Annotated in this window: 52 protein-coding genes and 1 pseudogene (1 of these 53 only partly in view); 26 read left to right on the forward strand and 27 right to left on the reverse strand. The window is 71.2% G+C overall.

Annotation, left to right across the window (positions count from 1 at the left end; all coding sequences use genetic code 11):
- From ligA to rodA, 6 genes are all read left to right on the forward strand, one after another.
- On the forward strand, positions 1-430 hold the 3' end of the coding sequence (gene ligA, locus N2041_RS01100) for an NAD-dependent DNA ligase LigA (protein WP_297674954.1). It extends 1,640 nt beyond the left edge of the window; the window shows 430 of its 2,070 coding nt (coding positions 1,641-2,070); the start codon falls outside the window, past its left edge; its stop codon occupies positions 428-430.
- Positions 431-557: 127 nt separating this feature from the next.
- On the forward strand, positions 558-1,619 hold the full coding sequence (locus tag N2041_RS01105; protein ID WP_098504569.1) for a rod shape-determining protein: 1,062 nt from the start codon (positions 558-560) through the stop codon (positions 1,617-1,619).
- A gap of 27 nt (positions 1,620-1,646) precedes the next feature.
- Positions 1,647-2,483, forward strand: coding sequence for a rod shape-determining protein MreC (gene mreC / locus N2041_RS01110; protein ID WP_297674958.1), 837 nt, complete (start codon positions 1,647-1,649; stop codon positions 2,481-2,483).
- On the forward strand, positions 2,480-3,004 hold the full coding sequence (locus N2041_RS01115; protein WP_297674960.1) for a hypothetical protein: 525 nt from the start codon (positions 2,480-2,482) through the stop codon (positions 3,002-3,004). The genes mreC and N2041_RS01115 overlap by 4 nt, the downstream gene beginning before the upstream one ends.
- On the forward strand, positions 3,001-4,929 hold the full coding sequence (gene mrdA / locus N2041_RS01120) for a penicillin-binding protein 2 (RefSeq protein WP_297674961.1): 1,929 nt from the start codon (positions 3,001-3,003) through the stop codon (positions 4,927-4,929). Before N2041_RS01115 ends, mrdA begins: the two co-directional genes overlap by 4 nt.
- Positions 4,926-6,089: a rod shape-determining protein RodA gene (gene rodA, locus N2041_RS01125; protein ID WP_297674963.1), complete on the forward strand. Its 1,164-nt coding sequence runs from the start codon at positions 4,926-4,928 to the stop codon at positions 6,087-6,089. The genes mrdA and rodA overlap by 4 nt, the downstream gene beginning before the upstream one ends.
- On the opposite strand, the gene radA is transcribed toward rodA, so the two are convergent.
- Genes radA through N2041_RS01145 form a run of 4 tightly spaced genes read right to left on the reverse strand, consistent with a single transcriptional unit; the run spans position 6,012 to position 12,192 of the window.
- Positions 6,012-7,442, reverse strand: a complete 1,431-nt coding sequence (gene radA, locus N2041_RS01130) for a DNA repair protein RadA (protein WP_297674965.1) — start codon at positions 7,440-7,442, stop codon at positions 6,012-6,014. The two genes, rodA and radA, sit on opposite strands and share 78 nt — an antisense overlap.
- A gap of 40 nt (positions 7,443-7,482) precedes the next feature.
- Complete coding sequence (locus N2041_RS01135) at positions 7,483-8,892, reverse strand: hypothetical protein (protein WP_297674967.1); 1,410 nt, start codon at positions 8,890-8,892, stop codon at positions 7,483-7,485.
- A gap of 25 nt (positions 8,893-8,917) precedes the next feature.
- The gene (recG, locus tag N2041_RS01140) at positions 8,918-11,356 is read right to left on the reverse strand and encodes an ATP-dependent DNA helicase RecG (RefSeq protein WP_297674969.1); all 2,439 of its coding nucleotides are present in this window, start codon (positions 11,354-11,356) and stop codon (positions 8,918-8,920) included.
- Positions 11,353-12,192, reverse strand: a complete 840-nt coding sequence (locus tag N2041_RS01145; protein WP_297674971.1) for a DegV family protein — start codon at positions 12,190-12,192, stop codon at positions 11,353-11,355. The genes recG and N2041_RS01145 overlap by 4 nt, the downstream gene beginning before the upstream one ends.
- Positions 12,193-12,256: 64 nt before the next feature.
- On the opposite strand from N2041_RS01145, the gene rpe reads away from it, so the two are divergent.
- A complete protein-coding gene (gene rpe / locus N2041_RS01150) occupies positions 12,257-12,922 on the forward strand; it encodes a ribulose-phosphate 3-epimerase (RefSeq protein WP_297674973.1) in 666 nt (221 codons plus the stop codon).
- Between the two features lie 3 nt (positions 12,923-12,925).
- On the opposite strand, the gene N2041_RS01155 is transcribed toward rpe, so the two are convergent.
- The gene (locus tag N2041_RS01155) at positions 12,926-13,138 is read right to left on the reverse strand and encodes a hypothetical protein (RefSeq protein WP_297674975.1); all 213 of its coding nucleotides are present in this window, start codon (positions 13,136-13,138) and stop codon (positions 12,926-12,928) included.
- A gap of 242 nt (positions 13,139-13,380) precedes the next feature.
- Here N2041_RS01155 and N2041_RS01160 point away from each other — a divergent pair, with 242 nt between their 5' ends.
- The 10 genes from N2041_RS01160 to N2041_RS01205 all read left to right on the forward strand — a co-directional run bounded on the left by N2041_RS01160 (position 13,381) and on the right by N2041_RS01205 (position 23,517).
- Positions 13,381-14,925 (forward strand): flagellin, encoded by a 1,545-nt coding sequence (locus N2041_RS01160; RefSeq protein WP_297674977.1) that lies wholly within the window; start codon positions 13,381-13,383, stop codon positions 14,923-14,925.
- Positions 14,926-15,196: 271 nt separating this feature from the next.
- The gene (locus N2041_RS01165; RefSeq protein ID WP_297674979.1) at positions 15,197-16,390 is read left to right on the forward strand and encodes a flagellin; all 1,194 of its coding nucleotides are present in this window, start codon (positions 15,197-15,199) and stop codon (positions 16,388-16,390) included.
- A gap of 268 nt (positions 16,391-16,658) precedes the next feature.
- Positions 16,659-17,867, forward strand: coding sequence for a flagellin (locus N2041_RS01170; RefSeq protein WP_297674981.1), 1,209 nt, complete (start codon positions 16,659-16,661; stop codon positions 17,865-17,867).
- A gap of 132 nt (positions 17,868-17,999) precedes the next feature.
- A complete protein-coding gene (locus tag N2041_RS01175; RefSeq protein ID WP_297674983.1) occupies positions 18,000-18,329 on the forward strand; it encodes a hypothetical protein in 330 nt (109 codons plus the stop codon).
- 3 nt (positions 18,330-18,332) lie between these two features.
- Positions 18,333-20,693, forward strand: a complete 2,361-nt coding sequence (gene fliD, locus N2041_RS01180; protein WP_297674985.1) for a flagellar filament capping protein FliD — start codon at positions 18,333-18,335, stop codon at positions 20,691-20,693.
- 72 nt (positions 20,694-20,765) lie between these two features.
- Entirely contained in the window at positions 20,766-21,179 is a 414-nt protein-coding gene (gene fliS / locus N2041_RS01185; protein ID WP_297674987.1) for a flagellar export chaperone FliS, read from the forward strand.
- Positions 21,179-21,475 (forward strand): hypothetical protein, encoded by a 297-nt coding sequence (locus N2041_RS01190; protein WP_297674989.1) that lies wholly within the window; start codon positions 21,179-21,181, stop codon positions 21,473-21,475. The genes fliS and N2041_RS01190 overlap by 1 nt, the downstream gene beginning before the upstream one ends.
- A 180-nt stretch (positions 21,476-21,655) precedes the next feature.
- Positions 21,656-22,294 (forward strand): sortase, encoded by a 639-nt coding sequence (locus N2041_RS01195; protein ID WP_297674991.1) that lies wholly within the window; start codon positions 21,656-21,658, stop codon positions 22,292-22,294.
- A 50-nt stretch (positions 22,295-22,344) separates the two neighbouring features.
- The gene (flgM, locus tag N2041_RS01200; protein ID WP_297674993.1) at positions 22,345-22,638 is read left to right on the forward strand and encodes a flagellar biosynthesis anti-sigma factor FlgM; all 294 of its coding nucleotides are present in this window, start codon (positions 22,345-22,347) and stop codon (positions 22,636-22,638) included.
- Between the two features lie 195 nt (positions 22,639-22,833).
- Positions 22,834-23,517, forward strand: coding sequence for a winged helix-turn-helix domain-containing protein (locus tag N2041_RS01205; protein ID WP_297674994.1), 684 nt, complete (start codon positions 22,834-22,836; stop codon positions 23,515-23,517).
- Here the strand turns inward: N2041_RS01205 and N2041_RS01210 are convergent.
- Positions 23,514-25,268 (reverse strand): ABC transporter substrate-binding protein, encoded by a 1,755-nt coding sequence (locus tag N2041_RS01210; RefSeq protein ID WP_297674995.1) that lies wholly within the window; start codon positions 25,266-25,268, stop codon positions 23,514-23,516. The genes N2041_RS01205 and N2041_RS01210 overlap by 4 nt on opposite strands.
- A 96-nt stretch (positions 25,269-25,364) precedes the next feature.
- Between N2041_RS01210 and N2041_RS01215 the strand changes: the two genes are divergently transcribed.
- A complete protein-coding gene (locus tag N2041_RS01215) occupies positions 25,365-25,655 on the forward strand; it encodes a 4a-hydroxytetrahydrobiopterin dehydratase (protein WP_297674997.1) in 291 nt (96 codons plus the stop codon).
- A 59-nt stretch (positions 25,656-25,714) separates the two neighbouring features.
- On the opposite strand, the gene N2041_RS01220 is transcribed toward N2041_RS01215, so the two are convergent.
- The 5 genes from N2041_RS01220 to N2041_RS01240 all read right to left on the reverse strand — a co-directional run bounded on the left by N2041_RS01220 (position 25,715) and on the right by N2041_RS01240 (position 28,601).
- Positions 25,715-26,221 carry a 4Fe-4S binding protein gene (locus tag N2041_RS01220; RefSeq protein ID WP_297674999.1) on the reverse strand — a complete coding sequence of 169 codons (507 nt, stop codon included), beginning with the start codon at positions 26,219-26,221 and terminating at the stop codon, positions 25,715-25,717.
- A gap of 63 nt (positions 26,222-26,284) precedes the next feature.
- On the reverse strand, positions 26,285-27,043 hold the full coding sequence (locus N2041_RS01225; protein ID WP_297675001.1) for an alpha/beta fold hydrolase: 759 nt from the start codon (positions 27,041-27,043) through the stop codon (positions 26,285-26,287).
- A gap of 58 nt (positions 27,044-27,101) precedes the next feature.
- A complete protein-coding gene (locus tag N2041_RS01230) occupies positions 27,102-27,626 on the reverse strand; it encodes a DUF402 domain-containing protein (protein ID WP_297675003.1) in 525 nt (174 codons plus the stop codon).
- 4 nt (positions 27,627-27,630) lie between these two features.
- The gene (locus N2041_RS01235; protein ID WP_297675005.1) at positions 27,631-27,930 is read right to left on the reverse strand and encodes a SelT/SelW/SelH family protein; all 300 of its coding nucleotides are present in this window, start codon (positions 27,928-27,930) and stop codon (positions 27,631-27,633) included.
- Between the two features lie 20 nt (positions 27,931-27,950).
- Positions 27,951-28,601 (reverse strand): nitroreductase family protein, encoded by a 651-nt coding sequence (locus N2041_RS01240; protein WP_297675006.1) that lies wholly within the window; start codon positions 28,599-28,601, stop codon positions 27,951-27,953.
- 80 nt (positions 28,602-28,681) lie between these two features.
- Between N2041_RS01240 and N2041_RS01245 the strand changes: the two genes are divergently transcribed.
- From N2041_RS01245 to N2041_RS01255, 3 genes are all read left to right on the forward strand, one after another.
- On the forward strand, positions 28,682-29,917 hold the full coding sequence (locus N2041_RS01245; protein ID WP_297675009.1) for a CoA transferase: 1,236 nt from the start codon (positions 28,682-28,684) through the stop codon (positions 29,915-29,917).
- Positions 29,914-31,134, forward strand: a complete 1,221-nt coding sequence (locus N2041_RS01250) for a CaiB/BaiF CoA-transferase family protein (RefSeq protein WP_297675011.1) — start codon at positions 29,914-29,916, stop codon at positions 31,132-31,134. The genes N2041_RS01245 and N2041_RS01250 overlap by 4 nt, the downstream gene beginning before the upstream one ends.
- 311 nt (positions 31,135-31,445) lie before the next feature.
- The gene (locus tag N2041_RS01255; RefSeq protein ID WP_297675013.1) at positions 31,446-31,718 is read left to right on the forward strand and encodes a hypothetical protein; all 273 of its coding nucleotides are present in this window, start codon (positions 31,446-31,448) and stop codon (positions 31,716-31,718) included.
- Between the two features lie 13 nt (positions 31,719-31,731).
- Here the strand turns inward: N2041_RS01255 and N2041_RS01260 are convergent, their stop codons facing one another.
- Genes N2041_RS01260 through N2041_RS01275 form a run of 4 tightly spaced genes read right to left on the reverse strand, consistent with a single transcriptional unit; the run spans position 31,732 to position 34,880 of the window.
- Positions 31,732-32,400 (reverse strand): LysM peptidoglycan-binding domain-containing protein, encoded by a 669-nt coding sequence (locus tag N2041_RS01260; RefSeq protein WP_297675015.1) that lies wholly within the window; start codon positions 32,398-32,400, stop codon positions 31,732-31,734.
- Positions 32,401-32,413: 13 nt separating this feature from the next.
- The gene (locus N2041_RS01265) at positions 32,414-33,748 is read right to left on the reverse strand and encodes a M20/M25/M40 family metallo-hydrolase (RefSeq protein WP_297675018.1); all 1,335 of its coding nucleotides are present in this window, start codon (positions 33,746-33,748) and stop codon (positions 32,414-32,416) included.
- A 45-nt stretch (positions 33,749-33,793) separates the two neighbouring features.
- A complete protein-coding gene (locus tag N2041_RS01270; RefSeq protein WP_297675020.1) occupies positions 33,794-34,207 on the reverse strand; it encodes a hypothetical protein in 414 nt (137 codons plus the stop codon).
- 49 nt (positions 34,208-34,256) lie between these two features.
- Positions 34,257-34,880 carry a GDSL-type esterase/lipase family protein gene (locus N2041_RS01275; RefSeq protein WP_297675022.1) on the reverse strand — a complete coding sequence of 208 codons (624 nt, stop codon included), beginning with the start codon at positions 34,878-34,880 and terminating at the stop codon, positions 34,257-34,259.
- Between the two features lie 80 nt (positions 34,881-34,960).
- Here N2041_RS01275 and N2041_RS01280 point away from each other — a divergent pair, with 80 nt between their 5' ends.
- Complete coding sequence (locus tag N2041_RS01280; protein WP_297675023.1) at positions 34,961-35,173, forward strand: hypothetical protein; 213 nt, start codon at positions 34,961-34,963, stop codon at positions 35,171-35,173.
- Between the two features lie 32 nt (positions 35,174-35,205).
- Here the strand turns inward: N2041_RS01280 and uvrC are convergent, their stop codons facing one another.
- From uvrC to N2041_RS01325, 9 genes and pseudogenes are all read right to left on the reverse strand, one after another.
- The gene (gene uvrC / locus N2041_RS01285) at positions 35,206-37,077 is read right to left on the reverse strand and encodes an excinuclease ABC subunit UvrC (protein WP_297675025.1); all 1,872 of its coding nucleotides are present in this window, start codon (positions 37,075-37,077) and stop codon (positions 35,206-35,208) included.
- Between the two features lie 28 nt (positions 37,078-37,105).
- Positions 37,106-38,035, reverse strand: coding sequence for a succinylglutamate desuccinylase/aspartoacylase family protein (locus N2041_RS01290; protein WP_297675026.1), 930 nt, complete (start codon positions 38,033-38,035; stop codon positions 37,106-37,108).
- A 50-nt stretch (positions 38,036-38,085) separates the two neighbouring features.
- Positions 38,086-38,736: a phosphoribosyltransferase gene (locus N2041_RS01295; RefSeq protein WP_297675028.1), complete on the reverse strand. Its 651-nt coding sequence runs from the start codon at positions 38,734-38,736 to the stop codon at positions 38,086-38,088.
- Positions 38,737-38,812: 76 nt separating this feature from the next.
- Complete coding sequence (locus tag N2041_RS01300) at positions 38,813-39,028, reverse strand: hypothetical protein (RefSeq protein WP_297675030.1); 216 nt, start codon at positions 39,026-39,028, stop codon at positions 38,813-38,815.
- Positions 39,029-39,258: 230 nt separating this feature from the next.
- Positions 39,259-39,759 (reverse strand): annotated as a pseudogene (locus N2041_RS01305) (NADH-quinone oxidoreductase subunit B); the annotation flags it as partial.
- A 59-nt stretch (positions 39,760-39,818) separates the two neighbouring features.
- Complete coding sequence (locus N2041_RS01310; protein ID WP_270057099.1) at positions 39,819-40,019, reverse strand: hypothetical protein; 201 nt, start codon at positions 40,017-40,019, stop codon at positions 39,819-39,821.
- A 106-nt stretch (positions 40,020-40,125) separates the two neighbouring features.
- Positions 40,126-40,908 (reverse strand): amino acid ABC transporter ATP-binding protein, encoded by a 783-nt coding sequence (locus N2041_RS01315; RefSeq protein WP_297675033.1) that lies wholly within the window; start codon positions 40,906-40,908, stop codon positions 40,126-40,128.
- Between the two features lie 2 nt (positions 40,909-40,910).
- Positions 40,911-41,651, reverse strand: coding sequence for an amino acid ABC transporter permease (locus N2041_RS01320; protein WP_297675034.1), 741 nt, complete (start codon positions 41,649-41,651; stop codon positions 40,911-40,913).
- Between the two features lie 65 nt (positions 41,652-41,716).
- Complete coding sequence (locus N2041_RS01325) at positions 41,717-42,586, reverse strand: ABC transporter substrate-binding protein (protein ID WP_297675036.1); 870 nt, start codon at positions 42,584-42,586, stop codon at positions 41,717-41,719.
- 127 nt (positions 42,587-42,713) lie between these two features.
- Here N2041_RS01325 and thrB point away from each other — a divergent pair, with 127 nt between their 5' ends.
- From thrB to N2041_RS01345, 4 genes are all read left to right on the forward strand, one after another.
- Positions 42,714-43,619 (forward strand): homoserine kinase, encoded by a 906-nt coding sequence (thrB, locus tag N2041_RS01330; protein WP_297675037.1) that lies wholly within the window; start codon positions 42,714-42,716, stop codon positions 43,617-43,619.
- Positions 43,619-44,110 carry a GNAT family N-acetyltransferase gene (locus N2041_RS01335; RefSeq protein WP_297675039.1) on the forward strand — a complete coding sequence of 164 codons (492 nt, stop codon included), beginning with the start codon at positions 43,619-43,621 and terminating at the stop codon, positions 44,108-44,110. Before thrB ends, N2041_RS01335 begins: the two co-directional genes overlap by 1 nt.
- A gap of 158 nt (positions 44,111-44,268) precedes the next feature.
- Entirely contained in the window at positions 44,269-46,716 is a 2,448-nt protein-coding gene (locus N2041_RS01340; RefSeq protein WP_297675041.1) for a hypothetical protein, read from the forward strand.
- Positions 46,717-46,822: 106 nt separating this feature from the next.
- Positions 46,823-47,239 carry a YbaN family protein gene (locus N2041_RS01345; RefSeq protein WP_297675043.1) on the forward strand — a complete coding sequence of 139 codons (417 nt, stop codon included), beginning with the start codon at positions 46,823-46,825 and terminating at the stop codon, positions 47,237-47,239.
- A gap of 19 nt (positions 47,240-47,258) precedes the next feature.
- Here the strand turns inward: N2041_RS01345 and N2041_RS01350 are convergent, their stop codons facing one another.
- The 3 genes from N2041_RS01350 to N2041_RS01360 all read right to left on the reverse strand — a co-directional run bounded on the left by N2041_RS01350 (position 47,259) and on the right by N2041_RS01360 (position 49,729).
- Positions 47,259-47,723, reverse strand: a complete 465-nt coding sequence (locus N2041_RS01350; RefSeq protein WP_297675045.1) for an EVE domain-containing protein — start codon at positions 47,721-47,723, stop codon at positions 47,259-47,261.
- Positions 47,724-48,848 carry a bifunctional diaminohydroxyphosphoribosylaminopyrimidine deaminase/5-amino-6-(5-phosphoribosylamino)uracil reductase RibD gene (ribD, locus tag N2041_RS01355; protein WP_297675047.1) on the reverse strand — a complete coding sequence of 375 codons (1,125 nt, stop codon included), beginning with the start codon at positions 48,846-48,848 and terminating at the stop codon, positions 47,724-47,726.
- A 98-nt stretch (positions 48,849-48,946) separates the two neighbouring features.
- Positions 48,947-49,729, reverse strand: coding sequence for an alpha/beta fold hydrolase (locus tag N2041_RS01360; protein WP_297675049.1), 783 nt, complete (start codon positions 49,727-49,729; stop codon positions 48,947-48,949).
- Between the last annotated feature and the right edge of the window lie 178 nt (positions 49,730-49,907).

Raw genomic sequence — 49,907 nt, forward strand, 5'->3', positions numbered from 1 at the left:
CCTCGAGGGGCTGCTGCATGTGAAGGCGGAGGAGCTGCAGCAGATCGAAGGCATCGGGCCGGTCGTGGCCGCGAGCATCGAGAGCTGGGTGCAGCGGCCGGAGAACCGGGCGATCGTCGAGCGGCTGGTCGCGGCCGGCGTGAACCCGACGTTCGAAAAGCCCGCCGGCGGCGCCGGCCCGCTCGAGGGGCTGACCATCGTCGTGACGGGGCGGCTCGAGCGGATGAGCCGGGGCGAGGCGGAAGACGCCATCCGGGCGCGCGGCGGCAAGGTGGGGAGCGCGGTGACGAAGGGGACGGACTTCCTCGTGGTGGGCGCCGACGCAGGGTCGAAGCTGGCGAAGGCGGAGAAGCTCGGGACGCGGCAGCTGACGGAGGAGGAGTTCCTGGCGCTGCTGGAGCGGGGTCCCGCGGCAGTTTCTGACGCTTAGGAAATGGTTTCGACCGTTCTTTGAGCGCGAAACGGGCGGCGGTTCGCGAGCCGGGGTCATGGCCGGTATACTTCGAGTTTGACTATCCCCGCGGCTCCTCGCGGTTTTGCGCGACAGGTTCACGCCCTTGGCGTTTCCCAATATTTTCGGTTCGTTATTTGGCTTTCTTTCGCACGATATCGCCATCGACCTCGGGACGGCGAACACGCTCGTCATGGTGAAGGGCCGCGGCATCGTCATCGACGAGCCGTCGGTGGTGGCCATCGACCGGACGACGAAGAAGATCCTCGCCATCGGGGCAGAGGCGAAGCGGATGGTGGGGCGGACGCCGGCGAACATCGTGGCGGTCCGGCCGCTGCGCGACGGGGTCATCTCGGACTTCGAGGTGACCGAGAAGATGCTGAGCTACTTCATCCGGGCGGTGCACGACCGGAGCTTCCTGGCGCAGCCGCGGGTGGTGGTGGGCATCCCGAGCGGCGTCACGGAGGTCGAGAAGCGGGCGGTGCACGACGCCGCCCTGAACGCGGGCGCGCGCGCGTGCTACCTGATCGAAGAGCCGATGGCGGCGGCGATTGGGGCCGGTTTACCGGTCATGGACGCCGCCGGGTGCATGATCGTCGACATCGGCGGCGGGACGACAGAAGTGGCGGTGATTTCGCTGGGGGGCATGGTCGTGAGCACCTCGATCCGGGTGGCCGGCGACGAGATGGACCAGGACATCATCGCCTACGCGCGGCAGGTGCATAACCTCCTCATCGGCGAGCGGACGGCGGAGGAGATCAAGAAGCTGGCGGGCTCGGCGGCGCCGCTCGACCCGGAGGAGACAATCGAGATCCGGGGGCGCGACCTCGCGACGGGGCTGCCGAAATCGGTGGAGGTGAGCACGGTCGAAATCCGGGACGCCCTGGCCGGGTCGATCGCGGCGATCGTCGAAGCGGTGCGCTCGTCGATCGAAGTGACGCCGCCGGAGCTGGTGAGCGACCTGATGGCGCACGGCATCGCGCTCGCGGGCGGCGGGGCGCTGCTGCGGGGGCTCGACCGCCGGCTTTCGCAGGAGACGCGGTTCCCGGTGTACGTGGCGGAGGACCCGCTGCTCTGCGTCGTACGGGGCGCGGGCGAGGTGCTCGAAGAATCGGCGCTGCTGGAGAAGGTGCAGTCGCAGCTGGTTTCGCGGCGGCCCGGGCGGTAGCATCGGGGTGCGCCTCGAGGGACCGTCATGCTCACGTTGAACCGGTACTCGTGGTGGCTGGGGGCCATGGTGGGGCTGGCGATCCTCCTCGGGGTCGCCGGGCAGGTGGGCGTGCTCAGCCCCGTGCAGGGCGTCTTCCTGCGGGTGACGGCGCCGTTCGAGGGCGTCTTCACAGGGATCTTCCGGCCGGTTGCGGGGCTCCTTTCGAGCGCGGGCGAGGTCGATGACCTGCGGTCCGAGAACGCGCGGCTGCGGGTCGAGAATGAAGGACTGCGGAACGAGCTGGCGCAGCGGCAGCAGGACGCGCAGCGGATCAAGGAGCTCGAGGCGGCGCTCGGGCTCGCGCAGGGCGACACCTCCCAGAGCCGGCTGGCGGCGAACGTGGTCCACCGCGACAGTTCGCCGTTCAGCGACGTCATCACCATCGACCGGGGGTCGAACGACGGGATCGTGAAGGGGATGGTGGTGACCTCCACGCAGGGCTCGTTGATGGGCACGGTGACGCGGGTGACGCCGACGCGGTCGTTCGTGCGGCTGATTACTGATACGCGGAGCAACGTCCGGGCGGCGGTGCTGGGCGGCGAGGGCGCGGACGGCATCCTGCGGGGGAACCCGGGGCGCACGCTGACGCTGGACCTCGCGCAGGGCGACATCAAGGTCGGCGACACGATCATCACGGCGGGGCTGGGCGGCGCGTTCCCCTACGGCATCCCGATCGGGACGGTCACCTCGGTGGAGGGTTCGACGCAGGACCTGTTCCCGAAAGTGACGGTCGAGCCGATGACGCGGCTGGGCACGGCGACGACGGTGCTGGTGCTGATGAGCTTCGTGCCGGAAACGCTCGATACGGGGTCGGGTCCGTGAAGGCGCTCGGCTGGTTCGCGGCGGTGTTCCTCGCGGCGGTCGCGCAGGTGACGGTGGCGCCGCTCTTCCCGGTCGCGGGGGCGGTGCCGGAGCTGGTGCTGCTGACGATCTGCCTGGCGGCGGCGTTCAGCGGGCCGGTGCCGGTGATGGTGCTGACGCCGCTCGGGGCCTTGATGCTGGGGATGACCTCGGACCGGGACCCGGGGCTGCTGCTGCTGGCCTACCTGCCGGTGGCGGTGCTGGGCGCGCTGCTGGAGGACGCGCCCCTCCCGCTAGGCCACGCGGCCCGGAGCTACGCGATGACGCTGGGCGCCGGGCTGGCGGCCCGGACCGTGCTGGCGATCGGCGCGATGCTCGGCGGGGCGCCGGCGGCGTTCGGCGCGCTGGCGGCGGACGTGCTGCTGCCCGGACTGTTGGTCGATATCGTGCTGCTCACGATATGCTATGTGCCGCTGCGGCTCATCGGTCTGGAGGGGAGCGGGTTCCGGCTGCAGCGGGGAAGGTACTTCGCGAGCCTATGAGCCTGCTGGACGAAGGGCTGCGGACGCCGGCGGGGCCATCGCGCAACCGCCCCCACGGGAACGTGGCGGTGCTCCGGGCGTTCATCCTGCTGCTGTTCGGGGTGCTGACGGTGCGGCTCGCGGACATGCAGATCCTCCGCGGGGAGGAGTTCGCGCAGCGCTCGCGCGAGAACCACATCGTGCGGACGAACATCCTGCCGACGCGCGGGCTGATCACCGACCGGAACGGCGAGCCGCTGGTGAAGAACGTTGGCGTCTACTCGGCGACAATCCTGCCGGAGCTGCTGCCGGATTCGCAGGAGGCGCGCTACCGGATCTACCTGCGGCTGCAGGAGCTGATCGGGGTATCGCCGCTCGAGGTGCAGACGCGGGTGGACGAGGCGATCGCGGCGGGGCGCGACTACATCGCCATCCGGATCGCGACGAACCTGCCGCGGGAGGCCGCGCTGGCGCTCGAAGAGGCGGCCGTGGACCTGCCGGGGGTGAGCCTCGAGGTGACGCCCGGCCGGCAGTACATCGCGGGGCCGGCGTTCTCGCACATTCTCGGCTACATCGGGCCGCAGACCGCCGAAGAAGCGAAAGTGCTCCGCCCGCAAGGCTACCAGCTGAACGAGCCGGTGGGGAAAGACGGCATCGAGGCGTGGTACGAGTCGGACCTGCGGGGGCAGATCGGCTACACGGCGGCAGAACAGAACGCGCAGGGGAAGCTGATCACGCTGCTGGGGCGGCAGGACCCGGTCCCGGGGAACACGGTGCGGCTGAACATCGACGCGGGCCTGCAGCAGTACGTGGCGGAGCTGCTGCAGGCCTCGATGGCCGACAACGGCAGCGGCTGGGGCGACGCGAAGCAGGCCGCGGCCGTGGTGATGAACGCGAAGACCGGGCAGGTGTACGCGATCGTCTCCATCCCGACGTATGACAACAACATCTACGCGGACGCGCAGCGGCGAGCGGCGGAGCTGGAGCGGATCCAGAACGACACGGTGACCTACACCCTGCTGAACAAGGCGCTGAACCCGGCGGCGCCGGGCTCGACCTTCAAGCTGGTCACGGCGACGGCCGGGCTGGCAGAGGGCAGCATCACGCCGAACACGTCGTTCCAGATCGGCTGCAGCCTCGACATCAAGGGCGAGAACGACGTCATCTACAACTACCCGGACTGGCGCTGCCACAACATGCTGATGGACGTGCGGGCGGCGATCGCGTGGTCGTCGAACGTCTTCTTCTTCCTCACCTCGGGCGGCGACCTCGAGCGGCAGCGGGGGCTGGGGAAGGACGTCGAAACGTCCGGCGCAGTGCTGGCGGCGTGGGCGCGGAAGTTCGGGTTCGGGAAGCCGACGGGCATCGACCTCTTCGGCGAGGCGGCGGGCCGCGTGCCGGACCCGCAGTGGAAGCGGCGGACGAAGGTGGGCGAGGGGTTCGCGCCGGGCGAAAACGACTGGTTCCTCGGGGATACGTACAACACGGCCATCGGGCAGGGCGACGTGCTGGCGACGCCGCTCCAGATCGCGCGGATGACGGCCGCCATCGCGAACGGCGGGACGCTGCCGGTGCCGCACGTTGCGGACGCCATCATCGGGCCGGACGGGAAGGTGGTGCGGACGATTGCGCCGCAGGGCGAGACGATCGACGTCGACCCGCGCTGGCTGCAGGTGGTGCGGGAGGGCATGCTGGGCTCGGTGCAGTACGGCGCGGGCGCGCGCGCAGCGAGTTCGAAGACGACCGTCGCCGGGAAGACGGGCACGGCGGAGTTCTTCAAGCCTGACGGGACGAAGTCGCAGCACGCGTGGTTCACGGGGTTCGCGCCGTACAACGACCCGGAGGTGGTGGTGACGGTCTATTTCGATATCGGCGTCGGCGGCGACAAGGCGGCGCCCGTCGCGGGGAAGATCATCGATTACTTCATGGAGCACGTGCGGCCGTGACGAGCGTGACGCTGGGCAACTTCGGCCGGGCACGGGCGCGCACGTCGTTCTGGCGGGGCTGGGACCGGTTCGACTACGTGATGGTGGCAGCGGCGCTGGCGCTCGTCGGGTGCGGGCTGGCGCTCATCCACAGCGGCTCGCGGCCGTGGTACGACGGGCCGATCACGAGCCTCGCGAGCCCGGTGGCGAAGCAGGCGCTGTTCGCGGTCATCGGCATCGCGGTGATGCTGGGGATTTCGCGGGTGGACTACCACCGGTTCCTGCACTTCGCGTGGGTGTTCTACGCGCTTTCGATCGTGGCGCTGCTGGCGCTGTTCGCGCTGGGGAGCACGGCGTACGGGTCGACGCGGTGGTTCGACCTCGGGCCGGTGCAGGTGCAGCCGTCGGAGTTCGCGAAGCTGGCGGCGATCCTGTGCCTCGCGCGGTTCTTCTCGGAGCACGGGGGCGATGCGCGCGACGTGCGGTCGCTCCTGCTCTCGATGGCGATCGTGGCGCCGCTGGCTGGGCTGGTGTTCCTCCAGCCGGACCTCGGGACGAGCATCGTGTTCGGGGGCATCTGGCTGGGCATCGTGGTGATCGCGGGGGCGAACCGGAGCCACCTGCTCATCATGGGCGCGATCTTCCTCGCGGTGCTGCCGTTCGCGTGGACGTTCGCGATTGCCGATTACCAGGTCGAGCGCGTGGCGGTGCTGGTCGACCCGAACGAGGACCCGCTGGACTCCGGCTACAACGTGCTGCAGTCGCAGATCGCGCTCGGTTCGGGGCAGCTGTTCGGCAAGGGGTACATGCAGGGCGACCAGACGCAGCTGGAGTACCTGAAGGTGGCGACGAAGGACTTCATCTTCAGCCTGCTGGGGGAGGAGTTCGGGTTCGCCGGGGCGATGGTGCTGTTCGCTCTGTTCATCCTGCTGCTGATGCGGGGGGTGCGGGCGGCGCAGCTGGCGGGTGACACCGCAGGGCAGCTGGTGGCGGTGGGCATCACGATGCTGATCCTGATGCAGACGTTCATCAACGTGGCGGTGAACGTCAGCCTCTTCCCGGTGACAGGCATCCCGCTGCCGTTCGTGAGCCAGGGCGGCTCGTCACTCGTGAGCCTGTTCGCGTCGCTGGGGCTGCTGCAGAGCATCGTGATGCGGCACCGGTCGTACCGGCAGACCTGAGAGCCCGGCCGCTTCGAGGGCATCGGCGAGCGAGGCGGCGCGCAGGAGGCGGAGGCCTTCGACCGCCGGCGCGCCGGCCGGCACGACGGCCGCTTCGAGCCCGAGGCGGGCGAGTTCAGCGAGGCGGCGGCCGAGCTGGTGAACGGGACGGAGCGCGCCGGAGAGGGCGACTTCGCCGAGGAACGCCATGCCGCGCGGGAGAGGGCGGTCGTGGATGGCAGAGGCGAGGGCGAGGCAGACGGCGAGGTCGGCGGCGGTGTCGCGGATGCGGAGGCCCCCGGAGACGCTGGCGGCGATATCGAGTGTGCCGGAGGGAATGCCGCCGCGGCGGGCGAGGACGGCGAGGAGGAGATGGAGGCGGGCGGGCTCGATGCCGGCAGCGATGCGGCGGGGCGCCGCGAGCGCCGTCGGTACGGCGAGGGCCTGCACTTCGACGGCCAGCGGCCGCGAGCCTTCCATCACGGCGGTGACCGCGCAGCCGGACGCCGCGGGGTCGTGGGGCGCGAGGAGGAGGCCGCCCGGGTTTTCGACACTCTGGAGGCCGGCGCCGGTCATTTCGAAGAGACCGAGTTCGTCGGTGGCGCCGAAGCGGTTCTTGACCGCGCGGAGAAGGCGGAGGACGCCGCCCTCGGCCGATTCGAAGTAGAGCACGACATCGACGAGGTGCTCGAGGAGGCGGGGGCCGGCGACGTCGCCGCTCTTCGTGACGTGGCCGGTGACGAGGGTGGCGGTGCCGGTGCCCTTGGCGAAGGCGAGCAGCCGGGCGCCGGCTTCGGCGAGCTGGGCGGGGCCGCCGGCGCGTGATTCGAGGCCTTCGACGGTGACGGCCTGGATGGAATCGACGATGAGGACGTCGACGCCGGCGGATTCGGCGGCGGCGAGGGCAGCTTCGAGGCCGGGCTCGGGGATGAGGTCGATGGGCGCGCCGGCCACGCCGAGGCGGGCGGCGCGCATGCGCACCTGCCGGGGCGATTCTTCGCCGCAGATACAGGCGACGCGGAGGCCCTGCCCGGCGAGGGCGGCCGCGGCCTGCAGCATGAGGGTCGATTTGCCGATGCCGGGGTCGCCGCCGACGAGGACGAGCGACCCGGGGACGATGCCGCCGCCGAGGACGCGGTCGAACTCCGGGATGCGGGTCGCGTGGCGGGCCGCGGTGTCGCCTTCGACCGCGTCGAGGCGGAGCAGGCGGGCGGGCGCAGCGGCAGCCGGCCGACGGCCCGCGGCGCCGCCGCGCGGGGCCTCGGAGAAGGGTTCGAGGGTGTTCCACGCCTGGCAGCCGGCGCAGCGGCCGACGTAGGCGACGGTGGACCAGCCGCAGGCGGAGCAGCGGTAGCCGCGTTCGGCGCGAGGCACCGGGCGAGTATAGGCCGCTTCGGCGACAGGGGGCGACGCGTCAGGGGGCGGTGAAGAGGACGTCGCCGGGCCCGAGTTCAGGGATTTCGCCCGGGGGGACGTAGACGGCGCCGGCAGCACCCGGGTAGTACCACTGCACGGCCGGGCCAAGGTTGGCGCCGCCGAAGACGGTCAGCCACCCGGGGACGTTGCCGGCGGCGTAGACGGTCGCCCCGGGCGGGAGGTCGGGGTACTCGGCGCGGAGGGCATCGACCCAGCGCTGCTGTTCGCCGGGCCCCCAGCGGGTCCAGTCGGCGACGCGGTCATCGAGGGCGACGGCGGCGAGGATGAGGGCGGCGATGCCGGCAGCGGCCGGGACGGCGCGCGGGAGCCGCGGGAATCGCGCGAGGAGGTCGGCGGCGAGGATGGCGAGGCCGAGGGCGAGCCAGGGAATGGTGAAGTAGAGGTAGCGCGGGCCGATACCGAGCTGGTTCGGCGCGACGGCGAAGAGGGAGAGGAGCGCGCCGCCGAGGAGGATGGCGGGCGGCCAGCGGCGCAGCGCTGCTGAACCGAGCGCGAGGAGCGGGACGACGGGAATCGAGAGCTGCTGGAGCGTATGCCGCCAGCCTGAGAGCGTGGAGAGCTGTTCGCGGAACGGCAACAGCAGGAATTCGAGCAGTGTGCGGTAATTCTGCCAGGTGTGGCCGCCCCAGTCGAAAATGTCGCGGTTGGCGAAGGGTTCGGTGAAGCCGCGGGTGCGGATGACGACGTAGAGTGCTGAAAGGACGGCGAACGGCAGGAGGGGCAGCCAGGTTTCGCGGCGGCGGAGCTGCCAGCGGGCAGTGACGGCGACATGCCAGGCAGCGAGAACGGGAACGGCGACCCAGGCGCCTTCGCGGGTCATCGCGCCGAGGGCGAGGAGCGCCGCAGAGAGGCCGACGAGCCGCCAGCGCACCGGCTGGCCGGGGGGCGTCGCGGCGAGAAAGGCGAGCCAGGCGCCGAGCCCGAGCGGCAGCGCGAGGCTGTTGACGGACGAGACCCACGCGACGGCCTGGTACGGGCCGGGGTGGAGCGCGACGATGCCGGCGGCGATGGCGCGGACCGGCGGGCGGGGGTCGATGCGGGCGGCGATGGCCCACGTGAGGACGGCGGCAGCGAGGTGGCCGGCGAGGACGAGCAGGTGGTACGGCCAGGTGCGGCCGCCGGCGACCGGCTCGAGCAGCTCGAAGGTCAGGAAGGCGAGCGGACGCCAGAAGTCGCGAGTGAAGGGGAGGAGCGGCTCGCTGCTCCAGGGGGTAAAGACGGCGCGGGCGTAGTCGGCGGTCGAGAGGTCGCGGGCGGCGACGAGGTAGAAGTAATCGTCGAGCCAGAACGGCGACGTGACGGCCGGCGCATAGGCCGCGGCCGCGGCGGCGAGGATGAGGAGGAGGGGCCACCACCGGCGGGCCGCCCGCTGGAGCGGTTCGCGCATCCGGCGCAGTGTACCCGAACGACGTTCAGTTGGCTTCGGCGGCGCGGTCGAGGAACGGGCGGACGGCTGCCGCGAGGGCGGCGTGTTCGGGGTGTTCGAGGCGGGGGTCGCGGGCGAGGACGCGCGCGGCGAGGCTGCGGGCGCGGAGGAGGATGTCGCGGTCGGTGAGGCGGGCGACGCGGAGCATGGTGTTCGTGCCGCTCTGGAGGCGGCCCCAGGTTTCGCCTTCGCCGCGCATGCGGAGGTCGACTTCGGCGAGGGCGAAGCCGTCGGTGGTTTCGCACATGGCGTTGAGCCGCTCGCGAGCGTCGGGGCCGGGGTCTTCTTCGCTGGAAAAGAGGATGCAGTAGCTCTGCTTCGCGCCGCGGCCGACGCGGCCCCGGAACTGGTGGAGCTGGCTGAGGCCGAACCGCTCGGCGCCTTCGATGACGATGACGGTCGCGTTGGGGACGTCGATGCCGACTTCGATGACGCTGGTGGAGACGAGGACCTGCGCTTCGTTGCGGGCGAAGCGCTGCATCGCCTCGTCCTTCTGGCGGGCGGTCATGCGGCCGTGGAGGAGTTCGACGGCGTAGCCTGAGAGCGGGCCGGTGCGGAGGAATTCGTACTCCTCTTCGGCGGAGCGGACCTCGAGCGACTCGGATTCTTCGACGAGCGGGCAGATGACGTAGACCTGTTCGCCGGCATCGAGCCGTTTGCGGAGGAAGCGGTAGGCGTCTTCGCGCTCGTCGGGGCGGTACCAGCGGGTGCGGATGGGCTGGCGGCCGGGGGGCAGCTCGTCGAGGGTGGAGACCTCGAGGTCGCCGTAGACGGTGAGGGCGAGGGTGCGCGGGATGGGCGTGGCAGTCATCACGAGCAGGTGGGGGTTGAGGCCCTTCTGGCGGAGCTTCGCGCGCTGCATGACGCCGAAGCGGTGCTGCTCATCGACGACGGCGAGGCCGAGGCGGGGGAACTGGAGGTCGTCCTCGATGAGCGCGTGGGTGCCGATGACGATGTCAGCGCCGCCGTGGGCGGCATCGCCGCGGACCTGCGCCTTCTGCGCCGGGGTGAGCGAGCCCGTGACGAGGAGGATGCGGAGCGGCCGCCCGAGCCACGGGGGGCTGAAGACGCCGTCGAGGGCGGAGAGTTCGCCGCCGCCGAGGAGGCGGGCGAGGGAGCGGTAGTGCTGCTCGGCGAGGATTTCGGTCGGGGCCATGAGGGCAGCCTGGAACCCCGAGGCGACGGCGGCGAGCATCGCGGCGAAGGCGACGACCGTCTTCCCAGAGCCCACATCGCCCTGGAGGAGGCGGAGCATCGGGTTGGGGCCGCGGAGGTCGCGCTCGATCTCGGCGAGGGCGCGGTGCTGGGCGCGGGTGAGGGGGAAGGGGAGGGCTTCGAGGAAGCGGCCCCGGAGCGGACCAAAATCGAGGGACGGGGCGTCGTTGTCGCGCTGCCATTCGGCGCGCCGGATGAGCACGGCGCACTGGACGGCGAGGAATTCGCCGAGGGCGAGGCGCTGGCGGGCGGCCTCGGCGTCCTCGGCTTTCGCGGGGGCGTGGTAGGTGCGGATGGCCGCGGCGATGGGCGGGATGCCCTCTTCGCGGCGGAGCCACGCGGGAATGGGGTCATCCACGAGGTCGGCGGCGAGCTCGACGGCGCGCGCCACGGCGGCGCGGATGGTCTTCTGGCCGAGGCCGGCGGTGGCGGGGTAGACGGGTTCGAGGCGGGCGAAGGCATCGCCCCCGCGGTCGAGCTGCTCGAACTCGGGGTTTTCGAGCTGAAGACGGCCGCGGTAGCTGCGTACCCGGCCGGCGAGGACGAGCCGGTCGCCCTCGCGGAGGCTGCGGGCGACGTAGGGCATGTTCCACCAGACGACCGGCAGCGCCCCGGTGCCGTCGGAGACGAGGCCGCGGGCGCCGCGCACCCGGCCGCGGACGCGGAACTCGGCGATATCGAGGAGTTCGCCGACGATGGTCTGGAGTTCGGAGCCGGGCTGGAGGTCGGCGATGCGGCGGAGGTTGGTGTAGTCGTTGAAGCGGCGGGGGAAGAGGAAGACGGCATCGCCGACGGTAGCAACGCCGAGCTTTTCGAACCGGGCTGCCGCGCCGCGGGGCAGGCCGGGGAGGGCGGCGGTAGGGCTCGCGGGGCCGACCGGCGGCGGGGGCGGAGGTTCAGCGGGGCGAGCCTGCCTCCGGCGGGCCGGCGCGGCTGGCGGCGGCGCCGGGACCGGGGCGCCGAGCGCCGCAAGCACGGCGTCGACCCAGCGCTCGCGTTCGCCGGGCGGGAGCGAACGGTAGCCGCCGGGCGGCAGCTGGCGGACGGCCGTAGCGAGGGGCGAGCCGCGGAGCTGGCCGTCTTCGGCGAGCTGGATGAGGAGGCGGTCGAGGCCGCCGAGGACGGCGGTGTTGCGGCAGCCGCCCTGCCGTTCGAGTTCGAAAACGCGGCGGAGGCGGGCAGTATCGAGCGCGCGCGCGGTGCCGCTCATTCGCGGGCGAGCGCGGCGACGCCGAAGGCGCCGGGGCCGGTGTAGGTGCCGACGACGGGACCGAGGTAGGCGGCGTGGAGCGCGGTATGCGGCAGCTGCGGGCGGAGGCGCTCGATGGCGGCCTCGGCCTCCGCGGGGAGGTCGCCGTGGGCGATGAACATCTGCTTCGCGCGGGGCATCCCGGCGGCGAGTTCGAGGATGCGCTCGTGGGCGCGTGCGCGGGTACGGACGCGTTCGAAGGGGGCGACCTCGCCCTGGTCGACGGTCAGGATTGGCTTGATGCTCAGGATGGAGCCGATGAGCGAGCGGGCGCGGCCGATGCGGCCGCCGCGCTGGAGGTACTCGAGCGTGTCGACGGCGACGTAGACGGTGACGCGGTCCATGGCGCGGCGGGCGACGGCGACGACGTCGCTGAGGGAGGCGCCGGCAGCAGCCGCCCGCGCGGCTTCGAGGACGATGAGCCCGAGGCCGACGCTGACGTTGTAGGAATCGATGAGGTCGATGTGGATGTCGTGCTTGAGGGTCTCGCGGGCGACGGAGGCGGAGTTGAGCGTGCCGGAGAGCTTCGACGAGATGTGGATGGAGACGATCTCGGCGCCGTCGGCGGCGGAAGCGCGGTAGGCCTGCTGGAAGCGCTCGACGGAGGGCTGGCTGGTGCGCGGGAGGACGTTCGAGGTGCGGAGCCGCTGATAGAAGTCGACCGGGGTGATGGCGGAGCCGTCTTCGAGCGCTTCTTCGCCGAAGATGACCGTGAGGGGCACGACGGTGATGCCGTGTTCGGCGGCAAGCGCGGGCGGGAGGTCGCAGGTCGAATCGGTGACGATGCGAACGGTCATAATTGATCAGGCGCCTATGCAGGAGAGTATAAGGGTTCGCAACGAGCGGGTAGAATAGTCGGCCATGGCGATGGTAAAGCTGGCGCCGTCGATCCTGACGGCGGATTTCGGGCGGCTGGCCGACGAAGTGCGGGCGGCGGAGGCGGGCGGCGCGGACATGCTGCACCTCGACGTGATGGACGGGCGGTTCGTGCCGAACATCACGTTCGGCGCGCTCGTGGTGGAGGCGCTGCGGAAGGTGACCTCGCTGCCATTCGACATCCACCTGATGACGGTGGAGCCGGAGCGGCTGATCGACCAGTTCGCGGAGACGGCGGACATCATCAACGTGCACATCGAGGTGTCGCCGCACATCAACCGGACGCTGGACGCGATACACCGGCTGGGGAAGAAGGCGGGGGTGTGCATCAACCCCGGGACGCCGGTGGCGGCAATCGAAGAATCGCTGCCGGATGCAGACCAGGTGATGGTGATGACGATCAACCCGGGGTGGGGCGGGCAGCAGATGATTCGGCGGCAGCTCGAGAAGGTGGCCCAGATCCGGCGGCTGCTCGACGCGGGCGGTTTCGCGGCGGACATCGAAATCGACGGCGGGGTGAAGGCGCACAACGCCGGCGACTGTGTCCGCGCGGGGGCGACGGTGCTGGTGTGCGGGAGCTCGGTCTACAACGCCGAGAAGAGCGTCGCGGAGAACCTCGCGGAGCTGCGCCGCGCGGTTTCGGGCCTGTAGCGCTCAGCGGATGGTGATGCCGGCCTCGCGGAGGCGGGCGAGGAGGCCGATGGCTTCCTCGAGCTCCGTGTCGCGCTCGTGGGCCTGGCCTTCGTAGAGCAGATAGTCGAGGTCGCCGGCGGTGTAGCCGTACCGTTCGAGGATGTCGAGCGCCTGGCGGACGGCTTCCTGCGTATCGGGGACGTGGCGGGCGATCCAGTCGTCGGTGGTGCGCATCGGCGGTCCTCCGTCGGGCGGGTACTGCCAGTGTGCCACAGCGCCATGAGGCGTGCGGGGGCCGGAGGGCCGCGAAAGCGGGCCCATCGGGCGAAACCCTGAATTTCGCGGCGGCGGGCGGATTGTCACTCAATCTCCACCGTGTTCACCCGATTGTCACCGTAGAAGGCCCGGGAGGGCGGCAACCTCGCCGGGGCGACATCACCAGCCGGCCGGGCATGGACCGGCGAAGGAGCACGACGATGACTCGGATCATGACGAACGTGAGCGCCATCAACGGGCAGCGGAACCTCGCGAAGACGGGCCTGAAGATGGGGAAGACGCTGGAGAAGCTGGCGAGCGGCTACCGGATCAACCGGGCGGCGGACGATGCGGCGGGGCTCGCGATCAGCGAGAAGATGCGGGCGCAGATCCGGGGGAACAAGCAGGCGCTCCGGAACGCGCAGGACGGGATTTCGATGCTGCAGACGGCGGAAGGCGCGATGGACGAAGTGCACGCCATCCTGCAGCGGATGCGGGAGCTGGCGGTGCAGGCGGCGAACGGCACCTACGCCGACAACGGCCCGGAGCGGACGAGCATCGGCGAAGAGATCGTGCAGCTGCGGAAGGAGATCGACCGGATCGCCTACAGCACGGAGTTCAACGGGCAGAAGGTGCTGACGGGCGCGCTTTCCAGCGTCTCGGCGGGCGTGGCCGCCGCGAACCTCGTGCAGGGGGAAACCATCGGCTACGCGAACGCCGGCGCCGCCGCGACGCACCTGGTCTCGGGCGACCCGCTGCCCTCGGGCGGCACTCGCACGGTGACCTTCAGCACCGCGCCGGCCGGCGATTACGTCTTCGTGAACAACGGCGGCGTGCTCGAGATGCGGCTGGGGAGCGCGAGCGGCACGCTCGTCGCGACGGCGGCCGGGTTCGCCTCCGGGTCGACGATCCCGGGCGGCTCGGCGGGCTCGGTGGTGTTCAGCAACGGCTTCACGCTGACGATTACGACGGACCCGGGCGCCTACAACTGGACGAGCTTCCTCGCGGACATGGCCGTGGGCGGGAACTCGAACCTCTCGATCAACGGACTCACGGCGACGACCATCACTGCGACGACCGCGCGGCCGCAGACCTACACCTTCACCTCGCCCGGGGCCGGCCAGCTGACGCTCACGGGCGCCGACGGAACCTCGCAGACCCTGACGATCACGAACATGGCGCCGAACGAAACGCGGACGCTGGACTTCAACCAGCTGGGCGTGAGCGTGACGCTGCAGACCGGCCCCGCGGGGCGGACGGCGGCGCAGGTCATCACCGACCTGACCGGCGCGACGAACAACACGGTCATCATCGAAGGCACGGGGAACACGTCGACCCTGCAGGTGGGCGCGAACGTGCCGGATACGCTCCAGCTGGAGTTCGTGAGCATGCTGAGCGAGAACCTCGGTTCGCCGGCGTACAAGCTGGGCGGGCCGACGGGGCTCATCACGGTGCTGGGCGACCAGGTGGTGAAGACGATCCAGGACGCGCACAACCTGATGAGCGCGCTCGACGGGGCGATCCAGACCCTGAACAGCCGGCGCGGCACGCTCGGCGCGGCGCAGAACCGGCTCGAGCACACGATCAACAGCCTCGGCGTGGCGGTCGAGAACCTGACGGCGAGCGAGAGCCGCATCCGGGATGCGGACATCGCCGAGCTTTCGAGCGACCTGGTGGCGTCGAACATCCTGCAGTCGGCCGGCGTGGCGGTGCTGGCGCAGGCGAACCAGACGCCGCAGGCGGTGCTGCAGCTGCTCCAGCGCTAATCCGCGGACTGATCGAGGCCGCTCTCCCGGGACGGGGAGGTCACGCAGGGTGACCTCCCCGTTTCCCGTGTGCGCCGGTGACAGGCGGGGGAATTGCCACCCGTCATCCACCGGGAGCACGGAATCGTCACCGGCGTCTCCCCTGCGGTTCCCGTCCTGCACCCCTAATCGTTCGTGACGGCGGCGATAACCAAGGCGTCACGCCTGCCCAAAACCACGCGGGGCAGGGCCCGGGGCTTCCCCCGGAGCACGACGGAAGGGGAGACGCAGGATGTCTTCGATCGTCACGAACGTTGCTGCCCTGAACGGTCAGCGCAACCTCAACATCACGGCCGCGAAGATGGGGAAAGTGCTGGAGAAGCTCTCCAGCGGCTACCGCATCAACCGCGCGGCCGATGATGCCGCCGGCCTCGGCATCTCCGAAAAGATGCGCGCCCAGATCCGCGGCAACAGCCAGGCCATCCGCAACGCCAAGGACGGCATCTCCATGATCCAGACCGCCGAAGGCGCCATGGACGAGATCCACTCCATCCTCCAGCGCATGCGCGAGCTGGGCGTCCAGGCCGCGAACGACACCTACGACAGCGCGGCGCGGACCTCGATCGGCACGGAGATCATGCAGCTCCGGCAGGAGATCGACCGGATCGCGAACGCGACGAGCTTCAACGGCCAGAATCTCCTCACCGGCGCCCTCACCGGCACCCTCGGCGGCGCCACCGGCACCGACCTCGTCGTCAACGACGCCGTCGGCGCGGCCATCGCCACCGAAATCAACGTCGCTGGCGCCAAGCCCGGCACCTACACCTTCAGCTACAACGCCACCACCGACGAACTCACCCTCACCGGCCCCAGCGGCCAGGCCCAGGTCATCACCGTCTCCGCCATCGCCGCCAACGGCTCCCAGACCCTCAACTTCAACCAGCTCGGCATCTCCATCAAGCTCAACTCCACCGCCGGCGAAACCGCCGACAACATCGGCGCCGCACTCACCGCCGCCGCCAACGACACCATCGTCGTCACCGGCTCCGGCGCTGCCGCCCTCCAGGTCGGCGCCAACACCACCGCCTACGACGTCATGAACGTCAGCTTCAACGACGTCCGCGCCACCCAGGCCACCGGCCTCAACCTCCTCTCCGGCGGCGGCGTCGACTGGACCTCCGCTTCCACCATCGTGGCGAGCAACACCGCCGCCCAGGCCTTCATCAACCAGATCGATGCGGCGATCACGACCCTCAACACCCGCCGCTCCGACCTCGGCGCCGCCCAGAACCGCCTCGAGCACACCGTCAACAGCCTCGGCGTCGCCGTCGAAAACCTCACCGCCAGCGAGAGCCGCATCCGCGACGCCGACGTCGCCCAGCTCTCGACGCAGCTGGTGAGCAGCCAGATCCTCCAGCAGGCGGGCACGGCGGTGCTGGCGCAGGCGAACCAGTCGAGCCAGGCGGTCCTGAGCCTCCTCCGGTAAGCCAGCCGTAACGCCGGCATTCCCCTTGGGCGGCCCTCCCGGTGACGGGAGGGCCGCTTCGGTGCGCCGGGCGGCGTGCGCCGCGTTCACCGAATGGCCACCCGGCGGCCCCGATCCGTCCACCATCGCAACCGGTCCGTCACCGGGTGTCCCCGAAATCGCCCCCCGACGCCGGTTCGCTACCGGGCGATACCCAAGCTGACACCAACGCCACCGAGGTGGCGCCGGCGGCAACGCCGGGGGAACAACGAAGGGGAGAACAGGTTACATGTCGTCAATCGTCACCAATATCGCCGCGCTCAACGGGAACCGGAACCTGAGCATCACCAACGCGAAGATGGGGAAGGTGCTGGAGAAGCTCTCCAGCGGCTACCGCATCAACCGCGCCGCCGATGATGCCGCCGGCCTCGGCATCTCCGAGAAGATGCGCGCCCAGATCCGCGGCAACAGCCAGGCCATCCGCAACGCCAAGGACGGCATCTCGATGATCCAGACCGCCGAAGGCGCCATGGACGAGATCCACTCCATCCTCCAGCGCATGCGCGAACTGGGCGTCCAAGCCGCGAACGACACCTACGACACCGCCGCGCGGACCTCGATCGGCACGGAGCTCATCCAGCTGCGGCAGGAGATCGACCGGATCGCGAACGCGACGAACTTCAACGGCCAGAACCTCCTGACCGGCGCCCTCACGGGCAACCTCGGCGGCACCGCGGCCTCGAACCTCGTGCTTAACGAGACCATCACCGACGGCACCGACTCCGGCGTTGTCACCGAGATCAACGTCGCCGGCGCCAAGCCCGGGACGTACACGTTCAGCTACAACACCTCGACGGACGAGCTGACCCTCACCGGGCCAACCGGCCAGGCGCAGGTCATCACCCTCTCGGCCATCGGCACCAACGGCACCACGACGCTCAACTTCAACCAGCTGGGCATTTCGCTGAAGATCGCGTCCTCGGGCGGCATGAGCGCGGACGCCATCGGCGCCGGCCTGACCGCCTCCGGCAACAGCTCGGTCGTCGTCACCGGCTCCGGCGCCGCCGCCCTCCAGGTCGGCGCCAACACCACCGCCTACGACGTCATGAACGTCTCCTTCAATGACGTCCGCGCCACCCAGGCCACCGGCCTCAACCTCCTCACCGGCGGCGGCGTCGACTGGACCTCCGCCTCCACCATCGTGGCCAGCAACACGGCCGCCCAGGCATTCATCAACCAGATCGACGCGGCGATCACGACCCTCAACACCCGCCGCTCCGACCTCGGCGCCGCCCAGAACCGCCTCGAGCACACCGTCAACAGCCTCGGCGTCGCCGTCGAGAACCTGACGGCCAGCGAGAGCCGCATCCGCGACGCCGACGTCGCCCAGCTCTCGAGCGAGCTCGCGAGCAAGACGATCCTGCAGCAGGCCGGCGTGGCCGTCCTGGCGCAGGCGAACCAGTCGGCGCAGAGCATCCTCAGCCTCCTCCGCGGCTAGGCAGCGGGCTGAGCTCCAGCTGAGGGGCCCCCGGGTCGACACCCGGGGGCCCCGTTTTCGTCCGGCGGCCGCGGCTCAAGGTGGGGGAGCGGCGGGCCGATGATCAGGTAGTTTCCGGAAAGGAACGGCGCCATGCGCGAGCTTAGACTCGAAGGCATCGCCCCGGTGGGGATTTCGCCGGCCCCGGCGTCGTGGAGCCAGGGCGGCGGACGCGACCGGCGGATGCCGCGTCCCCGGCAGGACGGCGGCAACCGGGTGCGGATGATTCGGATGCTGGCGCCGGGCCACGACCCGGGGACGCTGGAACTGGAGTACGTCGTGGACCACGAAGGGATGATGGTCGCCATCCAGGTTCGCGACGCCCGGACGGGGGACGTCATCGCGCGGGTGAGGGCAGAAGACTTGTGGCGGCTGGCGAGCGAAGAGGCAGCCGGAGGACTTTTGCTGGAACGGCGAGGTTAGGCGATGAGCGACCCGGTGCGGATCGGCGGGTTCTACGCGAATTTCGACACGGAAGCCGTCATCAGGCAGCTGACGGCCATCCGTATGCGGCAGGTGACACTGCTCGAACAGAAGGGGGCCGACAACCAGGCGCGGAAGGCGGCCGTCAACGCCGTGCAGACGGCGATGCGGGCCTTCCTCGACCGGGTGAAGGCGCTGGCCGCGCCGCAATCGGTCAGCGGGATGACGGCAACGTCCAGCGGGACGGCAGTCGCGGCGGCGGCGCTGCCGGGCGCCCAGCCCGGGAGCTTCACGGTGAGCGTCAGCCAGCTGGCGACGGCGACCCGGCTGCAGGGCACGCCGATCTCGGCGGGGCTCGATGCAACGAAGCCGATGAACCAGTCGAACTTCGGGACGGCGCCGACGAACGGGACGTTCACGATTGCGACGCAGTTCGGCGGTTCGCAGACCTTCACGGTGGGCCCGGCGGCGGCGCAGGCGAGCGTTTCGCTGCAGTCGGCGAACATCGACATGGCGGTGACGAGCGGCACGTTCACCGTCGGGACGACCGGCGGCGGCACGGCGGTCATCTCGATCGACGTCACGACGGATTCGCTGAACGACGTGGTGAACCAGATCAACAGCGCAGGAGTCGGCCTGACCGCGAGCATCGTGAACGACGCGAACGGGCGCGCGAACCGGCTGCAGCTGACCTCCAGCAGCGGCGACGTGATCGTCGGCGGGGTCGGCGACACCTCGAACTTCCTCTCGGCGATGCGGCTGCTGAGTTCGGCGCCGGGCACGACCCGCACGGGCGAGGCGTTCACGAAGCAGATGACGCTGAACGATGTCATCGCCGACATCAACGCGAGCGGCATCGGGGTGACGGCGAGCCTCGCGAACGACAGCTACGGGCGGCCGAACATCCTGACGGTGACCTCGACACAGGGGAACATTTCGTTCGGGAGCGGCAGCGACACCTCGAACTTCCTCGCGGTGACGGGGCTGCTGACCTCGGCGCCGGGCACGACGCGCTCGAGCGCGAACCCGATTGCGCGGCTCAGCACGGCGGCGAAGCTGCAGGATGCCGGGCTGAACGGCGGCCCGCCGAATGCGGGCGACCAGGCGATCGTGATCAACGGGGTGAGCATCAGCTACAACGCAGCCACGGATTCGCTGACGGACGTCATCGCGCGGATCAGCGCGAGCGGCGCGGGCGTGACGGCGCGGTATGACTCGCTCACGGACACGGTCCGGCTGCAGAACAAGGCGACGGGCGATCTGATGCTCACGGTCGAAGATGCGCCGGGCGGGAACCTCGCGGCGAAGCTCGGGCTGACGACCGGGACGGTGACGGCCGGGCAGAACGCGCAGTACAGCATCGACGGGGGACCGGTGCAGGAGTCAGCCTCAAACGCCGTGACGTTCAGCGGGACGACGCTGACGCTGAAGGAGGTCACGACCGCGCCGGTCACGGTGACCGTCGGGCAGGACACGACGTCGGCAGCGAACGCGATCAAGGCGTTCGTGACCGAGTTCAACAACGTGATGAAGGCGATCGACGCCGCGACGAAGGCGGACGGTTCGAAGACGAACAACCAGTCGGGGCCGCTGAGCGGCGATTCGTCGCTGCGGCAGCTGAAATCGGACCTGCGGAGCATCATCACGAGCCCGGGGACGAACCTGCAGGGCGGGTTCACCACGCTGTCGCAAATCGGGCTGACGTTCGGGGCGATCGGGTCGGCGGTCGGGACGACGAACACGCTGCAGTTCGACGAGGCGAAGTTCGCGGAGGCGGTGCGGACGAACCAGGCCGGGGTGCAGGAGCTGCTCAGCCGGCTGAGCCTCTCGGCGACGCTGCAGCCGGGGGGAACCGGGTCGCTGTCGGGGATCAGCGGCACGTACGCGGGGCAGGAGCCCGGGACGTGGGCGATCACCGACGACGGCGCGGGCAACCTGACGGCGGTGTTCACGCCGGCGAACGGCGGGCCGCAGATTTCGTCGTCGGGGACAATCGCGCCGAACGGTTCGAACGGGAACCTGATCCCGGGGCTGACGCTGACGGCCGGGCCGACGCTGCAGGCCGGTTCGCACACGATCACCGTGGGAGCGACGGCCGAGAGCGTGGTGCAGCGGCTGAAGCGGTTCGCGGAGAACCAGGCAGGCATCGGCGGGTCGCTCGACAAGCGGAAAGCGACCTATGACCGCATCGGCTCGGACATCTCGGAGCGGATTGCGACGCTGGAGAAGCGGATCGAGGCCGAGATGGAGCAGCTGCGGCGGAAGTTCGCGGCGATGGAGCAGGCGCAGGCGCGCGCGCAGAGCGTGCTCGGGAGCCTGCAGCAGCTGGCGAACCAGCTGGCCGCGAACAACGGGCAGAAGTAGGGCGTGATGCCCATTCAGGGGCGCTGATTTCGGCCGACAACTGAAACGACACGCACGAGGGAGTACCACCAGATGACCAGCAACCCGTACGCCGCCTACCGCACCGTGGAGACGCTGACCGCTGACCCGGTCACGCTGACGACGATGCTCTTCGACGGGGCGGTAAAGGCGCTGCGGAAGGCGCGCCTGCACTGGGAGAACGGCAACCGGCAGGGGTTCAACGACGAGACGAACCGCGCGTACCTGATCATCGGGGAGCTGCGGGCGACGCTCGACATGAGCCAGGGCGAACTGGCGGAGAACCTCGCGGCGATCTACGCCTACTGCCTGCGGCGGATCGTGGAGGCCTCGCTGGGCGACCTCGAGAAGCTCGAGGAGGTGGAGCGGCACATCGGGCAGATCGGCGAGGCGTGGAAGACGGCGACGGCGCAGCTGCGGGCGCAGGCCCAGGGCGGCGCCGCGCGGGGCGCGGAAGCGGCGGCCTGATGCCGGGCGAGCGGGCCATCGAGCGGGCGCTGGAGCTGGCACGGGAGCGGCTGCGGCTGCTGGAGGCCGGCGGGGAGTTCGAGGGGCTCGAAGCGCTGGATGCGGAGCTGGCAGCGGCCTGCACGGCGGCCGGGGCGGACCTCCGCGCGAGCGATGCCCGGCTCGTCGACGAGCTGCTGGCGATCCATGCGGCGGCCGGCCGGCTCATCGATGAAGAGCTGAAAACGCTGGGCGGGCGGATTCGGCGGCTGCGCGACGGGCAGGCGGGGAGCGCCGCCTACCGGGCCGGCGCGTAAGCGGAGCGTAAACGGTCCGAAAGCCCGCGATGACCGCGTGTGAAGAAGCGGCCAGGTCACCGGTTCGTCACCGCGGCGTCATCGGATCGCGCCTGACCGACAACCTGCCGGCGATCAAGATTGCGGCCGTGAGTGCCGACACTCTGGACAGCGCGCAGCCTACGGAGGAACCGGAGACCTATGGCGGGCAAAGCGGCGAAAGGCCAGCGGGCCTCGACCCTCGTTGCAACGGGCATGGTGCTCGCGGCGGGCGCGATCGCGTGGTTCGGGGGGCAACAGGAGCGGCCCGCGCCGGCGGGCCCCGCGGAGGCGGCGACGCTGCCCGGGCGGGAGGCCCCAGCGGCGGCGCCGGCAGCCGTGCGCGCGGTCTCGAACGGGGGCCTGCCGACCCGCATCGTGGTCCCGACGGCGGGCATCGATGCGCCCGTCGTCGAGGTGGGTGTGGTCATCGAGGACGGCGTCGCGCGGTGGGAGACGGCCTGGCACGCGGCGGGCCACCACCTGGATTCGGCGATGCCGGGCCAGCCGGGGAACATGGTGATCAGCGGCCACGTTTCGGTCGCGGACCGGCGGAACCTCGCCGTGTTCGCGACGCTGAACCGGGTAAAGGCCGGGGATGCGGTGGTGGTGTATGCGGGGGAACGGGGATACCGGTACATCGTAGAATCGATTGCAGTGGTCGACCCGGACGCGGTCGAGGTGCTGCGTTCGGATGCGCGGGCGACGGTGACGCTCGTCACCTGTACGCCGGACCTTCGGCACCGCCTGGTGGTCACCGGGCGGCTGGTCGGCGAGGTTTCGCCGGGGGACCCGGCCTGAGCCGGGGCAGCGATGGGGAGGAGAGGCCTCATGCCTGAGAGGAGCTGCGCATGACCGGAGTACGACGGACGGGGAGCACCCGTGGGGTTTCGTTCGAGCCGACGCCGCTGCGGGGGCCGCGCCCTGCGCCGCCGCCCGAGCCGGCCGACCGCGCGGGCATCACGGAGGATGCGCGGGAGCTGGCGCGAGCGCTCCAAGCCGTGCAGGCGGCGCCGGACGTGCGCGAGCTGCGCATCGCGGCGCTCCGCAAGGCGATCGCCGAGGGGCGGTATCAGCCGGACCCGCGCGAGATCGCGCGGAAGCTGATGGAGCGCGGGGGCTTCGACCCGGAAGGCACGAGCTGAGCGGTTCGCCCACGCGGGCGAGGTTCCGGTGCAGGACCTGACGGAGGCCGTTGCAGCGGCTCCCGGGCGCGAAACGGGGGTTGCCCTGATGCCGGCGGTGCGCGCGGCGGGGGTAGCCTGAGGGGGATGGTTGAACTTGCACCGAATGCCGGGCCTGGCGCCGGCGCGATTCGCCAGGAGGGGACGATTCCAGCCATGCCGCGGGTGCTGATCATCGACCGGGGGCTGCCGGGCGCGCTCGAGGGGCGCTCGCTGCTGGGCGACGGGCTCGAAGCGCACCTCACGGGCGACCCGGAGGCCGCCCTCGAGCGTGCCGCAGCGGACGTCTTCGACCTGCTCGTGCTCTGCGGGATGCCGGCCGAGGAGCAGGCGGAGCTGGCCGCCGCGTTTCACGTCCACCGCCGGTGGCGGCTCGTACCGGTCCTGTACGTGAGTGACCCCCAGGCGCCGGGCCTCACCATCCCGGCGACGTTCCGGCCGGAGGTGGACGGCATCGTGCGCGGGAGCCGGGCGAGCGCGGCGGTGGAGCGGCGGATCCGGGAGCTGGCGCGGGAAGGGGTTGCCGGCGCGGAGGCGGTCGTTGCGGGGCCGTTCGAGCTCGACCCGGTCCGGCTGCGGCTGCACAGCCCGGGCGGCGATATCGACCTGACCGAGCGCGAGGCGGAGGTGCTCTCGCTGCTGCTGGCGCGGCCGAACAGGACGGTCCCCGCGGCGGACATCATCGAGCGCGGCTGGGGCCTGGACGTCGACGAGCGGTCGCTCCAGATTCTCCGCCGGCACATTTCGAACATCCGGCGGAAGCTGGCGGAGACGGGCCAGCGGCGCGCGGTGCGGACGGTGCGCGGGACGGGCTACCGGTTCGAGGTGCGGGCCGGCTAGGCGCGGCCGCGGAAGGTCGGGTCGCTGGCGTCGATCCAGCAGCTGGCGAAGCGGTCCTGGTAGCCGTCGGTGGTATCGAGCGGGTAGCTCTTCACGTAGGGCCAGGCGAGGGCGACGACGCGCTCGCTGACGAGGTTCGCGCCGGGGTTGAGGGCGAGGATCCGCCGCTGGATTTCGTAGCCGAGGTCGCGGCGGGCGGCTTCGTTCAGTTCGAGGCGCTGCTTTTCGATGAGGGCATCGAGGTCCGGGTCGCGGAGGGGGAAGCTGTTGCGCGTGCCGGCGCTGTGGAAGTAGGGGTAGACCCAGTCGTCGAGGTCGATCCAGCCGGTATCGGGGCCGGCGGCGAAGGGCGCTTCGGCCGAGAGGAGCAGCCCGACGAGCTGGCTGAGGGGCATCGGGACGACGCGGATCTCGAGCCCGAGCGCGGCTTTGAGCTGGTCGCGGATGACGGAGCCGAGGCCGATGGCGCTTTCGGTGGCATCGACGACGAAGAGGGGGAGCGGGTCGGCGGGGAGCGTTTTTTCGGAGCGGAAGGCGTCGAGCGCCGCGCGGGCCTCGCGGAGGTCGGCTTCGCGGCCGCCGTCGCCGGGCCGGTAGCCGGGGATGACGGTGAGTTCGCTCTCGGGAAGCGTCCAGCGGGAGACGGGCCAGCTCACCCAGGGGCTGAGGCCGCCGGAGCCATCGAAGAACTTGCGGACCATCTCGCGGCGGTCGAGCGCCCAGGTGACGGCGTTCCGGAAGCGCTGGTCGTTGTAGGGGTGGTTGACCAGCGAGTAGCGGACGCTGAAGAACATCGAGTGGCCGACGGTGTATTCGACGAGCTGGGGCAGGGCGCGCTTCAGGTGGTCGGCGAGGGTGCGGTTCACGACGGCGACATCGAGCGCGCGGGTGCGGAGGCCGCTTTCGACTTCGGAGGTGGTGCGGGGCTGGACGAGGGAGATGCCGTCGAGGTAGGGACGGCGGTCGCCGCCGAACCAGGCGGGGTTGCGGCGGACGGAGGCGAAGCGCTGGTCGCTCCATTCGACCCAGAGGAAGGGGCCGCTGCCGACCTGGCGATCGAGGCTGATCTCCTGGCCGTCGGGCGCGAGCTCGGGCGCGACGATGAAGGAGGCGACGTCGGCGAAGAGGTGGTGGGCGGCCGCGATGGGCGCTTTGAGCTTGACGGTGATCGCCTGGGGCGAGGTGACTTCGAGGCTGTCGACGACGGACCACTGGGGGGCGCGGACGAAGGTGGTGTCGCCGCTCAGCTGGCGCTGGATGCTGAACTTGACATCGTCGGCGGTGACAGGGCGGCCGTTGAGGGGTGGGAGGTCGTGCCAGCGGGCCTGGGGGTTGATGCGGAAGACGAGGGTGAGCGGGTCGGGCCGTTCGGGCAAGGCAGCGGCGAGGTCGGCGGCGATGGTGCCCTGGGCCTGGTCCTGGTAGGTGAGGAGCCGGCTGAAGATCATCGCCTGGTGGCCATGGAGGGGGCCGGCCTGGGTCTTGTGCGGGTCGACGAAGGCGTCGCGCTCGACGAAGCCGGTATGGCGGAGGGTGTGGCCGTGGCGGCTGGAGAGGGCGGTCGGGGAGGGCGAGGGCGCCCGCGTCGGGTCGCCGGCCGGCGTCGGCGACGGGCCGAAGGGCGTGGGCTGCGGGCTCCCGCCGCGGGAGCAGGCCGCGGCCGCGGCAGCCGCGCCGAGGAGCGCGCCGCCCGCTCCGAGGAGGCGGCGGCGGGAGATGGTTCGCCCGCGCGGGGACGGTTCCGATGTCATGCTGGCTTTCATACTATGGCGAGGTGCCGCTATGGACCGGCAACGGCCGGTTCAGACGGCAGATTTCGACAGATTCGGGGGAAAGGAGCCGGGGAGATGACGCAGCGGTTGACGGAGCAGGCGATCGGCGAGGCGCTCGGCGCGCTGCCGGGCTGGGAAGCGGAGGGGGCGGACGCGATCCGCAAGACGTTCCGGCTGGCGGACCACATCGCGGCGCTCGGGTTCGTGGTGCGAGTCGCGGCGGCGGCCGAGGTGATGAACCACCACCCGGAGGTGGCGTGGGTGTACAACCGGGTAGAGTTCCGGCTCAGCACGCACGACGCCGGCGGCGTGACGGAGCGCGACATCGGGCTGGCGCGGCGAATCGAGGAGCTGGCCGCGAGCTGAAAGAACGAAACGGCCGCCCCCGAACGGGGGCGGCCGCGATGCCTGCCGACGGCGGGAGCCTAGATGACGCCGAGCGCTTTGCGGGCGCGGGTGACGATCTGCTTCTCTTCTTCGGTGAGTTCGGAGAAGTCTTTCACGACCTCGTTCTTGAGCGGGAAGATGTGGATGGCGTCCCAGCCGCAGACGTCTTCGCAGAGGCGGCAGCCTGTGCACTTCTTTTCATCGACGGTGGAGACGCCGAAGAAGTCGTCGATCCGGTCGGTGTGCTGGAGGCTGAGGGCGTCGAAGGGGCAGATGTTGATGCAGAGCTCGCAGCCAGAGCCGATGCACTTCTCTTCGATGACGACGGCGCGGGGCCACTGGTCCTTTTTGTAGGAGCGGCAGACGTTGCCGAAGGTATCGAGGATGGCTTCGGGCGGGCAGACGACGCCGCAGGCGCCGCAGTCGATGCAGAGGGTAGGGTCGATGACGTGGAGCTGGTTGCGCTCGCCGGTGATGGCGTTCGTCGGGCACCGCTTGGTGCAGGCGGTGCAGCCGATGCAGGTTTCGACGATGGAGTAGGGCACGAAGCGTCCCCCTGCGTGCGGGTGTGGAGGTCAGGATACCATGGCGGGGCGGGGTGAGGCGCGTCAGGGGAGGGCGGCGAGGAAGGCCTCGACGGCGGCGTTGAAGGCGGCGGGGTTGTCGATGTTGGCGGCGTGGCCCGCGCCGGGGACGACGACCTTTTGCGCGCCGGGGATCTTCGCGGCCATGTAGTCGGTGGCGCCGAGGAACGGCTCGTCGCGTTCGCCGACGAGGACGAGGGTGGGGACGCGGATGCCTTCGAGCGATTCGATGACGCGGGCATCGAACTGGGCGAGCATGCCGCGGGCGGCGAGAGCGAGCCCCCTCGCGCTGCGGTGCTGGGCGATGCGCACCTCAGCGCCGGGGCCGAGCGCCTCGAGGCCGCGGGTTTCGAAGGCGGCGGCGCGGGCTTCAGCGGTGCGGTTCCAGGCTTCGCGGCCGGCCGGGTTGCGGTAGCCGGGGCCGGTGTCGAACAGCATCAGGGCGCGGGTGCGCGCCGGGTGAGCGAGGTGGAAGGCGAGCGACATGTAGCCGCCGAGGGAGAGGCCGCCGATGACGGCGCGTTCGATGCCGAGGGCATCGAGGATGGCAGCCATATCGGCGACGGTGTGCGCTTCGGAGTAGCTGGCCGGGTCATCCGGGCTGTCCGACTGGCCGTGACCGCGCATGTCCCACGTGATGACGCGGTAGCGGGGAGCGAGGGCCTCGACCTGCCCCTGCCACATGCGGGAGGTGGCGGAGTAGCCGTGGCTGAGGAGGACGGGCGGGCCCTCGCCGTGGGCTTCGTAGAAGATGCGGACGCCGTCGCGGTCGATGAAGGGCACGGGGGCCTCCGGGCTCGGGGGATGGTGGCGGGGATTCTACGCGGGCGGCTGCAGCGCGTCAGAGCGGGCCGCGGGCGGCGAGTTCGCGGCCGAGGATGGCCTCGGCGGTGCCGTCGAACGGGAAGCGGCCGAGGCGAACCATGCGGAGGGCGCGGAGGATGCCGCACCACGCCGCGCGGCGGACGCCGGGCGGGTAGCCGAGTTCGGTGGCGCGGGCTTCGAAGACGTCGCGGTCGCGGACGTAGTGGTGGCCGCCGGGGAGGACGATGACATCGAGGTCGAGGTCGACGAAGTCGATGGTGCGGCCGGAGAGCCGGCCGGGGAGGGCAGCATCGCACTTGGCGTCGACGAAGCGGCCGAGGGGGTCGAACCAGTGGAGGACAGTGAGGGGACCGGTGAGGCCGATGCAGTGAATGCCGAACCCGGGCGTCTCGTCCGCATCTGGCGGGAGTTTGCGGTGGCGTTCGGCGTCGTGGAGGACGACGAGCCAGTCGCCGCCGCGGGCATCGACGAGGTCGCCCTCCCATTCGTAGCGGACGGCGCCGCCGTACTTGAGCTTGCGGACCACGACCGGGTTCGGCACGGGCTCAGGCGTCCGGCGCCGGGTGAGGGTGGCGCTTGAGGCCGGCCGCCTCGGCGGGCTCGAGGCAGGCAGCGAGCGCCTCCTTCAGCTCGGCGATTTCGGGGTAGCGGCCGGCGGCGCGGCGGGAGAAGACGCGTTCGCCATCGACGTCGATGTCGAAGTCGCCGCCGCCGGCCGGCACGAGCCGGAGGTCGGCGATGTAGTCGCCGAAGGTGTGGAGGAGCTCGTGCGCCGTCCAGAGGGCGCGGGGGAGGAAGTTGCAGCGGCGGCAGTAGGTGATGGTGACGGAGAGGCGGGTGGACACGGCCGGGCTCCGGGAACGGGCTACTGGCGCTTGTTGCCCCAGTGGTCCCAGTAGGTGACGTCTTCGACGGGCTTGCGGAAGCCGGCGCCGAACTTGCCGCGGGGCCAGCCCACCGGGATGAGGGCGGCGGTTTCGACGGTCTCGGGGATGCCGAGGAGCTTGCGGACGTCGTCCTGCCGGAAGCGGTGGAGCGTGGTGAGGGCAGTCCCGAGGCCGAGGGCGCGGGCTGCGAGCATCAGGTTCTGGACGGCGGGGTAGATGCTGGAGCCGGCGGTGATATCGGGCCGGGAGCCGGGGTCCATGAGGACGCAGGCGAGGATGAGGACCGGCACCTCGTGGAGGTGGTCGGCGAGGTACTGGGCGGAACGCATGACGCGCTCGTTGCTGGCGGCTTCATCGGGCGGGAGGCCGGGGCGGTTGCCGTAGCCGCTGGCGACGAGGCGGTCCCAGCCTTCCTTGTACCACTGCTGGAGCTGCTGCTTTTTCGCGGGGTCGGTGATGACGAGCCAGCGCCAGTTCTGGCGGTTGCCGCCGCTGGGGGCGCGGGTCGCGGCCCAGAGGATCTTCTTGATGTACTCCTCGGGGACGGGGTCCGGCTTGAGGCGGCGCATGGCGCGCTGGGTGCCGATGACTTCGAAGATGTCGGGTTCGACGACGGCCGGTTCGGACACGGGATACTCCAGTCGGGTGGCTGTGGGCCCGATCCTACAGGGTCAGCGGGCAGGCGCGAGGCCGCTATAATCCGCCGGCGATGTCGGAGCTGCCGCTGGCCGGGGTGCGGGTGTGCGACCTGACGTGGGTCATCGCGGGGCCGACGGCGACGCGCATCCTCGCGGATTTCGGGGCCGAGGTCATCCGGGTGGAGCACGGGCAGGCGGCGGACCCGATCCGGTTCGGGCGGCCGATCGCGGGCGAGCGGCCGACGCTGAACAACTCAGGGTTTTTCAACTACTTCAACCGGAACAAGAAGAGCGTGCTGCTGAACGTCCGCCACCCGCTGGGGATGGAGGTGCTGCACCGGCTCATCGCCGTGAGCGACGTGGTCATCGAGAACTTTTCGAGCGGCGTGCTGGAGTCGTGGGGGCTGGACTACACGGCGATGCGGGGGATCAACCCGGGCGTGATTTACTGCTCGATTTCGGGGTTCGGCCATACGGGCCGGGACCGGCATTTCACGACGTGGGGGCCGACGGCGCAGGCGCTGAGCGGGCTGACGCTCATGTCGGGGCTGCCGGGCAAGCCGCCCGCCGGCTGGGGGTATTCGTATCTCGACCATACGGCGGGGTATTACGCCGCGATCGCGGTGATGATGGCGCTCCATCACCGGAACCGGACCGGCGAGGGGCAGGCGATCGACATCGCGCAGGTGGAAACGGGGATGGTGCTGACCGGGCCGGCGGTGCTGGATTTCACGGTGAACGGGCGGAGCTGGCTGCGGGAGGGGATGCCGCCGGGGAACCGGGCGTGGGAGCCGCGCATCGCGCCGCACAACACGTACCCGTGCGCCGGGGAGGACCGCTGGGTCGCGGTCGCGGTGCGGAGCGATGCGGAGTGGGAGGCGATGCGGCGGGCGATGGGCGAGCCGGGCTGGGCCGCCGACGCGCGGTTCGCGGCGAACGCGGGGCGGCTCGCGCACGAGGACGAGCTCGACGCCCGCATCGCGGAGTGGACGCGGGAGCGGGACGCCGAGGCGGTGATGGAGACGCTGCAGGCCGCCGGGGTGCCGGCGGGCGTGTGCCAGACGGCGGGCGACCGGGTAGAGCGCGACCCGCAGCTGCGGGCGCGCGGCTGGTGGACGGCGATGCCCCATCCTGAGCTCGGCGAGTCGGGATTCGACGGCGTGGCGCCGCGGCTGTCGCGGACGCCCGGAACGAACCGGACGGCCTCGCCGCTCATGGGCGAGCACACGTTCGAGGTGATGACCGGCACGCTGGGCATGAGCGCCGAGGAGTACGCGGAGCTGGAGGCGATGGGGGTGTTCATGTGAGCGGGCCGCTGACCGGGCTGCGGGTGCTCGAGCTGTGCGGGCCGATGGGGCAGTACGCGGGCAAGCTGCTGGCCGACATGGGCGCCGACGTCGTGAAGGTGGAGCCGCCGGACGGCGGGGAGGCGCGCCGGGTGGGCCCGTTCGTGGACGACGTGCCGGGGCCGAACCGATCGCTGAGCTTCTGGTACGGCAACACGAACAAGCGGTCCGTCGTGCTCGATTTCGGCGAGGACGGCGACCGGGAGACGTGGCGGCGGCTGGTCTCGGCGGCCGATATCGTCATCGAGGACCGGCGGCCGGGCGAACTGGACGCGTCGGGGATGGGCTACCGGGCCCTCGGGGCGGCCAACGCCGGGCTCATCTGGTGCGCCATCACGCCGTTCGGGCAGGACGGGCCGTGGGCGGCGTTCGCGGCGACGGACCTCGTTTCGCTGGCGCTCGGCGGAGCGATGATGATGAACGGCTACGACCCGGAGGACGCGCCCGGGGCGCCGCCCATCCGCGGCCACGGCGACCAGGGCTACGCGACGGGCTGCCATTACGCCGTGCAGGGCATCCTCGCGGCGCTGCTCTGGCGGGACCGCACCGGCGAGGGCCAGTTCATCGACTGTTCGGTGCACGAGGCCGTGAGCAGCACGACCGAGGTGGCGCTGCCGTACTGGTTCACGCAGCGCGTGAACGTCATCCGGCAGACGGGGCGGCACGCCGCGGCGAGCCGGACCGAGCGGTGGCTCCAGCGGGCGGCCGATGGGCGGTGGACGCTGATTTTCGGGGTGGGGCGAGACAACGCGAGCTGGAAGCGGATCAAGGCGTGGTTCCAGTCGAAGGGGTTCGGCGGGCAGTTCGACGAGCCGCGGTTCGACGACCCGGCGGCGCGGCAGCCGGGCCGGGGGAGCCCGGAGGCGGCGGAGATCTTCGCGGAGCTCGAGCGGTTCATCGCGGCGCACCCGGCGGAGGAGGTGTATCGCGGCGGGCAGGAGCGCCGGCAGGCGTGGGGCGTGGTGCGGAGCCCGGAGGAGAACCTGGCGGACCCGCACTGGGAGGACCGGCGGTTCTGGGTCGAGGTCGAGGGGGAAGGGCGGGAGGGGCAGCCGGTGCGGATGCCGGGGGCGCCGTACCGGTTCAGCGCGACGCCGTGGGCGCTGCGGCGGCCGGCACCGAAGCTCGGCGAGCACACGGCCGAGGTGCTGCGGGAGTGGCTCGGGGTCGAAACATGACCGATACGCGGCGATAACGGGGAGTTCATCGGGATTCGGGACACTGTGGCCATCGGGACGTTCCCGAGGCAGCCGCCTCCCCTGTCCCCTCCGGGCGCGCTGCAGTGTGAGGGCCCGGCGTTCGGTGCCGCCGGGCCCTCCTTCTTTCTTCTTTCGGCGCGGCCCGTGCGATCCGGGTGATTCGGGAACGTATTTGCCCCGATTCGCAGCGAAAGGACGCGCGAGCGTGAAGATTCGGTAGCAGCGGCTGACGGGAGCGGGCGGCGGGGGTACGGTGGGAGCCTGCGACATGTGCTGTTCACGCCGCCGTCATGCGGGCGTCACAGCCGGGCCGCAGGATGACGCCATCGCTGGGGGTGACACCGATGGTCGAGGGTGCAGGTTCGAACCGTGTTTCGCTCTACGAGCTGCTGCGGGCGCGGCACGTGCCGCTGCGGGAGGTGAGCGCGCTCGGCGTCGACCGGGACGACCTCGGGGCGCCGGTGCTGACGGCTGCGCGGCGGGCGGGCCTCAGCCCGGAGCGGCTGGCTGCGGCGCTCGGGCGCGCGGAGACGGCGCAACGGGACGCGGCTGCGGTCCGCTGAGGGTCGGGTTTCGTTATGGAATCTTGACTTCCTGGCCGACCTGGAGGAGGCAATCGGCGGTCAGGCCGTTCGCCGCGATGAGCTGCTGGACCGTGACGCCGTAGCTGGCGGCGATGTCGGCGCAGGTATCGCCCGGTTTGACGACGTAAACCTTGCCAGAAGCGCCGGATGACCCGCCGCTGGAGCGCGGGACGGTGGGCGTCGGCCGGACGGTCGGGTTCGAGGTGAGGCCGCCGGCGGTGCCGGTCACGGGCGTGGGCGTCGGGGCAGGGATGATGAGCGAATCGCCGACGCGGAGGTTATCGCAGGCGGCGGGGTTCGCCCTGATGAGGGCGTCGAGGCTGATGCCTTCGGCGGCGGCGATGGCGGAGCAGGTGTCGCCGGCTTTGACGGTGTAGGTCTTGCGCGGCGTGGCGGTGGCGGTGCCGCCGACAGGGGTGATGGCGGCCTGGCTGCCGCCCTCGAGGATGACCTGGTTGCCCTGGATGCGGTAGAGGACGGGGTTCTGCATCGGCGTGGCGGTCGGGACGCGCGCGGGGTCGGTGATGCGCTCGCCGGCGGCCGATTCGGGCTGGCCGCCGCCGCCGCAGGCCGCGGCAGCGAGGCCCGCGAGGAGCGCGGCTCCGGTGAGGAACGCGATGAGGCGGCTGGAGAGCGGGCGGCGCATGGACTCCATGCTCATGCCGGGCACCGGGTCAGTCAACCTCGCGCAGGAGGTCGCTGATGAGGAGGTAGGCCGCGTCGCCGACCCGGTCGAGGATGCTGCGGTCGATGGCGGCGGCAACGTCCTGCGGGGAGTGGATGGTCGAGAAGTCGCCCGAGGTGAAGAAGACGACCTCGACGCCGGCGTCAGCGAAGCTCATGTGGTCGCTGCCGGAATTGGGCGGCAGCTGCGAGGGGACCGCCTCGATGCCGGCGGCGCTGGCGAGCGCGATCGCGCGCGCGGCCGCGGGCGTATCGCCGATGACTTCGACCTGGCGGCCGATGCCGGTGACATCGAGGTTGACCATGTAGCGGGGCAGCTGGCCGGCGGCGCGGAGGCGTTCGACGAGGGCTTTGCTGCCGTGGAGGCCGGACTCCTCTGCGCCGAAGAGGGCGAAGCAGAGGCCCGGTTTCGGACCCCCGAGGGCAAAGGCGCGGGCGAGTTCGAGCACGTTGGCGGTGCCGCTGGCGTTGTCGTTCGCGCCGGGCGCACCGGGGACCGTATCGAAGTGGCCGCCGACGATGATGGCGCACGAGGCGTTGCCGGGCGGCCGCGCGATGACGTTGTACGCCTGCGTGGCGCCGACGGTCGGGGGCGCCTCGATGGTCAGCGTTCGGCCGGCGCGGGCGGCCTCGAGGAGCGCGGCGCCGTCTTCCTGCGAAACCGAGACGACCGGGAAGCGGGCAGCCAGCGTGAGGTTGCCGGAGAAGGGGCCGGGCCGGTTGTTCACGACGATGAGCCCGAGAGCGCCGGCCGCGGCGACGTTTTCGTACTTGGTGCCGAAATTCAGGACGCCGCGCTCGGCGACGGCGATGCGGCCGGTGAGGTCGCGCCCGGCGATGCCGGCATCGTCGGCGAGGCCGACCTCGATGGCGGGGGCTTCGACGGTGCCGCCGGGGCTGCCGGCCATGGTCAGGGCTTCGATGGCGCGGCCGTCGAGGCGGACTTCGCCGACGCTGAACGGGTCGTTTTCGAAGGTGAACGGCATGCGTTCGACCTCGTAGCCGTAGGAGGCGAGCTGCGCTTCGAGGTACTCGACGGCGCGGATCTCGGCGGGGGTGCCGGCGACGCGCGGCTCGCGGGCGAGGGCTTCGACGTGGGCGAAGGCGAGGTCGCCGTCGTGGCCTTCGGGGCCGGAGGCCTGCCCGTGCGGCGGGGTGACGGCCGGCTGGCCGGGCGGCGTGGCGGCGGCGGGGGAAGCCGGGGCCACGGGTGCCGGGGTGTCGGCCGGGGCGGCGGCCGGCGGCGCGTCACTGGAGGAACAGGCGAGCGCGAGCAGCCCCAGCAAGGCGGGCGCGACGAGCGCGAACGGTGCGCGGCGAGTCACGTTCGCAGGGTACGGGGAGGGCCCGTAAAGCGCGCGGGAAGGCGGTCAGCGGCGGCGGAAGGGGTTCTTGAAGCGGCTGCCCCGGTCGGGCGGGCCGTAGTCGATGTAGCGGTCCCGCCAAAAGACCTGCCCCGGGCGGCCGCCGCGCGCCGCGCCTGCCGGGCGGTTGCGGAAGGAGAGGAGGAAGGCGGCGATGAAAATGACGACGCCGGCGAAGGAGAGCCAGATGAGCGGAGACCAGAACATCGCGAGAAAGAGGCCGGCGATCATGATGCCGGCGCCGGAAAGGAGCAGGGAGGCGGGGTTGACGGCGGGGAGGGACGGCTTCGGGAAGGAGCGGCGCTTCCTGCGCTGGCGGCGGCGCTCTTCGAGGGAGATCGGCTGGCGGCCGCCTTCGGGGAGCTCGTTTTCGAGCTTCGCGAGCAGCTCTTCGATCTCGCGCTCGATGCGGTCAGCCATGACGCTTCCACCGTAGGACATTCGGCGGCGCGCGTCGATGGGTTCGCGGTCAAGAACCGGGTGCGGCGGGCTGCAGGATGGCGCGGACGCGGGGCAGGAGGAGGTCGACCCAGCGCGCGTACATCGCCGCGGAAGGATGGAGGCCGTCGGCCGCGAGGAGGGCCGGGTCGGCGGCGGCTTCGCGGGAGACCGCCGTGACGTCGAGCCACCCCGCGCCGGCGGCCTCCGCGGCGGCGCGGTTGACGGCGTTGAAGGTGTCGATCGCGGCCGCGATAGCGGCGCGGTCGCGGCCGGCCGCGAAGGGGGTGACGCCCCAGTCGGGAATCGAGAGCACGATGACGCGGCGGGCATCGCCGACGGCGAAACTGACGGCGCGGCGGAGGAGGCTATCGATGCGCCCGCGGTAGGCGGCATCGGCCGGGAGGCCGCGGTACTGGTCGTTGACGCCGATGAGGAGGGTGATGAGGTCGAAGGAGCCAGCCGGCGGGCCAGCGTCGATAGCGGTGGCGAGCTCGGCGGTGGTCCAGCCGGTCGTCGCGATGATGCGCGGCGGGTCGAGGTCGAGCCCTTCGGCGCGGAGACGGGCGGCGAGCTGCTCGGGCCAGCGCTCGTGCGAGGCGACGCCCTCGCCGATGGTGTACGAGTCGCCGAGGTGGAGGAGGCGGAGGGGCACCGCTGGAATTTTCAGATATCCGACGGGAGATGTCGCCTTCGAACGACACACTCGTCAGTACCTTCGAGGGAGGCGAAGCAATGACGAGCTACGGTAATGGCCGGGGCAAGTCGTTCGGTTCGCGGATAGCTGGAATCCTGCTGGGCCTGATCCTGACCTTCGTAATCCTAGGAATCCTGGGAACGCTAGCGGACGTTGCTTACGCAGCCGGGCTTTGGCCGATCGGCGCAGTACTGCGAGTCGCGATGCTCGTCACATTTGGCGCCTGGCTCGTGAGCCTGTTCCGCTGGTAGTTTCGGCGGTTTGGCTGTTGGCAGGGGGCCAGTTAGAGCTCGGCTTTGACGCGCTCGGCGAGGGCGCGGGTGAAGCCGACGGTGGCGGCGATCTCGTCGACGTCGGCTTCGCGGATGGCTTTGACGCTGCCGAACTTCTTGAGAAGCGCCTTCTTCCGCTTCGGGCCGATGCCGGGGATGGTGTCGAGGGCGCTCTGGATACTGGACTTGCCGCGGACCTGGCGGTGGAAGGTGATGGCGAAGCGGTGGGCTTCGTCGCGGATGCGCTGGACGAGGAACAGGGCTTCGGAGCCGCGCGGGAGGATGATCGGCTCGTCGTCATCGGGGACGAAGATCTCTTCGTGGCGCTTGGCGAGGCCGACGACCGGGATGTGGTGGACGCCGAGCTCCTGCATGACCTCGCGGGCGGCTGAGAGCTGGCCTTTGCCGCCGTCGATGATGACGAGGTCGGGGAGGTCCCAGGTGTCGGCGGCGGGCGCCGTGGATTCGCCCTCATCGCCGGCGGCTGCGGCGGCGGTGCGGGCGTGGCGGCCGAAGCGGCGGCGGAGCACCTCCTGCATGGTCGCGAAGTCGTTCGCGCCCTGGACGGTCTTGACGCGAAAGCGGCGGTACTGGTTCGGCGCCGGGCGGCCATCGACGAAGACGACCATGCTGGAGACGGGGCTGGCGCCCTGGATGTTCGAGTTGTCGTAGCACTCGATGCGGCGGGGGACGGCAGGCAGCGAGAGCTCTTCGCGGAGCTGGTCGAGCGCCTGCTCGGTCTTGCTGGCGTCGGCCAGCCAGCGGACGCGCGCGAGGGCGAGGGCTTCGCGGGCGTTTTCGGCGGCGAGGTCGACGAGGCGGCGCTTCTCGCCGCGGGCGGGGACCCGGACTTCGACGCGGGCGCCACGCTTTTCGGTGAGGAGGGCTTCGATGGCGGCGCGGTCGTCGGGCTCGAGCGGAACGGCGACGAGCTTCGGGGTGTACTGGGCGCCCTCGTAGTACTGGAGGAGGAAGTTGGCGAGGACGGCGGCGTCGGACTCGTCGCGGACGCCGGCGAGCATGAAGCTGTCGCGGCCGATCATCTGGGTGCCGCGGATGAAGAAGACCTGCACGCAGGCGTCGTCGCCGTCACGGGCGAGGCCGAAGACGTCGGCGTCCTCGTGGCGGGTGGTGGCGACGTGCTGGCGCTCGACGGTGCGCTCGATGGCGCGGAGCTGGTCGCGGAGCTGGGCGGCGCGTTCGAACTCGAGGCGCTCGGCGGCTTCGTCCATCTGGGCGCGGAGCCGGCGGAGGACGTCGTCGGCCTTGCCTTCGAGGAAGAGGATGACCTGCTGGATGACCTCGTCGTATTCCTCTTTCGTGCAGTAGGCGGTGCAGGGCGCGATGCAGCGCTTGATGTAGTAGTCGAGGCAGGGGCGCGGGTCGCGGCCGGTGATCTCCTTGGTGCAGGAGCGCCAGGGGAAGAGCTTCTTGGTGAGGTCGAGCGCGGCGCGGACGGACCCGGCGCTGGCGTAGGGGCCGAAGTACCGGGCCCCGTCGTTTTCGATGCGGCGGGTGATGGTGACGCGGGGCCAGGGGTTCTGGAGGTCGATTTTCAGGTAGGGGTACCGCTTGTCGTCCTTGAGGCGGATGTTGAAGAAGGGCTGGTGGCGCTTGATGAGGGTGGCCTCGAGGAGGAGGGCCTCGCCGGGGTTGGAGACGACGATGTACTCGAAATCGTCGACCTGTTCGCGGAGGGCGCGGGTTTTCGGCTCGAGGCCGTGGGGCGAGCCGAAGTAGGAGCGGACGCGGTCGCGGAGCTTCGCGGCTTTGCCGACGTAGATCACTTCGCCGGCGGCGTTGCGCATGATGTAGACGCCGGGCCGGGCCGGGAGCGCGGCGAGCTGTTTCCGCAGCTTTTCGGAGATAGTGGAGGAGGCCACGGTTCCAGTGTAGCGAGGGGCCGCGGCTTCAGAGGATGCCGAGGAGTTCGAGGGCGGAGCGGGCGGCGAGGCGGTGGAGCTCGACCCGGCGCTCGAGGGGCTGGTCGAGCTGGCCCATCTCGACGAGGACGGGCGTGAGGCCGGGCACGTGGCCGCCGGCGGCGAGGGAGCTGCGGCCGCGGTTCGGCTGGCCAGCGGGGACCGGCGTCGCGGGGCGCCCGAAGCGCGTGCCGTCGCGGACGATCATCTGCTCGCGGCGGGAGACGAGCGGGTTCATGCGGTCGGCGAGCTGCTGACCGAAGGCGGACTGGAGGGGGCCGGGCCCGACGGTGATGGTCTGGCCGAGGGCGCCGGTGCCGGTGCCGGGGAGCTCGGCGTAGAAGGCCCACGATTCGTGGAGGTCGAGCAGGAGGCTCACGGAGTGCTCGCGGGCGGCTTCGAGGATGTGAAAGGCCATCCGCTCCATCGCGAGGGGGCTCGCCGGGTCGCCGGGGTAGAGGCGGTTGAGGTCGCCGATGTCGTCGAAGGTGCGGACGAAGGCGGCGATGGCGGTGACGTTGGCGCGGGGGAGGACGAGGAGGGTGCCGGCGGCGGGCTGCCAGGCGGCGATGTCGTCGGCGGCGAGCCAGGCGCCGGGCTCGTTGCCGTGGACCCCGCCGAGGACGAAGGCCGCCGGGCCGGCGACGCCGGAGTGATGGATGACGAGCGCGGTTTCGTGGGGCGTGCCCGGCATGAGGAGCCGGGTCTCGGTGCCGCGGGGAGTGGGTGTGGGGGTCGGGGTGGGGGATGGCGGGGGAGGCACTGCCGTCGAGAGTGCGGCACTGGACGTTCCAGCCGGTTCGGCGGCGTCCGCGGGCGGCGGCCCGGGCACGGGGCTGGCGCCGCCGCGGCAGGCGGCGAAGAGACCGGCAGCCGGGAGCGCGGCGAGGAGGCGGCGGCGAGTGAGCATCCGCGCCATGGGGGCAGCATACGGCCCGCTTCGAGGAGGCGGGGTAAAGCGGAGCCGGCTCAGGGCGTCGGGGCAGCGCCGAGGGCGGCGGTGACCTGCGCGTCGGTCACATGGGGGAAGCTGCGGTACCAGAGGCCGACGGCGTAGAACGGGTCGGGCGTGCGGAGGGCGAGGCATTCGATGCCAGGGTAGCGGGCCGCGAGCTCGTCGCAGGCGCCGGGCGGCGCGACGGGCACCGCGACGACGATGCGGGCCGCCCCGAGGGCCTGCACGGCTTCGATGGCGGCGCGCATGGAGGCGCCGGTCGCGAGGCCGTCGTCGACGAGGACGGCCGTGCGGCCCCGGAGATCGAGCGGGGGCCGGCCGGCGCGGTAGGCAGCTTCGCGGCGTTCGAGTTCGGCCTGCTCCTCGCGGGCGACGGCGTCGACCTGGGCCGGGGTGAGCTGGAGTTCGGCGACGACGTCGGGGTTGAGGACGCGGATGCCGCGGGCGATGGCGCCGAAGGCGAGCTCGGGCTGGCCGGGCACGCCGAGCTTGCGGACGACGAGGACATCGAGCGGGAGCCCGAGGGTGCGCGCGGCCTCGGCGGCGACGATGACACCGCCGCGCGCGAGGCCGAGGAGGACGGCATCGGGCGGGAGGCCGAGGCGCCGGAGCGCCTCCCCGAGGGCGCGCCCGGCCTCGCGCCGGTCGGCGAAGCGTTCAGCCATGCGGGGAGTGTGCGCGGGCGCCGCGGGTGCGTCGAGGTGCGAACGGCGCGGCTTTGGCGGGCCGGCGGGCCGGGGTTCAGTCGGCGAGGACGCCTTTCGCGGCGAGGCGGGTGCGCAGCTCGTCGAGGGAGGGGATGGGCTTGCCGTCGAGGCTGTCGATGGCGTCGATCACGTCATCGGAGAAGTCGCCGGTGAAGGCGATTTCGAGGAGGTCGGAGCGGTCGGGCTGGAGGCCCTGCTCGAAGAGGGGGCCGGCGAGGCGGACGATTTCGTTCCAGGATGCTGCGGGCACGGGCGGTCTCCGGGTGGTGATAGGACCGCGTGGGGAGCCACCCGGTCGATGCAGGACGGACGGGGTCAGCGGCCGCCGAAGGCGTCGCCCTCGAGCGGGCGGTCGTAATCGATGTAGGGCGGCCAGAGGGATTCGAGCTCTTTGCGGATGGGGTCGCCCTCGGGGAGGTAGCGCTGGAACTGCGGCTCGACGTCGCGCCGGACCCAGCCCTTGCCGATGGTGTCCTTCTTGATCTTGTCCTGGAGGAGCATGAGCCCGGTCAGGAGGGATTCGGGGCGGGGCGGGCAGCCGGGGACGTAGACGTCGACCGGCAGGAGGGTGTTGACGCCGGGCGTGACGCTGTAGGCGTAGGCGAAGGGGCCGCCCATGATGGCGCAGCCGCCCATGGCGAGGGCCCACTTGGGCTCGGGCATCTGGAGCCAGATGCGGCGGACGGCGGGGGCCATCTTCCAGGTGACGGTGCCGGGCACGATGAGGAGGTCGGCCTGGCGTGGCGAGGCGCGGAAGATCTCAGCGCCGAAGCGGGCGATGTCGTACCGCGGGGCGGCGGTGGCGATCATCTCCATGGCGCAGCAGGCGAGGCCGAACATGCAGGGCCAGAGCGACGAGCTGCGGGCCCAGTTGAGCACCTGATCGACGCTCGTGACGAGGATGTTCTGCTGGACTTCCTGCTCGACGTCGCTCTCGGTGCGCAGGGGCAGGGGCTGGTAGACCTTGTTCGGCTGTGCCATCGCTCGTGCAGTCTATCACAAAGGGGGCGCGGCCCGCGTGAGCGGGTGCGCCCGGTCAGCTAGCGGCGGATGAAGGACTGGCCGTCGTTGATCGGCTCGTCGATGAAGATGTCGCCGTTGCGGATCTTGATGTTGTAGCCGCAATCGGGGTTGGTGCAGACCCACGCTTTGAAGTGGATGGGCGCGCCCTGGCTGCCGAAATCGGAGAAGGGCACGAGATCCCCGTAATCACATTTGCGGCATTTCGGAAACTGATACATCCCTTTCCTCCCCCAAAGTCGGGGATACTATGGCACGGCTGTCGGAAGGAGCAAGAGGAGGGAACGGGGAGCGGGGAACGGGGAACAGGCAACCGGCAAACGAAGGTCAGGGGCGGCTGACGCGGCGGAGGAACTGGCGGGCGCGCTCGGTGGCGGGCGCGGAGAAGAACTGCGCGGGCGGCGCTTCCTCCTGGATGACGCCCTCGTCCATGAAGATGATGCGCCGGGCGGCCTCGGCGGCGAAGCCCATCTCGTGGGTGACGGCGACCATGGTCATCCCGGCGGCGGCGAGGTCGCGCATGACAGCGAGCACCTCGCCGACGAGTTCGGGGTCGAGCGCGCTGGTGGCTTCGTCGAAGAGCATGAGGCGGGGCTGCATGGCGAGGGCGCGGGCGATGGCGACGCGCTGCTGCTGGCCGCCGGAGAGCTGGGCCGGGTAGGCATCGAGCTTGCTGCCGAGACCGACCCGTTCGAGGACGGCGGCGGCGCGCTGGCGGGCTTCATCACGGGAGAGGCCGAGCACGTGGACCGGGGCCTCCATCACGTTGCCGAGGGCGGTGAGGTGGGGGAAGAGGTTGAACCGCTGGAAGACCATGCCGATGCGGGCCCGCACCCGGGCGATCTCGGCCTCGGGGGCTTCGACGAGGCGGCCGCCCTTGTCGCGGTAGCCGACGAGGCGGCCTTCGAACAGGACACGGCCGCTGTCGACGCGTTCGAGGTGGTTGATGCAGCGGAGGAGGGTGGACTTGCCGGAGCCGGACGGGCCGAGGATGGCGACGACTTCGCCCTCGGCGACGCTCATGGTGATGCCGCGGAGGACTTCGGTGCGGCCGAACCGCTTGTGGACGTCTTCGAGCTGGAGGAGCGGGCCGGGCGCCGGGTCGGTCATAGTCATTCCTTCGCGCCGAAGCTGAGCCAGCGGCGGCCTGGGCCAGGGCCGAAGCTGGCCGCGCCATAGCGGTGTTCGAGCCACGACTGGAAGACGGAGCCGATGGTCGTGAGGATGAGGTACCAGCCGCTGGCGATGATGAGCCACTCGAAATAGAGCAGCGTCGACGAGTACTGGAGCTTGGCCACGAGGAAGAGTTCGCGGACGGAGATGAGGGAGACGAGCGACGAATTCTTCAGCATGGCGATGAATTCGTTGCCGGTGGGCGGGATGATGACGCGGAGGGCCTGGGGGAGGATGATGCGGCGCATCGCAAGGCGGTGCGTCATGCCGAGGGCGCGGGCGGCTTCCATCTGGCCGGGGTCGACGGACTGGATGCCGGCGCGGACGATCTCCGTCATGTAGGCGCCTTCGTTGATGGCGAGGGCGAGGATGCCGGTCTGGAACGGGGAGAGCTGGCCGTTCCACGGCGCCCAGGAAGGCCAGGCCTGGGGAAGGGCGAAGTACCAGAAGACGATCTGCACGAGGAGCGGCGTGCCGCGGAAGAACCAGATATAGCCGAGGGAAGCGCCCCGCAGGACGGGCTGGCGGGAGACGCGGGCGAGGGCGAAGAGGGTGCCGAGGAGGATGCCGAGCGCCATGCCGATGACCGAGAGCTGGAGCGTCATCCAGACGCCCCGGAGGACGATCTCGGAGAAGAAGTTCTGGGCGATGTAGGTCCAGTCGACGGCGAGCGCGGGCACGGCGGGTTCCCCGGGGCGGCGGCGTTCCCCCGGGGCGGCGGCGCGCCCCGGGGAACGGCCGGGTGTTACTTCAAAGCGCCGGCTTCGAGGCCCCAGTAGCTCAGGATGGCGTCGTACTTGCCGCGCTGGCGCATCTGGACGAGCGCCTGCTGGAGGGCGTCGCGGACTTCGGTGTCATCTTTGCGGACGGCGATGCCGTAGGGCGCGGTGTTGTACTGCTCGCCAACGACCTGGGTGCCTTTCACCTGGCGAGCGCCGTAGGCGGCAACCGGGAAGTCCATGAGGGCGGCGTCGGCGCGGCCGCTGGCGACGGCACTGATGGCATCGGTGTTCTGTTCGAACGTCGAGATTTTGATCTTCTGGGCGCACTTCGCGTTCTGCTCTTCGGCCTCGTCGATCTGGATGGTGCCGACCTGGATGGCGACGGTCTTGCCGCAGAGGTCTTCGATGGTGGCGATCTTCTCGGGGTTTCCGGCTTTGACGAGAATGCCGGAGCCGGCGATGAGGTATTCGACGAAGTCGACCTGCTGCTTGCGCTCATCGGTCACGGTCATCGAGGACATGATGACGTCGGTCTTCTTGCTGGTCAGCGACGCGATGATGACGTCGAAGGACGTGTTCTGGACCTCGAGCGTGACGCCCCAGGCGTCGGCGATGCAGCGGGCGAGGTCGATATCGGCGCCGATGGGCTCGTTCGTTCCAGCCCGGACGAACTCCATCGGGGCGTAGCTGAGGTCGCTGGCGACGACGAACTTGCCGGCGGCCTTGATGCGGGCCGGCGCGGTGAGGCCGAGGTCGGTGCAGGTGACGTTGGCGGAGACGAGGTCGGGTGCGGAGCTGCCGCTGTCATCATCGTCACCGCCGCAGGCGGCGAGGGCGAGGCCGGCGGCGGCGAGGCTGCCGAGCAGGAGGGTGAGGAGCGGGAAGCGGGGCACGGATCGGCACCTCCTCGGAGAATGGTGGGAACTATGGCACGACGGCGCGGGATGGGGAAGGTTGGAGGTTGGGCGGGGGTGGTTGGTACCATGCGGGCTTTGGGATTTGGGAACTGGAGAGGCCTGAATGTCTGCTACTGCAGTCACGGTGCGGGTGCCGGCGACGAGCGCGAACCTCGGTGCGGGGTTCGATTGCCTCGGGCTGGCGCTCGATATGTTCGCGTCGGTCACGGTGACGTTCTGCGAGGCGGAGCAGCCGCCGACGGAGGACGTGGGCGAGAAGATGGTGCTCTCGGCGGTGCGGCACGCGTACCAGCGGCTGGGGAAGCCGATGCCCGGTGTACGCGCCCGCTACCAGGTCGCCATCCCGCTCGGGCGGGGGCTCGGCGCGAGCGCGGTGGCGCGGGTCGCGGGCCTGCTCGCGGTGAACGAGTTCGAACGGGGGCCGTTCGACGAGCAGGCGCTGCTCGACATGGCCAGCGACCTCGAGGGGCACGGCGATAACGCCTGCCCGGCGCTGTTCGGCGGGCTGCAGGTGTGTGTGCAGGGCACGGACGGGCACTACGTGCGGGCGGCGGCGCGGTTCCCGGCCGAGGCGCACATCGCGCTGCTCATCCCGGACCATTCGATGCCGACGAAGGAAGCGCGGAAAGCGCTCCCGGAGGTGTATTCGAAGGCGGACACGGTGCACAACATCGGGCGGGCGGCGCTGTTCGTCGCGGCGATGGCGTCGGGGCGGCTGGAGCTGCTGGCGGAGGCGACGGATGACCGGGTGCACCAGCGGCAGCGGGCCTCGCTCTTCCCGCCGCTGTTCGACATCTTCGCGGCGGCGCGCGGGGCCGGCGCCTATGCGGCCTGGCTGAGCGGGGCCGGGAGCTCGGTGGCGGCCATCTGCCCGGAGGAGCCGGCGCGCGCGGTGGCGAACGCGATGCTGGCGACGGCGAAGGCCGCAGGCTACGACGGGCGGGCGCTGGTGACGCGGATCGCGAAGGAGGGCGCCACCGTGTCGCGCGTGGAGCTGGTCGACGCGTGATGCAGATTCGGTGGGCCGGGCCGGGCGACCTCGAGGTCATCATCGAGCTCATCCGGGCGCTGGCTGAGTACGAGCGCGAGCCGGAGGCGGTCCGGCTGGTGCCGGAGGTGCTGGCAGGGCACCTGTTCGGCGAGCGGCCCTACGCGGAGGTGCTGCTGGCGGAGGATGCGGAGGGGGTGCAGGGGTTCGCGCTCTTCTTCCACACGTTCAGCACGTGGGAGGGACGGCCCGGCATCTGGCTGGAGGATCTGTTCGTGCGGCCCGGGGCGCGCGGACGGGGCTACGGGCGGGCGCTGCTGGCGCGGCTGGCGGCCATCGCGGGCGAACGCGGCTGCGCCCGGCTGGAGTGGGCCGTGCTCGACTGGAACGCGCCGGCGATCGGCTTCTACCGGGCGCTGGGAGCGGTGCCGCTGGATGAATGGACGACCTACCGGCTCACGGGCGAGGCGCTGGCGCGGCTGGGGGATGAGGGGCGGCGCGGCGCGACGTAGGGGGAAATGCTGAGTGACTGGCGAATCAAAGGTTGGTTTGGTGGCGTGACACGGTGGTATAGTGGCCGACGGTGCCGGCGGGGTCCTGGCAGCGCTGCTGCCGGGGGCATCGTGACGCTTCCCCGTGACCAACACTGCGAGCTGGAGGACGGTCGCCCTTGACCGAGCCACTCCAGGTTGGCCAGTTCGCGATCGTGGATCACGAACCGGTCGACCGGGGGCCGAACGCCGGGACGTTCCACGGCCGGGGCCCCGCCGACGACCGCGTGGAACTGTTCATCGTGGCCGAGGGGACGACGCCCGCGGGCGAGGCCTTCGCCGGCCACGTCGTCTCGGCGATGGGGCAGGCGCTGGCCGGCCTCGACATGAGCCTGACGGGCATCCTGCGGCGGCTGTTCGCCGAGGCCGAGCGGGTCGTTTTGGACTGGAACCGGAAGAGCATCGCGCAGCACCGGGTAGCGCTGGGGATCAGCTGCCTCGCGCGGCGCGGCGGACAGGTCGTGCTGGGGCAGGCGGGGCCGGCGGCGGCGGTCGCGGTGCACGGCGGGCGCTCCGAGGTGCTCCGGCCGGAGCCGCCCTTCGACCAGCCGATCGGGAGCGGACGCGGGCCCGGGCCGCTGCTGCGGCGGCTGGCCTTCGAACCCGGCGACCGGGTGGTGCTGCTTTCGACGCCGGCGCTCGCCGAGGTCGAGGACGAGGTGCTGCGCGGCATCGCCGGGCTGCCGCTCGAGGAGATCCTGCCGGACCTCTACCGGCGGGTGCAGCATCTCCGGCACGAGACCGTGCTGCTCGCCGCGCTGCCCGGCCGGCGGGAAGACCGCTCGGCCGCGGACACGGCGGGCAGCGGCGCCGGCGAGGCGGTCATCGATGCGACCGGGGAAGCCAGCGGCGCCGGGGAAGGGAGCCGGGACGACCGGCTGTACCAGCCGAGCCTCTTCGTCGAGGACGACCACCAGGACGAGCTGGTGCGGGCGCGGCGCGCGCTCGAAGCGGCCGCGCCGCGGCCCATCCCGGTGCGAAACGACGCGGCTGCGGCCGAGGACGAGGCGGCCGAGGTGCCGCTGGCGCTGGCGGCCGGGGAGCGGCGCGCGCGGCTGGCGCGGGTGGTGGCGGAAAGCCGCGACCGCGCCGACCGGGCGCGGGCGGCGCTGGGCGAAGCGGGCGCTGCGGCGGTTCGTCCGACGTGGGGGAACGCGGCCGCGACGGCCGGCACGCCGCCGGCGCCGCGGCGGAACCCGCGGGCGCAGAGCTTCACGCGGAGCCTCGCGCCGCCGGAGACGCCGAAACCCGGCCCCTCGGCGGAAGCGCGCGACCTGCCGCTGGTCGATGAACTGGCGGCGGAGCGGCGCGCGCGGCCGGCCGGCGGGACGGTTTCCGAACAGTCGGTGGCGCGGGAGGCAGGGTTCGCACCGGGCAGCGGGACGCTCGTGCGGGTGCGGTCGTCGATGGACGGCCGGTGGCGCGGGAGCGGGTCGCTCGACCGGGCGCGTCTCGGGGGCTACACCCTGCCGCCAACGTGGGCGGTCATCATGGCGGGGCTCGCGGTGCTGCTGGTGCTGGTCGGCATCATGACCGTGCCCTCGATGCTGGAGGCGGACCGGGGCGCGGAGTACAGCAACCTGCTGAACGGCGCGGCGCAGAAGCTGGCGGTCGCGCGGGTGGTGGAGGACCCGGCCCAGCGGCGGACCGCGCTGGTCGAAGCGCAGGCGCTGCTCCTGAAGGCGCGGGAGCTGCAGACGGGCGACCCGCAGGCGGAGACGCTCTTCAACGAAGTCGCGGGCGCGCTGAACGAGATGGACCGGGTGCGGGAGCCGGCGGCGGTCGAAACCATCACGTCGCTCGAGCGGTTCGGCGAGCGGCCGGTGGCGCCCTCGCGGATGGCGGCAGGGCCGGACTACGTCTATCTGCTCGATGCCGCCACGCCGCAGGTCATCGCGGTGTCGCTGGCGGACGGTTCGGCCCGGACCGTGTATGCGGAGGACGCTGGGGCGAAGCGGGGGCGGCCGATCGCGATTGCGCAGCTGGACGCGAACGACCGCGGCGTGCCGGCGCTGCTGATCATGGACCATGAGAACCGGCTCTGGGCGTGGGAGAACGGCCAGCTGACGGCGCTCGCATTCAACCCGCCTTCGGGGCTGGCGGTCACGGACATCGCGGTGCGCGGGCGCGACCTCTACGTGCTGGATGCGCCGCACAAGGCGGTGTACCGCTACGCGCAGGAGCGCGACGGGTTCCCCAACCCGCCGGTGAAGGTGCTCGAAACGGGCGACCTCGCGAACGCGCGCCGGCTGTTCGTGGACACGGAGATTCTCACGGCGGACGCCGACGGCACGCTGCACCGGTTCATCGGCGGGGGCGTGGCGCTAACGCTGTCGCAGGCGGGGATCGACCGGAAGCTGGTCGCGCCGGAGACGCCGCAGGCCCTCTCCGATTCGGAGGTGGCGGTGCTGGACCCGGCGAACAACCGGGTGGTGGTGTTCCTGCGCGATGGGGCGTTCGAACGGCAGTACCGGCACCCGGACTTCGCAGGTGCGCGGGCGTTCACGGTGCGGGGCGGCGAGGCGTACATCCTGAGCGGTTCGGCCCTGCGGCGCATCACCTGGTAGCGAGCGGGGCCGAATGGCCCATCGCGTGCGGGACGGCCGGGCTGGTGACGGGCCAATTCGTCCATGGCATACTGTTCCTGCAGTGCAGGAGGCCGGTTTCGCGGGAATGGGAGAATTGGGAACTTCGGACCGCCCGGTGCCGCGGCCGACGACGCGCGGGCTTCGCCGCTGGGTCTACGTCGGGCTGGGAAGCCTGCTGGTCGGCGTGGGCATCCTCGGCATCTTCCTGCCGCTGCTGCCATCGACGGTCTTCTTCCTCGGCGCGGCCGGGCTCTACGGCAAGAGTTCGCCGGGGGCGTACCGGTGGCTCACGACGAACCGGTGGTTCGGCAAGCACCTGCGCGATTACAAAGAGCAGCGCGGGGCGACACTCGGCGCGAAGGCGTGGTCGATCGCGACGCTCTGGATCGGCATCGGCGTGAGCGAATACTTCCTCGATATCCCGTGGGTGCAGCTGCTGCTCGTGGGCATCGGGGTCGCGGTCACGGTTCACCTGGTGACGCTGCGGACGATCCGGAACTGATTCCGGAGCGGGGTCCCGGTCAGCCGGCGGCGGCAGCTTCGCGAGCAGCGCGCTGGAAATCCGCGAGGAGCAGGTCCATATCTTCCTGCGGGATTTCGTGGAGGTTGCCCTGGTAGGCGAGCGTCCAGTTCGCGCGGGGCCAGCGCTGGGTCCAGCGGAAGCGGTCGTGGTAGGGTTCGGCGTCGAGCCAGCGGTCCTCGGGGAGGACGACGACGGGTTCGATGCCGGCGCGGTAGGGGTAGAGCTCGTCGGGCTTTTTCGCGCTCTGCCAGATGCGGGTGTGCTCTTCGACGACAGGCGAGGTGACGCGGCAGATGGCCGCGAACTGCTTGCGGCCCGAGACGTAGAAGGCAAGCAGATCGCTGGGCTGGATGCTATTGGCCATGTTGCGGCGGGTGCTCTTGAAGCCGTGGCGGGTGAAGCCGAGCGCGCGGGTGGTTTCGAAGATTTCCGGCGAGCCGACGACGATCCAGTTGCGGGGCATTCAGGCCTCCGGGGCGAGGGTCGGCAGCAGCGGCGGCTGCCAGCTCCCAGTGTAGCCGCGGAGCAGGACATCGGGCGGGAGCGGTTCGATGACGACGGATTCGAGGTGCACGGGGCCGACCGGGGACCCGGGCGGGATGAGCGGGATGCCGGCGCCGCCGAGGATGCGGGGGCTGACGTAGGCGTGGACTTCGTCGACGAGGTCGGCTTCGAAGAAGGAGACGTGGACGGAGGGGCCGCCTTCGACGATGAGCGACTGGATGTTGCGCTGGCCGAGCGCGCGGAGGAGCTGACGGAGTTCGAGGCGGCCCTCGGCGCGGTCGAGTTCGAGCAGAACAGCGCCGCGCTCGATGAGTGACTGTCGCCAGTCCGGCGGCGACCCGTGGGCGGTGGCGACGATGACCGGCGCGCCGGGGGCGAAGACGCGGGACTCGGGCGGGGTGCGCCCGCGGGCGTCGAGGACGATGCGGACCGGCTGGCGTTCGGCTGGCGCGCCGCCGGGGCGGGCGGTGAGGGCAGGGTCATCGGCAAGGATGGTGCCGCTGCCGACGAGGATGGCATCGACCCAGTCGCGGTCGCGGTGGGCGCGTTCGACGGCGGCCGGGCCGGTGAGCCAGGTGATGCCCTCGGCCGGCGCGCCGACGGCGCCATCGAGGCTGACGGCGAACTTGGCGATGACGTAGGGGAGTCCGAGCTGACGCCACTTGAGGTAGGGCCGGAGAAGGTCGGCCGCGGCCTCAGCGCCGTCGCCGATGTCGACCTCGATGCCGGCGGCGCGGAGGCGTTCGATGCCGGGGCCACCGACGTGGGGGTCGAGCAGGGCGACGACGACCCGGCGGACGCCGGCGGCGATGATGGCGTCGGAGCAGGGCGGGGTGCGCTTGCCGGGGAAGGGGACGCACGGCTCGAGGGTGCAGTAGAGCGTCGCGCCGCGGGCGGCCTCGGCGGCCGCGGCGAGGGCGGCGGCCTCGGCGTGGGGGCCGCCGTAGGGCGCAGTCGCGCCGCGGGCGATGATGCTGCCGCCGCGGACGAGGACGGCGCCGACCCACGGGTTGGGGGAGGTCCGGCCGCGGACAGAGGCGGCGAGGCGGAGAGCTTCCTGCATGAAGGGGGAGGGGTCGCTCACGCCCTCAGGGTAGCGAAGGCGCGGGGAACGTGCGTGCGGGGCGCCCGGTGGAGCGCCCCGCACGACCCCGGCGGTAGCCATGCCCCGCCGCCGGAGCCTCAGTTGGGCCGGAGGAACCAGCTCCCGGCGATGGTGGCGAACCGGCTCGGCTGTTCGAGGTTCACGAGGTGGCCGGCATCGAGGACGGTCTTCGCTTCGCTCCCGGGGATGTTCGCTTTCCAGATTGGGATGTAGGCGGGGGGCACGACGCGGTCGCCGCTGGCGCCGACGAGGATGGTCGGGGCTTTGATGCGCGGGAGCCGCTTGATGACGCCGGTATCGGGAATCGGCCACAGGAACTTCGCGGCGGCTTTGAGGTCCTTCATCTCCTGCACGTAGTTCTCGAGCGGGTCGACGGTGCCGTCGCGGAGGATGAGGTTTTCGCGGCGCGCCGGGTCGGCGAAGAGGACTTCCGTAGCGCGGAGGGGGTTCTGAGCGAAGGGGTCTTCGCCGCGGATGGCGTCGTCCCAGATGCCGATGGGGGTGAAGAGGGCGAGCCTGCGGACGCGGTCGGGGCGGATGGCGGCGAGCTCGGCGGCGATCCAGGCGCCGATGGAGTGGCCGACGACGTGGACGGCGCCGAGCCCGAGGGCATCGAGGAAGTCGACGTAGTGGAGGACGAGGTCGAGGCCGGTTTCGACCTCGTCGAGCCCCTGGGAGGGGCCCCAGCCGGGGTGGTAGGGCGCGAAGACTTCGAATTTCGTGGCAAGCTCGGCGATGGCGGGCTCCCAGCCCTGGAGGCCGGCGAGGTGGTGGAGGTAGAGGACGGGTTCGCCGGCGCCGCCGCGGAAGAAGTGGACGGGCGCGCTGCCGGGCCGGAGGGTGATGGTGAGCTGTTCCATGGCGCGGCTCCTGTGGCGTGCGGGTCAGGCGTTGATGGGCTGGCGGATGGGCCGGGGTTCGGCCATGAGGTGCGCGGGGAGCGGTTTCGGCGACCAGTGGTCTTCGTACCCCTGCCAGAGGTGGCGGAGGCGGGGCATGACCTTTTCGGCGAACATCTGCGTGTTATAGATGGCGACG

The sequence above is a fragment of the Tepidiforma sp. genome (genome assembly GCF_026419595.1).
GTDB lineage: Bacteria > Chloroflexota > Dehalococcoidia > Tepidiformales > Tepidiformaceae > Tepidiforma.

Coding starts and splice junctions, on each gene's coding strand:
- mreC (WP_297674958.1), top strand. CDS start 1,647: ATGCTCACGTTGAACCGGTACTCGTGGTGGCTGGGGGCCATGGTGGGG.
- mrdA (WP_297674961.1), top strand. CDS start 3,001: ATGAGCCTGCTGGACGAAGGGCTGCGGACGCCGGCGGGGCCATCGCGC.
- N2041_RS01135 (WP_297674967.1), bottom strand. CDS start 8,892: ATGCGCGAACCGCTCCAGCGGGCGGCCCGCCGGTGGTGGCCCCTCCTC.
- recG (WP_297674969.1), bottom strand. CDS start 11,356: ATGAGCGGCACCGCGCGCGCGCTCGATACTGCCCGCCTCCGCCGCGTT.
- N2041_RS01145 (WP_297674971.1), bottom strand. CDS start 12,192: ATGACCGTTCGCATCGTCACCGATTCGACCTGCGACCTCCCGCCCGCG.
- rpe (WP_297674973.1), top strand. CDS start 12,257: ATGGCGATGGTAAAGCTGGCGCCGTCGATCCTGACGGCGGATTTCGGG.
- N2041_RS01155 (WP_297674975.1), bottom strand. CDS start 13,138: ATGCGCACCACCGACGACTGGATCGCCCGCCACGTCCCCGATACGCAG.
- N2041_RS01160 (WP_297674977.1), top strand. CDS start 13,381: ATGACTCGGATCATGACGAACGTGAGCGCCATCAACGGGCAGCGGAAC.
- N2041_RS01165 (WP_297674979.1), top strand. CDS start 15,197: ATGTCTTCGATCGTCACGAACGTTGCTGCCCTGAACGGTCAGCGCAAC.
- N2041_RS01170 (WP_297674981.1), top strand. CDS start 16,659: ATGTCGTCAATCGTCACCAATATCGCCGCGCTCAACGGGAACCGGAAC.
- N2041_RS01175 (WP_297674983.1), top strand. CDS start 18,000: ATGCGCGAGCTTAGACTCGAAGGCATCGCCCCGGTGGGGATTTCGCCG.
- fliD (WP_297674985.1), top strand. CDS start 18,333: ATGAGCGACCCGGTGCGGATCGGCGGGTTCTACGCGAATTTCGACACG.
- fliS (WP_297674987.1), top strand. CDS start 20,766: ATGACCAGCAACCCGTACGCCGCCTACCGCACCGTGGAGACGCTGACC.
- N2041_RS01190 (WP_297674989.1), top strand. CDS start 21,179: ATGCCGGGCGAGCGGGCCATCGAGCGGGCGCTGGAGCTGGCACGGGAG.
- N2041_RS01195 (WP_297674991.1), top strand. CDS start 21,656: ATGGCGGGCAAAGCGGCGAAAGGCCAGCGGGCCTCGACCCTCGTTGCA.
- flgM (WP_297674993.1), top strand. CDS start 22,345: ATGACCGGAGTACGACGGACGGGGAGCACCCGTGGGGTTTCGTTCGAG.
- N2041_RS01205 (WP_297674994.1), top strand. CDS start 22,834: ATGCCGCGGGTGCTGATCATCGACCGGGGGCTGCCGGGCGCGCTCGAG.
- N2041_RS01210 (WP_297674995.1), bottom strand. CDS start 25,268: ATGACATCGGAACCGTCCCCGCGCGGGCGAACCATCTCCCGCCGCCGC.
- N2041_RS01215 (WP_297674997.1), top strand. CDS start 25,365: ATGACGCAGCGGTTGACGGAGCAGGCGATCGGCGAGGCGCTCGGCGCG.
- N2041_RS01245 (WP_297675009.1), top strand. CDS start 28,682: ATGTCGGAGCTGCCGCTGGCCGGGGTGCGGGTGTGCGACCTGACGTGG.
- N2041_RS01255 (WP_297675013.1), top strand. CDS start 31,446: ATGCGGGCGTCACAGCCGGGCCGCAGGATGACGCCATCGCTGGGGGTG.
- N2041_RS01260 (WP_297675015.1), bottom strand. CDS start 32,400: ATGAGCATGGAGTCCATGCGCCGCCCGCTCTCCAGCCGCCTCATCGCG.
- N2041_RS01270 (WP_297675020.1), bottom strand. CDS start 34,207: ATGGCTGACCGCATCGAGCGCGAGATCGAAGAGCTGCTCGCGAAGCTC.
- N2041_RS01280 (WP_297675023.1), top strand. CDS start 34,961: ATGACGAGCTACGGTAATGGCCGGGGCAAGTCGTTCGGTTCGCGGATA.
- N2041_RS01290 (WP_297675026.1), bottom strand. CDS start 38,035: ATGGCGCGGATGCTCACTCGCCGCCGCCTCCTCGCCGCGCTCCCGGCT.
- N2041_RS01295 (WP_297675028.1), bottom strand. CDS start 38,736: ATGGCTGAACGCTTCGCCGACCGGCGCGAGGCCGGGCGCGCCCTCGGG.
- N2041_RS01310 (WP_270057099.1), bottom strand. CDS start 40,019: ATGTATCAGTTTCCGAAATGCCGCAAATGTGATTACGGGGATCTCGTG.
- N2041_RS01315 (WP_297675033.1), bottom strand. CDS start 40,908: ATGACCGACCCGGCGCCCGGCCCGCTCCTCCAGCTCGAAGACGTCCAC.
- thrB (WP_297675037.1), top strand. CDS start 42,714: ATGTCTGCTACTGCAGTCACGGTGCGGGTGCCGGCGACGAGCGCGAAC.
- N2041_RS01335 (WP_297675039.1), top strand. CDS start 43,619: ATGCAGATTCGGTGGGCCGGGCCGGGCGACCTCGAGGTCATCATCGAG.
- N2041_RS01345 (WP_297675043.1), top strand. CDS start 46,823: ATGGGAGAATTGGGAACTTCGGACCGCCCGGTGCCGCGGCCGACGACG.
- N2041_RS01350 (WP_297675045.1), bottom strand. CDS start 47,723: ATGCCCCGCAACTGGATCGTCGTCGGCTCGCCGGAAATCTTCGAAACC.
- N2041_RS01360 (WP_297675049.1), bottom strand. CDS start 49,729: ATGGAACAGCTCACCATCACCCTCCGGCCCGGCAGCGCGCCCGTCCAC.